The sequence below is a fragment of the Bradyrhizobium sp. S3.2.6 genome, assembly GCF_040546885.1.
Classification (GTDB): Bacteria; Pseudomonadota; Alphaproteobacteria; order Rhizobiales; family Xanthobacteraceae; genus Bradyrhizobium; species Bradyrhizobium cytisi.
In genome coordinates this window covers 1-57,671 of the sequence record NZ_JBEPOS010000035.1, presented here as the reverse complement: position 1 = coordinate 57,671, position 57,671 = coordinate 1, and the positions used below count along the sequence as shown (strand labels likewise).

Below are 57,671 nucleotides of genomic sequence, written 5' to 3'. Positions count from 1 at the left end.
GGCCCAATGGTCCGGCAGCGACGGCATCTTGTCGAAATCGCCCATGGTCTGGCCGAACGGCGGATGCGCCCAGTCGGCCCTGAAATGGAATTTTTTGTCGAGATGAGCAAAGCCATCTAGATAATGCGAGGTACGGAAGTCCGGCTGCAGATCGCGCCAGATGTCGGCTTCGAGGCCGGCGATGTCGCCGTGATCGCTGAGCTTCAGCGTCGTGTCGATCAATTCGCGCGGCGTCATCTCGAAGCCGCGATGCTTCGCGCCGAGCCGCGGCGCCAGCGCCTGCATCACCTGGTGGTTGGAGCGGCATTCGCCGGGCGGGTCGATCAGCTTGGGACCGACCGAGATATGCTGATGGCCGCCGCCGTAATAGAGATCGTCATGCTCCATGAACATGGTCGCCGGCAGCACGATATCGGCAATCTGCGCCGTCTCGGTCATGAACTGCTCGTGCACCGCGACGAACAGATCCTCGCGCGCAAAGCCCTGCCGTACCAGCGCCTGCTCCGGAGCCACTGTCATCGGATTGGTGTTCTGGATCAGCATCGCCTTGACCGGGCCCTTGCGGAGCAGGGCCTCGGCATCGCCGGTGAGGATGCGACCAATCTGCGACTGGTCGAGCGCGCGGATCGACTTGTCGATCGCATCATGGCCTTCGATGACGGCTTCGTTGAAGTGCCACAGCGCGTAATTGTTGAAGAAGGCGCCGCCGCCCTCGTACTGCCAGGCGCCGGTCACCGCGGGAATGCAGTTCGCCGCATGCATCTGCGTCGCGCCGTTGCGCGAACGGGTGAAGCCGTAGCCGAGACGGAAGAAGGTCCGTTTGGTCTCGCCGACAGCCTTGGCAAAGGCCTCGATCTCCGCCGCCGGCACGCCAGAGATCGCGGAAGCCCATTCCGGCGTGCGCGACTTCAGATGCGCCTCGAGCTCGGCAGGGCAGTCGGTGTACTTGTCCATGTAGGCGCGATCGGCATAACCGTCGCGGAAGAGAACATGCATCACGCCGCAGGCGAACGCGCCATCGGTGCCGGGCCGCAGCAGGATCTTGATATCGGCCTGCTTCATGGTCTCGTTGTCGTAGACGTCGACAGCAGCGATTTTGGCGCCGCGCTCCTTCCGCGCACGCGCAGCGTGCGTCATCACGTTGACCTGCGTGTTGACCGGATTGGTGCCCCAGATCACCACGAGATCGGACAGCGCCATCTCGCGCGGATCGACGCCCGCGATCTTGCCGGTGCCGATCGCAAATCCGATGCGCCCGACATTGGCGCAGATGGTCTGGTAGAAGCGCGAATATTTTTTCACGTGCGTGAGACGGTTGAGGCCGTCGCGCATCACCAGCCCCATCGTGCCGGCGTAGTAATACGGCCAGATCGACTCCGCGCCGAACTCGCGCTCTGCCCGGTTGAAGCGATCGGCGATCTCGTCGAGCGCCTCGTCCCAGGAAATCCGCGCAAACTGGCCGGAGCCTTTCGCACCCGTCCGGCGCATCGGAAACATCACCCGCTCCGGGTGATGGATGCGCTCGGCGTAGCGTGCGACCTTGGCGCAGACGACGCCGGCCGTGTAGGTCTGCTTTTTCGAACCGCGGACGCGGCCGATGCTGCGACCTTCGACCACCTCGATATCGAGCGCACAGGCCGACGGGCAATCGTGCGGACAAGTGGAGTGACGGATCTCGATCTTGGCGTGCTGGTTCATGACCAATTTCGTAACACCAAAATACCGGGCAGCCGAGGGCATTTATCCGGCAACGCCCATGCAAAATGCTCAAGCCATGCGCGTGCCCTGTTCCTCCCGCGACCGCGAAAGGCCCCGCCGCCACACCGAAAACGGTCCGATATTCCGGCCGAAATCGACTTTATGAGGCGTCGACGGCCCGCGCGCCCTGTCGCTACAGTGCCGGCCAACAAAAACGAGTTCAGGGAGGTGGGCGTGACGGCTCGACAATTGATGCTGGCGCTCGCCGCCGGCCTGCTCACCGCATGCTCCGCAACTCCGTCCCTGGCGCAAGGCTATCCCGCGCACGGGGTCCGCATCGTCGTGCCCTTCGGCGCCGGCGGGCCGGCCGACGTCGCGGCGCGGCTGATCGGCAACGCCCTCCAGGAGCGGTTTGGCCAGCCCTTCGTGGTCGAGAACCGTACCGGCGCGGGCGGCGTCATCGGCACGATCGAGGCGGCGAAGTCGGCGGCCGACGGCTACACCCTGCTGATGATGTCCAACACCCAGACCGCAAATGAATCGCTGCTGACGCCGGAGCAGCGCAAATACGATCTGATGCGTGACCTCGCACCGATTGCGCCCGTGAACTATTCCGATCTCGTGATCGTGGTGAACCCGCAAGTTCCGGCGAAGACGCTGCAGGAGTTCATCGCGCTCGCCAAGGCGCAGCCGGGCAAATTGAACTACGCCTCTTCCGGCCAGGGCACGCCCTATCACATGGCCGGCGAGCTGTTCAAAGCGATGGCCGGCATCGAAATCGTCCACGTCCCCTACCGCAACAGCGGCGAGGCGCGCAGCGGCGTGATCGGCGGCCAGGTGCAGATGATGATCGACGCGGTGCCGGCGATGGCGCCGAACATCGGAGAAAACCAGGTCCGCGCCCTCGCGACCACCGGCCAGCAGCGGTCCGCGGTGCTGCCCAATGTGCCGACTGCCGGCGAGGCCGGCGTTCCCGGCTACGAGGCGACGATCTGGCTCGGCCTGATGGCGCCAGTGGGCACGCCAAAACTTGTCATCGACAAGCTCAATTCGGCCGTGAACGCGATGGTGAAGCGGCCCGACATCGTAAAACTCTGGACCGAGCAGGGTGCCGTGCCCATGTCGATGACGCCGGAGGAGTTCGACAAGTTCCTCCAGGGCGACATCGCGAAATGGGCCGAAATCGTCAAGAAGTTCGATAAATCCTGAGGCCGCGCCGATCATGCCCACCATTCGATTCCAGCTCAACGGCGCGACGGTGGCGGTGGATGCCGATCCCGATCAAACGCTGCTCGACGTGCTGCGCGGCCAGCTCGGCACCACCAGTCCCCATTTCGGCTGCGGGGCCGGTGAATGCGGCGCCTGTTACGCGATGGTCGACAACCGCGCGATGGCGTCCTGCGACATGCCGATGTGGTCGGTGGCGGACAAGGAAATCGTCACACTGGAGGGCCTCGGCACGGCCGAGCAACCGCATCCGCTGCAACGCGCCTTCATCGCCGAACAAGCGATGCAATGCGGCTATTGCGTCTCAGGGATCCTGATCAGCGCGGCGGCGCTGCTGAAGCGCAATCCATCGCCATCGGAAGCCGAGGTCAGGGCGGCGCTCGACCGCAATCTGTGCCGCTGCGGATCGCACAACCGCATGGTCCGCGCCGTGCTCCGGGTGGCATCGGAGATCGCAACATCATGAGTGCGTCGCCCCCTGCCCCGAAACTGCCGCTTAGCCTCGCAGCCAATCCTAGACTGTCGTCCTGGGTGAAGTTCACCGGCGAAGGCCGCGTGGCGATCTCGCCCGGCAAGGTCGAGATCGGCCAGGGTATCGTCACGGCGCTGGCACAGATCGCGGCGGACGAGCTCGACATCGAGATCGGCCGCATCGACATGATCCGCGCCTCGACGGCTGCGAGCCCGAATGAGGGTGTCACTTCCGGCAGCCTGTCGATCCAGCAGTCCGGCCGCGCACTGCGCCACGTCTGCTCTGAGGTGCGCCAGCGCTTCCTCGCGGCAGCATCCGAACGTCTTGGCGTCGATGCGGCGCTGCTCGGTGTCGAGGACGGCACGATCTCGGGTCCCGGCAATATCAGGACCAGCTACTGGGAGCTGGCTGGCGACGTCTCGCTGGATCGCGATGCGACCGCAGGCGCTTCGGCGAAGACTGCCGCCAAGCGCGTGGTCGCCGGGCATGCGATCCAGCGCGTCGACATTCCCGACAAGGTGTTCGCGCGGCCGCGGTTCATCCATGACTGCGCGTTGCCGGGGCTGGTGCATGGACGCGTGCTGCGGCCGGACATCTCGGGCGCGAGGCTGATCGCGCTCGACGAAGCGGCCGCACGCGGCGTTTCCGGGCTCATCGGCATCGTCCGCGACGGCAGTTTTGCAGGCGTCGTGGCCGACAGTGAGGTCGCGGCGGAAGCCGCGCTGAAGGCCCTACGCAAGGATGCGACCTGGTCGGCCGGCGAGCCGCTTCCTGACGAAGACGATCTGGCTGGCTTCCTGAGAAGCCAGCCAGTCGAGACCACGGTCATCGACACCCGGGCAGCCGCCGCGACAGAGCAAGCTACACGCACGCTCCTCCGGCAATACACGCGGCCCTATATCGCGCATGGCTCGATCGCGCCGTCCTGCGCGATGGCGCGATGGGATGGCGACCGGGTCCATGTCTGGACGCACAGCCAGGGCGTCTATCTGCTCCGCGCCGATCTCGCGATCGTGCTCAAGCTGCCGACTGAGAACATCGTCGTTGAGCATATGGAGGGCGCTGGCTGCTACGGGCACAATGCGGCTGACGATGTCGCGCTCGATGCCGTGCTGCTCGCCAGGACCGCCAGCGGCCGACCAGTGCGGGTGCAATGGTCGCGCCACGACGAGATGTCCCACGCGCCGTTTGGTGCCGCGATGGCCATCGAGATCGAGGCCGATCTCGACGCGGGTAACGAGATCATTGGCTGGCGCCATGCGATCTGGAGCAACGGCCACGCGGCGCGGCCCGGGCGTGCGGCGCAGCCCGCGCTGCTGGCGGCAAGCGAGATCGCAAATCCCTATCCGCGCATGATCTCGACGAATCCGCCCGCGGCCAATGGCGGAGGAGGAGACCGCAATTCCGTTCCGCTCTACGACTTCCCGGCCTGGACGATCACGAGCCATCGCCTCCTGACCATGCCGGTGCGCACATCGGCGCTGCGAAGCCTCGGCGCGCAGGGCAATGTGTTCGCGATCGAATCTCTGGTCGACGAGATCGCCGCCTTGCGCGGCGAAGACCCGATCGCGTTTCGCCTGCAGCATCTCCGCTACGAGCGGGCACGCGAGGTGATCCGCGCAGCGGCGCGACGCGCGGCCTGGAAGCCCGAGCGGCGATCCGGCATCGGCTACGGCGTCGGCTTTGCCCGCTACAAGAACACCGGCGCCCATTGTGCAGGGATCGCCGAGATCGAAGGCACCGACGAGATCCGCGTGAGACGGCTGACGCTTGCGGTCGATGTCGGCGAAGCCATCAATCCGGACGGCGTCATCAACCAGATCGAGGGCGGCGCGATCCAGGCGACGAGCTGGGTGCTGAAGGAGCGCGTCCGCTTCGATCCGTTGCGCATCACATCGACCTCGTGGACGGACTATCCGATCCTGACATTCAGCGCGGTGCCAATGGTCGATGTGGAGATCATCCAGCGGCCGGAGATCGAGCCGGTCGGGGCCGGCGAGGCCGCGCACGGCCCTGTGACGGCGGCCATCGCGAATGCGGTCCATGATTGCCTTGGCGTGCGCATACGCGACCTGCCGATCACACGCGACAAAATCATCGCAGCCATGGAGCTTGCATCGTGACCACAGTGAACATTTTGAGCGGCGGCGCGGCGCAAGGCCTGGTGCGCGGCCTCAGCGAGGCCTTCAAGGCGCAGACCGGTTTCGGCATCGACGGCGAATTCGGCGCGGTCGGTGTGATGGCGGACAAGCTGCGCGCGGCCACGCCGGCGGATCTCGTGATCCTGACGAAGGCTCTGCTGGCAAAACTTGCCGCGGAGAAGCTTCTCGTCGCCTCCTCGATAGCCGATGTCGGCCGGGTCGAGACCGCGCTGGCGGTCCGCAGCCGCGATCCCAGGGTAACCGTAAACACGGAGGCCGATCTGCGCGAGGTCCTGCGCTCCGCGGACGCCATCTACGTTCCCAACACCAAGGCCTCGACCGCGGGCCAGCACGTCGCAAAAGTGCTGGATCAGCTCGGCATCGCCTATGAGGTCACATCGCGGCTGAAGATCTTTCCGAACGGCGCAACAGCGATGCGCGAGCTGGCGGCGTCCACCGCGACGCGGCCGATCGGATGCACGCAGGCGACCGAGATCATCGCAACCGACGGCATCGCACTATCGGGTTCGCTGCCGCCGGGCTGCGAGCTGGTGACGATGTATACCGCCGGCGTGACCACGCAAGCGGCACATCCGAACGAAGCCGCCGCGCTGATCGCACTGCTGACTGGCGCAGATCACAGGGACCTGCGCCGGCGCGCGGGCTTTGCCGGCTAGATGCGAACCTTATGTGTGCAGCTGGGTAAGGCCGGTCGGCGGACCGTCGACCCCGGTCCAGCCGCCATCGACGAACAGCGTGCTGCCGCTGACATAGCTCGCGGCGTCCGACGCGAGATAGGCCACCGCCGTCGCGACCTCGTCGGCGCTGCTCCAGCGGTTGAACACGGTGTGGCCGGCGTAGAGATTGTAGATGTCGGGACGCTGCTTGAACGGGCTGGTCAGCGCGGTCTCGGCGATGCTCGGCGCGATCGCGTTGACGCGAACGCCGGAGAGGCCGACCTCGGAGGCAAAGCCCTTCACCAGCAGACCAATCGCGGCCTTGGTCGATCCATAGACGCCGAGGCCCGGCTCAATGGTCACCGCACGCACCGAGGAGCAGGCGATGATGCTGCCGCCCTTTTGCTCGACCATGATGCGGCCAAAGGCCTGGAAGAACCAGACCGTTCCCTTGACGTTGAGGTTCAGGACGCGGTCGAGATCCTCCTCGGTGTAGTCGAGGATGGTCTTGCGGATGTTGAGCCCGGGCGTGGTCACGGCGATGTCGAGCCGCGAAAACTTCTGCATCACGGTTTTGGCGAGCGCGTTGACGTCGGCAGCGCTCGCGGCATCGCATGCGGCCGCTTCGGCCCAACCGCCCTTGTCGCGAATGCCCGCGGCCGTCGCCTCTGCCGCGTCAAGCGCGCGATCGGCGCAGACGACGCGGGCGCCAAGTCCGGCCAGCGCCTCGGCCGACGATTTGCCGATGCCCGATGCGGCGCCGAGCACCACGGCCGTCTTGCCGGTCAGATCGAAGAGCTTGCGATAGTCAGTCACGGACAGATTCTCCCTGTTGCTGTGACGCAAACTATCGCAAGCGCGGTTCGCCGGCCAATGCCGGCGAACGCACGACTGCTATCCCTTATATCCCATCAGCAGACGGGGCAGCCACAGCGAGAAGGCCGGGACATAGGTCACGAACATCAGCGCCGCGATCAGGGCCGCGTAGAACGGCATGATGGTGCGCATCACCGCGCCGACCGAGATGCCGCCAATGGCGCAACCCACAAACTGCGTCGTGCCGACCGGCGGGGTGTTCAGCCCGAGGGCGCAGTTGATCAGCATCAGCATGCCGAACTGCACCGGATCCATGCCCGCCTTCATCGCGATCGGCAGGAAGATCGGGGTGCAGATCAGGATGGTCGCCGCCATGTCCATGAACGTGCCGAGCAAGAACAGGATGACGTTGATGAGCAGGAAGATCATCCAGGGCTGCGTCGAGACCTTGCTCATGAGGTCGCCAGCGAAGTCGGCGACCTCATAGAGGCCCATCAGATACTGGAACATGGTGGAGACGCCGATCAGCAGCAACACCACGCCCGTCGTCTTCACCGCCTTCGCTGCGGCGCGCAGGAAGTTCGACAAGGTCATGGTGCGGTAGATGAAGAACGTCAGCAGGATCGTATAGGTAACCGCGACGGCAGCGGACTCAGTTGCCGTGAAGACACCGGACAGGATGCCGGACAGAATGATGCCGACGATCAGAAGGCCGGGCAGCGCGGCTGTGAACGAGCGAAACACCTCGGCCCAGCCCGGGAACTTGCCGGCCGGATAGCCGCGCTTCACCGCCACCGCGTAGGCGGCGGCCAGCATGCACACCATCAGCACCATCGCCGGCAGGAGGCCGGCGGCGATCAGTGCGCCGATCGAGACCTTGCCGCCGGCGGCGAGCGCATAGATGATCATGTTGTGGCTGGTCGGCATCAGCGCTCCGACCAGCGAGGCATGGGTGGTGACATTGACGGCGTAGTCGGTGTCGAACCCTTCCTTTTTCATCATCGGGATCATCACCGCGCCCATCGCCGATACGTCGGCCACGGGCGAGCCGGAGACGCCGCCGAACAGCGTGCAGGCGACCACGTTCGACATGCCGAGGCCGCCGCGGATGTGTCCGACGAGATTCTTGGCGAGCTGCACGATCTTGTCGGCGACGCCGCCATGCAGCATCAGCTCACCGCTGAAGACGAAGAACGGAATGGCCAGGAACGAGAAGATGTTCATCCCCGACATCATCTGCTGGAAGATGACGGCGACCGGCAGGCCTTCGTAAAGGATGGTGCAAATCGCCGACAGCCCGATCGCGAAGGCGACCGGTACGCCGAGGACAAGGAAGCCGAAGAAGGTGGCGCCGAGAATAATCAGTTCCATGAGGGGACGACCTCTTCGCCACGCAGGAGAGCAATGATGTGCTCGATTGAGAAGGAGACGATCAGAACGCCGGAGGCGATCAGTGGCACGTAACGGACGACCTCGGGAAGGCCGAGATTGGGGATCTTCACGGTTCCGACCGACGCGCCGAGGATCCAGCCGTTGTAGACCATCGCAACGCCGAAGATCGCCACCAGGACGTGGATCACGAGCTCGATCTTCTCGCGTACATGATCCGGAAGCATCACCAGCAAGCTGTCCATGCCGATATGTCCGGCATCGCGTACGCCGACGGCGGCGCCGATCAGCGTGACGTAGAGGATCAGCACCAGTGCGAGATTCTCCGTCCAGGTCGGGCTGGAATTGAGCACGTAACGCCCGAACACCTGGTAGAACACGATGGTGACGATGACGAGCAGGCCGGTCACGGACAGATACATGCCGAGCCGGGCGATGACGGCATTGATCCGCGACAGCAAGCCGGTGGACGGTCGCCCCTCTACCTCCTGCTCGTGGCTTGCAACGTGAGGGTCTGTCATCATCGTCTCCTAGCAAGGGCCCGGTGCCGCCTCGCGGCGACGCCGGACCGAATGCGCTGTAGTGCTACTTCGTGGCCTGAATGCGCTTGACGAGGCTCTGCAGCTTGTCGTCACCGGCGAACTTGGCGTAGACCGGCTTCATCGCATCGACGAACTCCTGCTTGTTCGCGATCGTGACGACCTGAACGCCGGCTGCCTCGACGGTTTTGCGCGAAGCCTGCTCACGCTCGTCCCAGAGCTTGCGCATGACGGGCACCGATTCCTTGGCCGCCTTGCGGATCATCGCCTGATCCTCCTTGCTGAGCGTGTCCCAGACCTTCTTCGACATCACCAGGACTTCGGGCGCCAGCGAGTGCTCGGTGACATTGTAGAACTTGGCGGCCTCGAAGTGGCGCGAGGACTCGTAGGAAGGCCAATTGTTCTCGGCGGCGTCCACCAGACCGGTCTTGAGGGCGGTGTAGACCTCGCCATACGGCATCGGCGTCGGGTTGGCGCCGAGGCTCTCGATCATGCCGACCCACAGATCAGACTGCTGGACGCGGATCTTCAGGCCCTTGACGTCTGCAAGCGACTTGATCGGTGCCTTGACGGTGTAAATCGAACGGGCGCCGCTGTCGTAATAGGCGAGGCCGATCAGGCCGGCCGGCTCCATGGCGGCCAGGATCTCGTCGCCAATCGGCCCGTCGAGAACGTTGCGCATATGCTGGGTGTCGCGGAACACGAAGGGCAGGCAAAGCGCGACGGTCTCAGGCACGAAATTGTTGAGCGGCGATGAGTTGATCCGCATCATGTCGAGCGCGCCGATCTTGAGCTGCTCGATGGTGTCCTTCTCGGAGCCCAGAGCTCCGTTCGGAAATACCTTCACGCCAAGCTTGCCGCCGCTCGCTGTCGCAAGCTGCTTGCCCAAGAACTTGACGGCTTCGACGGTCGGATAGTCGGCCGGATGGACGTCGGCGGAGCGGAAATCGCGTGCGGTTGCGAGCGGCGCCGACACCGCCAATGCAGCGGCTGCGATGATACCGATTAATGTCTTCATCTGGGGTTTCCTCCTGAGTTGATTATGTCGTCGTTGGGCACGTGCTGCGGGCCGCCTTGGGTCGCTCCACTTCGGGTGTGAAGTCAAGCGCTGCAACTGCACCACCTTCGTAGGGTTGCGTAGCGGAGTCGAGGGGATTTGGCTCGTTGGTAGTGTCTGCCCGGGACAGTGCGACGCTCATCGCGCCCGCTCCTACGGGGGACCTGCGCGGCAAGTGCCGGCTCCCCGGCAATCGGGCCGCGTCACCGGCCAATGCCGGATGGGCGGTAGCGATGCTCATCGTATCCATGGACATTCCTCTGGTGTTGTGCTCGACCGCTATTGATTGCGGCTTGAGGTTCGGGCGAGACGATCGCCTCATCCTGTACGAACGCGCCGCACCGGCGCGATATCGCCAGCGTCGTCCCTAGGGCGGGCGGCATTCTGAGTCCAAGCCAAATGCGGCATTGATCGATGCTGGAGTTGCATCGATCAACCACGCGGTGCCCCCGCGGACAATCGGCAGAAAGTTCAATTTTTCCGAATACAGACACGAGGGAGCGTTACGTGGGCAGAGTCCCCCACCGCGAGAAGCTCACTCGCCCTCGAGGCCACTCTCGGCGAGCGCGCGCAGCGCATCGGTATCAAGCACGACGATGGCGCCATGCTCGAGGCGCACCCAGTTGCGTCCGGACCATGCGCGCAATTGCTTGTTGATGCTCTCGCGCGTCATCCCCACCATCTCGCTGATCTCCTGCTGGGTGATCGCGAGTGTGCCGCTGCCCGAGTCGAACTTGCGCTCCTCGGTGAGGCCGAGCAGCGCGCTCGCCAACCGGCCCGGCAGATTCTGCAAGATCACCTGCTCGACCTGCTGGCTGGTCCAGCGCAGCCGCGCACAGAGCAGTTCGATGAATTTCATCGCGAGCGCCGGCTGACTCTTCACGAACGGCAGAAAGTCGCGGCGGTCGATGATGTAGAGTTCGCAATTGGTATTGGCGGTCGCGTCCGCCGACCGCGGTGCACCATCGAGTACGGCGATCTCGCCGAAGATTTCTCCGGGACCGATCAGATTGAGAATGGCGTTCCGGCCGTCGGGCGACGAGGAGGAAATTTTTACTGTTCCGGAGATCACCGCGAACAGATTGTTGCCGGGGTCGCCCTTGGCGGCGATGGTCGAGCCACGCTTGACCGTGGTGTGCTTGGCATAGCGGCAGAGCTGATCAAGCGCGTCCGGTTCCAGATCTGCGAAGATCGGGTGCTTGCGCAGGACTGAGAGTTTGTTGCCCGACGACTGTCGGGGGTCGCCGGTCTTGTCCTGAGGCACGCCGGGACTCCTAAGACTGCGAGGCATTGGAGTTCCTGCGTAGTCAGTGTTGCCGGGCTTTTCAACCGGAAAGCACAGGCACAGTTTTAGTCAAATGTCGTTAAAATGCCGCGGTCGCGTCATGAAAGCGCATCCGCAGGGTGCGTCGATGCATTTCCGACCATGCAGAGTTGCAGAGACGGCAAGTCTCAGCCGAACTCGTGGCACATCGGAACGGCGGGCACGGCCGGGGCGCCTCCGCGTGCCGCGGACGATTCAGGCGCAGCCGGGGCCTCGACCCGTGCTCAGAGCTTTAGCCGGACGTCGCAGATATCAGGCTCCGTAGGATCCGGCTTGATCTCGAATCCGAGCAGCCGACACATCTCGATCATCACAACGTTCTCCTTGAGCACGTCGCCCGAGATGGTCCTTAGCCTTTCCGACCTGGCGTAGTCGATGATCAGCTCCATCAGGGCCTATCGAGCCCCTGCCCTTGAGAAACGCCCTAGGTCAGCGTTTTCGTGGTTCGAATCATATCAGGCCGCCTCAGCGAGCTTGTAGGACCAAGTGTGGACAACCGGATGCCGATTGACATCGTCGATGCCGGCCATGATGCGCTCTTTGAGCTCGTGTTTTGAGGTCACCCGGATGTGGCGCAAGACGGAGCGAGCAAACTTGGAGAAGAAGCCCTCGATGAGGTTGAGCCAGGAGCCGTGCTTGGGTGTGAACGTAAATGCGAAACGGCCTACGGGTCGTGCATCGAGCCAGGCTCTGGTTTCCTTCGAGATATGTGCGGAATGATTGTCGAGGACCAATTTGATCGTGGTCCCGGCCGGATAAGCGGCATCGAGAAGTTTGAGGAATTCGATGAACTCGCGGCTGCGGTGGCGGTCTTTGACGAGCGCGTGAATCTTCCCGGTCAGCAAATCAATTCGTGCCATGGCGTCGATACTCAAAATCGCGAGCAAAGGCCGGGTAAATGCCCGGCACGGGCGGCAAATCCGGCGCCGTCGTCGCGATGGCTTGGATCCCCGGCTTTTCGTCGTAGGAGACGATCGTCACCGGCTTGCCCGATTTCTTCGACTTGACTTTCTTCGACTTGGCTGCGGCTTTTTTCAGGATCTGGACCTCGCGATAGATACCCAGGACCTCCGCCATTTTCTGCTCGAACTCGGCATCGCGACGCTCCAGGTAGTAGCGCACCTTGTGCGGCTTGATTTCCTCTTGGCCGAGAATCTTGCACACCGTGCCCTGGACCAGATGGGCAAGGCACCGGTGCCCCGCCGATGGGCCGTGCTCGCGCGCATGGCGTGCCAGCAGCCGCGTCGTCCACAGCTCATGCGGATAGCCGTTTTCTCCCGGCTCATCGCCAACTCGACTGCTTGCCGCCATGTTGCCATGATACCCATCCTCGTTCGAACAGACTCAAACGAGGAATCCACGAACACACTTCCAGTTCCGTGCATGCCGGTTTCATGGAATCGGTCGTCTAGTGGCCGGAACCGGATGTTTTCAACTTCGTGCCGTGCTCTGCTGGGGTATTGTATCGGCAGAATCGCTCGATGGAAGCAAGGATGTCATCAGCGGAGGACCTGTCCCATCGGAACGGTTTGGGATCGGCTTTGTGTCGGTCGATGAACGATTTGATGTCAGCTCTGAGGGCGGCGACGCTGCGACAGACGCCGCGCCCAATCTTCTTATCGGTAAGGAGCGCGAAGAAGCGCTCGACTTGGTTGAACTATGACGAACTGGTCGGGGTCAGGTGCGCGTGCCAACCAGGCTTTTTAGCCAGCCATCTTCGGACCAGGGTGGTTTTATGCGCGACGTAATTGTCCATGACGAGATCGACGTCGAGTTCGCGCGGCATGGCGGCCTCGATCTCGTCGAGCAACCTGCGGAACTCGGCAGAAAGGTGGCATCCATAGCACTTGCCGATGACCCGTCCGGTCGCAATAACGAGGGCAGCAATAGCGACGTGGTGCCGTGCCTCGTGTAGTCATGGCTTCTTTGAGCCGGCTGGCCGGGACGCATCGGCAGCATCGGCTGACTGAGGTCCCGCGCCTGGATTTGGGACTTCTCGTCCACACATAGAACGATAGCGTGCTCCGGCGGATAAACGTGCACTCACACGTGGCGCAGTTTGGCCACGAAGTTTGGATCCGTGGAAAGCTTGAATGTCTCCAATCTATGCGGCTGGAGCCCGAAAGCCCGCCAGATGCGTTGCACCGTCGACACCGACAGGCTGCGCGCCGGAACTCCAATGGGTGGCGTTCTCAGGGCAACTTTCCAGTGTCCTCACGACCGCAGCTTCGATACGAACATCGTCAATAGTGCGCGACGCTCGGAGCGCTCCTCGTGATGCTGCCCGTCCAACCGCCGCTCCATAGACCGTCGCCGCCACTTACCGACCGTCGCCTAGTGCAGGCCCAGCTTGGCCGCACTTCCTTGTTCTGACTGCCTTCCGCGCAGGTCAGCACGATTCGGACTCTTAGAGCCAACTCCGGCCCTGACTTCGCGGCATGGTCAGCGACTTTAGTTCGGCGAGCTCGTCATCGCTCAATATCAAGGGCATTCGAGCGCTGACGCGGAAAGGGGGCAACTGGCGGGACATCATGCCAGCGCACACCTCAGCTAACGAGATGCCAATCGGCTGCTGCATTGATTGTTCCGATTTGAGCCTTGGCTTCGACCTGTGTGCCGTTCATCTCCCAGACCGACAACGCATGGGTGGTATTGTTCTCGAACAGAAGATCATTCTTGCCATCGCCGTTGTAGTCGCCCTTGCCGACGTACTGGAAGCCGGGGTCCATGACGCCGATCTGCGGGTTGGCTGTGAGCTGGGTGCCGTTCATCTGCCAAATCGCGACGCCGCCGTTCGTGTTGTTGAGCAACAGCAGGTCGGTCTTGCCGTCGCCGTTAAAGTCACCGATGTCGGCGAAGTGCCAGCCGGCCGCGGCATTGATGGTACCGATTTGTGGGTTGGCCATGACCTGGGTGCCGTTCATCTCCCAGATCGCAACTCCATTGGTGGTTGGATTGAGAAGCAGAAGGTCGGTCTTGCCGTCACCGTTGAAGTCGCCGGTCCCCTCGAATTGCCAGCCGGCAGCGGCATTGATGGTACCGATCTGCGGATTGGCCATGACCTGGGTTCCGTTCATCTCCCAGATCGCTACGCCATGCGTAGTTGAGTTGAGAAGCAGCAGGTCGGTCCTGCCGTCACCGTTGAAGTCACCAGTGTCGGCGAAGTGCCAGCCGGAAGCGGTATTGATGGTACCGATTTGCGGGTTGGCCATGACCTGGGTTCCGTTCATCTCCCAGACCGCAACGCCATCCGTGTTGTCATTGAAGAGAAGCAGGTCGGTCTTGCCGTCACCGTTGAAATCACCGGTGCCCTCGAATTGCCAGCCGGCAGCGGCATTAATGGTGCCGACCGTGGTGTTCGCGATCACCTGCGTGCCGTTCATTTCCCAGATCGTAACGGCATGGGTCGTGTCGTTGACAAACAGTAAGTCGGATTTGCCGTCAGCGTTGAAGTCTCCCGTGGCGGCGAGTTCGGACCCTGACGGCGCGGTCCCGATCTGGGGATTCGCCACCACCGTTGTTCCATTCATTTCCCAAACCGCAATGCCATGGCTGGTGTCGTTCTGGAGCAGCAAGTTGGACATGCCGCCAGACGTACCAAAATTGACGTCCGTCTGATCGAGCGTGAAGGTGATGCTGGCACTGGCCGTGTTGCCGGCAGTATCGGTATCGGTCACAAGCACGGAGTGGCTGCCGTCCATCATCGGCGCGACGTAGCTCGCCGATGGCGTCCCGCCGTCCACTGAGTAGGTGCGGGTAACATCGCCGGCCGCCGCGCTGATGGTCAGCGCGTCATCCCGTGTGGTGTGGTCGGTGTTCGAGATGCCGGTGTCATCGGTCAGCGCCACGGTCGGCGTCGCGATCGTGGTGTCGAGCGTGATCATCAGCGCCGCGGTCGTCGATGAATTTCCGGCGGCGTCGTCAAAGAACGCGGTGATCGACTTCGTGACGTCCGCGCCAAGATCGCCGGCCGTCACGGTCAACTGGACGGATCCGGCCGCCACGTCGCCTGCGGTGATCGTGTGCAGGACGGGATGCGTCAGCGATGCGCCACCGAGTTTCAACTCGATGGTATCGCCCGCCCGCACGGTGGGATTGAGCGCCACCTGGAACGCCGGCGCGGTATCTTTGGTGATATTGTCCGTGCTCGACGAACCGGTATCGGAAGCCGCGATGAGATCCGGCGTGCCGCCCGTCGGCGCCGTGGTGTCCTCTGTCACCGCAAGGACGGCAGATGCCGCGCCGGTATTCCCCGCCGCATCGGTCGCTTTCGCGGTGATATTGTGCGTCCCCTGAGCCAGCGCCGATGTCGTGATACTGAACGCGCCGGTCGCCGGGTTCGCAGTGCCCGTGCCGAGCACTGTGATGCCGTTCGTATCATACAGCTTCACCGTGCTGCCGCGCTCGGCCGTGCCGTCGATCTTGACCTGCCCAAAGCTGGTGATGCGATCGCCGATCGTACCGCTGTCCGTCGTCGCGTCGAGCGACAGGCCGGTCGGCGGGATCGGCGCCGTGGTGTCCTCCGTCACCGCGAAGACGGCGGACGCAGTGCTCGTATTCCCCCACGCATCGGTCGCCTTCGCGTTGATATTGTGCGTCCCATCAGCCAGCGCCGATGTCGTGATACTGAACGCACCAGTCGTCAGGTCCGCGGTGCCCGTGCCAAGCACTGTGGTGCCGTTGCTGTCATACAGTGTCACCGCGCCGCCGGGCTCGGCCGCGCCGTCGATCTTGACGTGCGTAAAGTTGGTAATGCGATCGCCGATCGTACCGCTGTCCGTCGTCGCGTCGAGGGACAGGCCGGTCGGCGCGACCGGCGGCGTCGTATCCGGATGGACGCTGACCTGAGCTACCGCCGTTTGCCACCATCCGTTGGCGATATATTCATTCGATATCCAGAACCCGTTCGGGTTGTTCGGATCGGCGATAGCGGTCGAATAGGTGCCCCAGCGCTGGTCGTTCAGAGCGCCTGAATCGAAAAACGTGGTGCTCGCCTGGTAAAGCGTCGGCGCGGTGAAGGCGGAAGCGCCGGCGCCGAGCACCGTATAATAGTCGGAAGGATACATGTTCGGCCCGGAGGCCGAGAAATTGATGAGCACGTCGCCGTTCTGGTCGACCGCAATCGAAGGGGTGAACACAGCCACACCCGTGCCGAGGGACGCGCCGGAAATGACGTTCCCGATGACAAATTGCGGATTCGTGGGATCGGTGACATCGAGCTTGAACCACTCGATTTGCGCGAGCCCCCCCGCACTCGGCATGGCTTCGCTCACGCCGTAGACGTAATTGTGTCCTCCCGAGGAAGTGTAGGCAAGGCCTTGGATGCGCCCGTCGCCAATGCCGAGCGTCTTGGTCGTGCCCAACTGCGCGGCGGTGTTGTTGCTTCCGCCCACATCGGCGTCACCGAGGTAGAGCGTTTGGGTCCCGCTGAAGCCATGCGTCGGATCGTACGTTTGATATGCGAGCGCGGTCTCCCTGGCGGTCGAATGGGCGCTCAAATAGTAGGTCACCCCGTTGTCGGCGGCGATATTGCGCATGATGCCGCCGGTCCCTGACACGCTAGTGCTGGCGTCAGGCGTGATCGCGGTGTTTGCGGCGGCTATGACGCTGCTTTCGTTGACGACGAATTCGCCGTTGTTGTAGCCGCCTCCCGCGTCGAGAAATTCGGGCGCGGAGATATAGATTTTGCCGTTGCTGACCGACAGATAGGGCATGTCCGATTGGGTCGTGGCGCCGTTGGACGTGTCGATCGAAGCCAAATACCAGCCGTCGTTCGGATTGCTATCTATCGACACGGCGATATCGATATTGGTGGCGAAGTTCCCGGTTCCCGGTTGAAAATTATCCGCGATGACCACGTAGTGCCCGGTCGAACTGTCATAGGTGGCGCGCGCGTCGAGAAGGTTGTTGTCGAGCGTAGCGCCAAGCGGCGAGAACAAGCTGTACAACGATCCGTTGGATACGATTGGATGGCCGCTAAGGTCGGTTATCTCGTAGTGCGTGGTCTCCGAGGTGAAAATGTAATTCGGCCCTACCGCCAACGCATTTTGCGGCGGAGTGTTGCTCGGGTCGGACAATCCAGAAAATGACAAGGTGACCGAGGCGGACGACGTCGGTGGCGTCGCCGAATAGAAGTTGAGCGCCGGCACGCCGGCGCTGGCGCCGATCGCCGTGGCGCCGTAAAGGCTTTCGATCGTGGCAAGCAGGGAATAGGGATCAGCCGGCGAGTCGTTGACGGCCCCCGCCGGGACGCCCGCGCCGACGACGATCGCCGCAACGTGATTGGGGTAGGTCACCGCCGGATTAGTGTTGTTTTCGTCGAAGGTGACGATCAGCAGCGAATTGTTGGCCTCCGCCCAGGCAGCGTAGGCGGAGAGATTGGTCTGGATCCAGGCATCGCCCGCCGGAATCCCGCCGCCATTGTCGCTCGTCGGCGTCATGTTGTGGGTGTCATCGGGCGAAACAAAGGAGACGGTCGGAAGGTTGGCGAACCCGGCCGCGGTCTGAGGAAAAGTGCTGAAATCGTGACCGTCATTGGCCGAGTTGGCGAAGTGGATCCAAGGTTGGCGTTCGGGCACCGCCGTGGATTCGGCATAACCGCCGAAGGTGTAACCGCTGGCGGCGAGCGTGCTCGCCAGCGTCGGTACGCTGGCCGGAAGCTGGGTAACGGCGCCGTTGGTGGTGACGCCCTGCGTCGAGCCGGAAAACAGGGCAATGTAATTGGGCTGACTCGGATGGGTCACACCATAGTCGTTGGTGAGCAGCATCCCCTGAGCGATCAGCGAGTTCAGGTAAGGCGCTTGGGGATTACCTATGATGTCGGAGTAGTTCTCGTTTTCCAGGGAAAGGACGACAATGTGGCTCGGAGTTGTGGTCATGATCGTCAGCCCTCCGTTGCGTTTCGATGCGCGCAACCTTTTTCATCAAGGTGCGCTGCTCTTTGCGTTCGTCTCTGCAGCGGCCCCAGAAGGCGGACGGGACAGACGAAGCGTGAGAGATCGCGGTGCGTGTTGGTCGAGAGAGCAGGCTCCAAGGCGACCACCACTGCAGTCTTGGAACGGGGGCTACTTGGCGTCCGCATGAATTCCCTCCGGAGTGCGGCAACAGAGATTTAGGCGCGCCGCTGTCGCGGTCCGCTCGCCTCTTCAGAACAGCTGATGACAGAAAGCTCCGACTCGCTGAATCCGAGACGCGACGAACTGCGATTTGTCTCGATACTCGCTGAGTTCACCTATCCGAGCCAATGGCTCGGAGGAGGTACCTCATTCAATCACATGAGGGCGCGACGTGTTGAGAATCCAAGTAGCATCCGGCGAAGACCGCGCGCGGGTCATTTTCGGCTCAGGCGGCTTGATCAACGTTCCGGATGGCAGAGCGCCAATTCCATGGCAGCAGTTCGTCGAGCCTTTGGACGGGATGCTCCGCGATGCGCGCCAGAGCGTCGGCGAGCCAGGCTTGCGGATCGACGTCGTTCATCTTGGCGGTGACGATCAGGCTGTACATCACGGCCGCCCGCTCGCCGCCGCGATCCGAGCCGCAGAACAACCACGACTTCCGACCTAAAGCGATGCCGCGCACGCCACGCTCCGCCGCATTGTTGGACAGGCAGATGCGGCCGTCATCGAGGAAGCGGGTAAATGCGCTCCAACGCTTGAGCATGTAGTCCATGGCCTTGGCGACATCGTTGCTGCGCGAGAGCTTGGCGCGTTGCTCGCGCATCCAGGCTTCTAAATCGGCGATCAGCGGCGCGCTCAATTCCTGGCGGACGGCCCGGCGCCGTTCGGGCGTCTCGCCGTTGATGCCTCGCTCGATCTCGAACAGGGCGTCGATCCGGCGGACTGTTTCCAGCGCCAGCGGCGAGATCACTGCCGGCTTCTTGCCCTGAGCCTTGCGACGCGCATTCTCGGCCAGATCAGCCATCACGAAGAACGGCCGCCGGGCATGGACCCAGCACGCGGCTTCCAGGATCGGACCTGCGTTGCGGCCCGGTTCGTAAAGCCTGCCATAGCCGCCATAGGCATCGGCCTGGAAGATTCCGCTGTAGTTGGCCAAGTGAGCCTGGGGATGCTCGCCGGCCCGATCGCGCGAGTAATAGAACACCGCCCCTGGCGGGGCCTGCCCTCCAAAAGGCTTGTCGTCGCGCACATAGACCCAGATCCGGCCGGTGTCGGTCTTGGCTTTGGCCAGGACCGGGATCGTAGTGTCGTCCCCGTGCAATCGCTCGGCGCTCAGCACATGGGCCTCGAGGCGCCGGAACAAGGGCATCAACGCGGCCGTACAACCGCCGACCTGGTCGGCGAGGGTCGACAGACTGATCGGCACACCCTCCTTGGCATAGCGCTCCGCTTGCCGGTTCAGCGGCTGATGTTGACCAAACTTCTCGAACAGCACCATCGCCAGCAGGCTTGGCCCCGCCCAGCCGCGGGCAAGCACATGGAATGGCGCCGGAGCCTGGCTGATCTTCTCGCAATCACGGCAAGTAAACTTCTCGCGGACGTGCTGGATCACTTTCCAGGATTTCGGGATCACCTCCAGCGTCTCGGTGATGTCCTCGCCGAGCTTGGACAGCCGTGCGCCGCCACAGCAGGCGCACGCCACAGGTCCCGGCACCATCACCCGCTCGCGAGGCAGATGCTCCGGGAACGGCTGGCGTGACGGCCGCTTGCGCGTGAACGACGCCACCTTCGTGGTTTTGGCCGTGGCCATTTCGGCGGTGAGTTCGTCCTCCGTCGCCGAACTCTCCAGCTCCTCCAACGTCAGTTCAAGCTGATCCAATAGCCGCGCGGTACGCTCCGAGCGCGGACCATGGCGGTCGCGGTTAAGTTTCTCGATCTGCAGCTTGAGATGGGCGATCAGCGCCCGGTTGTCGGACTGCTCAGCGCGGGCGGCCGCAGCCTCCGCGCGAGCAACGATCAATGCCGCTTTCAGCGTTTCGACGTCGTCTGGCAGCGATTCAAGGCCGTCACCCATGGCCCCGATGGAATCACAAAAGGAGCGATTTGAGGCGTCTTTTCTTCCGCACCTCAGAACTTTTTGAGCCTATCCCGCGCTCTGTGGCCGCCACGTATGCTGCGGGTTGCGCCAGTCGATCGCCTCCAGCAGATAACTCATCTGGGCCGCGGTCAGCCCCACCACACCGCTCACCGTCGCCGGCCAAACAAAACGGCCACGGTCCAACCGCTTGGCGTAGAGCGACAGTCCAACTCCATCGTGCCACAAGGCCTTGATCAGCGAACCGCCGCGTCCGCGGAACACGAAGACATCTCCGGCGAACGGATCACGACCAAGGCTTTCCTGCACCAATAATGACAAACCCTGCATGCCCTTGCGCATGTCGGTGTGGCCGGTCGCAATCCAGATCCGTGCGTTCGAAGCGACCGGTATCATCGACGCTCCAGAACCTGCAGCACCCGCGCCAGCGCCGCCGCATCGACGCTGGCGTCGACAATCACGCGACGATCCCTGCCAATCACGATCACCATCTGCCCACTCGGCGGTGTGGCAGCAACCGCCGGCTCGACCTCAGCGGCCAGGACGACCCGCGCAAAGCCAGATTGTTCGCTTTGAGGGCTGATCGGCTCGGGCCCGAACGCGCGACGCCACGTCATCAGCAACGAACGTGATATGCCATGCCGCCGCGCCGTCGACGATATAGCGCGCGGCGCTTCAAAGCTCTCGGTCACGATCCGCAGCTTCTCGTCATCCGACCAGCGCCGACGACGACCAGTCTCGACCACCTCAAGCCGTTCAAGCTGAGTACTGCGCTTATGGCTGTCCATACGGACTGTTACGCACCAATTGGACTAATCCAACAAGGCGGCCCTCGCCGGAGGGAGACGAATCCAATAGCCATTTCGGTCATCAGCGCTCACCAAAGGTCTGCTTGCGACCGACGACGAAGCTTGGAGCTGCAACAAAGAAAGCGGTCTAGCTCACCATTCGTGCAGGAGCATTTCTTGATCCTGCGCGCAATCGAACGCGGAGGGCTCGAGGAAAGGACGGCGTAGGCGCCAAGTGCTAACGTCAACCCGATCGAGCGCCCTAGAAAGATGCTGAGAGACAATACCAGCAGGCCATCGGCGCAATCTGTCGCCGAAAATAATATCCGGCACCCTCCCAGCGGCGTATGCCGACCACCTCACCGCAACGGACGACCGGCTGCGACCCTGACCCCGGAGATTATCATTTGGGACGCGCTTTGGAGAGTTCCGATGTGACCAGTGCCGCCCATTGTCGCAAGCCGTAGCTTGGACCGTAGCTCAATAAGAGACTTGCGGCGCGTACCGCCGATCCAGCGCAAGGGGGAATTAAAGAAGACCATTTCGGGTACTGAGCTGAAGTTTAGCGAAGTTCGCCTGCAAGATCGGGCTTGAGGGCATGGTCTCAAAATTCCGCGACAGCGTCTAGATCCAGGTGAACCTGTTGCTCTCCCAAAGATCGCTGGCTTCGTCATGGCTCAACCAAGTCGAGCACTTGTTCGCGCCCCTTACCGATAAGAAGATCAGGCGCGGCGTCTATCGCAGCGTCGCGGCCTTCAGGGCTGACATCACATCGTTCATCGACCTACACAATGCCGATGCCAAACCGTTCCGATGGACCAAGTCCGCCGATGACATCCTTGCTTCCATCGAGCGCTTCTGCCGATATAATGCCCCAGCAGAACACGACGCGATGTTGCGAACTTCCGGTTCAGGACGCTAGTGCGACATCATCACCCAGCACGGTGGCTGGCCGATGACGGTCTTGGTCACGCCGCCCCAAACGACCTCGTTCAGGCGCGAATGGTGGTAGGCGCCCATGACGATGGCGTCGACGGCGTGGGACTGCGCCCAGCTACCCAGCACCTTGCCGATCGAGCTGCCACTGCCCTTCACGGTTTCGAAGGACGCATAGATCCCGTGTTCCCTGAGATGATGGACGAGGCTGGTCCCGGATTGCGTGATCGCTTCGTCCTTGTCGTCCGCCACCGTGATCACCCGCACCACAGCGGCGGCTTGCAGGATCGGCAATGCATCGCCGACCGCACGCGCGGCGCGGGCCGAAGAGTCCCAGGCAATCACGACACTCTCGCATTCCGGTCGCAGCGCCGCCACGTACTGCTCCGGACAAAGCAGCAGCGGTCGGCCGGATTGGAACAGGAAGGTCTCAACGATGTTTTCGGTTCGGCTGTCGTGCGGCTTCACTGGAATCAGGGTGAGGTCACTGAAGCGCGCATGTTCAGCCAGAGTCGATGCGATCTGGTCCGCCGGGACCCTCCCCGATCGGCTTTGGGCCCGAATGCCGGCACGCGAGGCCCCATTGGTGAATGCATTCAGGAGCTGCTGCATGTCGCCCACCTCGCGCACAACGTTGAGTTCGGCGGATTCCGGGTCATCAGCAAACACCACTTTCGGCCGAACGAAAACATCGTCCTCGAGCGCGAGCCCGGTCACCCTGGCACCGAGATCGGCCGCAACGGCTATGCACTTCTCGATCGCGGCCAACGTGGGGGCACGCGGCTCGCCAAAGAGCGGCAGAAACACGTCCTTGATAGGCATGGGATTCTCCTTGCCGGCCAAAATGGGCCGCCTTTGGTCCGGGCGCTTGATCCTCCTCAAGCCGGGAAAGCTCCGCATCGCCAACCGACGACAGGCCTTGACGGAAGTCAAGGACTGGTCGCGGTCCCGACTTAAGCGTTACCCTGGTTTGCGGCCGGACCGCTTGGCGCCCTCATCTGCAATAAGCCGGCAGGGATGACAGACAATACTGTGACCCAGGAACGGATCTTCGCGACACTGACTGCACGTCCCGGCGTGAAGCGGATCGACACGCACGCGGCTTCAGTTTTCCTTGACGGGACGCGCGCGCTGAAGATCAAGCGGGCGGTCAAATATCCGTTTCTCGATTATTCGACACTCGAGAAACGCAAGGCAGCCTGTGAGGAGGAGGTCAGGATCAACCGGCCGCATGCGCCGCAGATCTATCATCGCGTCGTGGCCATTACAGAAGAGCCGGACAGATCAGTGAAGGTCGACGGCCGCGGCCGCCCGATCGAATATGCCGTCGACATGTCACGTTTCGACGAGAGCCGGACGCTGGATCATCTGGCGAAGGCCGGACAGTTCGATGCGGACTTTGCGTCGGCCGTCGCCGACGCGATCACAGCTTCGCATGCTGCGGCGACGCGCGCTGACGGCAAGGCCTGGACGTCCTCCATCCCCGCCCTGATCGACGGCAACAGCAATGGCCTGCGGAGCGGCAATCATTTCCCGGCCGCGGGGATAGAGCAGCTTGCACAAGTCTCGCACGTGGCATTCACGCGCGCCCGTCCCTTGCTTGAAGAACGCGGCCGCCAGGGTTTTGTGCGCCGCTGCCACGGCGATCTGCATCTTGCGAATATCGTGCTGATCGGGCAGCAGCCCGTGCTGTTCGACGCCATCGAGTTCGACGCGCAGATGGCGACTGTCGACGTGCTCTACGACCTCGCCTTCACCCTGATGGATCTGCTGCGCCACAATCAGCCGCTGGCAGCCAACACTGTTCTGAACCGGTATCTTGCCGCGACGCCTCTCGAAAATCTCGACGCACTGAGCGCGCTGCCGCTGTTCATGTCGATTCGCGCCGCGGTCCGGGCCCAGGTGGCGCTGAGGCGACTAAAGCCACCGGATCCCGACGACGCCGGCATTCTCGACGACGCACGCCGGTATTTCGACCTTGCCCGGGCGCTGATCCAGCCTCCCACGCCCCGTCTGATCGCGGTGGGTGGACTATCCGGCACCGGCAAGACAGTTTTAGCACGCGCGCTCGCGCCGACCGTCGCTCCGCAGCCGGGCGCCGTCGTGCTGCGCAGCGACGTCATTCGCAAGCAGATGTTTGGTGTCGCCGACACGGAGCGGCTGCCGCCATCCGCATACACGCCCGAGCTCGCAGCGCGGGTCTACGCGACGTTGGCCGAGCATGCCCGGCGTGTGCTGACCCAAAGCCATTCCGCGATCGTCGATGGCGTGTTTGCCCGCGATGTCGAGCGAGACGCCTTCGCCACACTGGCTCGGGATTGTAACGTGCCTCTCACCGGCCTCTTCCTCGTCGCGGATCTGGCGACCCGGCAGGCCCGCATCGGCGGTCGCCGCGGCGACGCATCCGATGCGACGCAAGAGGTTGCGGCGTTGCAAGAGCACTATAATATCGGCCACATCGGTTGGACGACCATCGATGCATCCGGGACACCAGCGCAGACGCTCCAGAGCTGCCGGGACGCAATCGCTAAGGGCAGATAGGGCAATCTGATTGGCGCGGGCTAGGATAGCGCGACCCACCACAAACTCGACGGCGACCGCCCGCGCAAACTCGGCAGCGAGCCGCAATACGCTGCCCGGTCGCCTCAGCCCCGGCATGGCCTGCGACACCGCCTTTCGGATCATCGCCCGCCGCCACCTCGCCGCCGTTCTCGCCCAGCATGACGGGACCTGTCGTGGCGATCCGGAGGCGCTGCATCAGATCCGAATCGCACTGACCCATCTGCGGACCGCCATTCGCTTCTTTTCGCCCATGGTCGACGATGCGCTGCGCCCCAAAGTCTGGGCCGAGTTGAAATGGCTGAACAGCCAGCTTGGCATGGTGCGGGACCTCGACGTCGCCATTGAACGCGTCGTCGCCGAGACCGGCGACGAGCTCGCGGTGATCGCCGAGCTCCAGCACTGGGACGAGAAGCGGGCCGAAAGCCATCGCCTCTTGGCCCGCGCGCTGCAATCGGCGCGATATCGCCGCCTCGCCGAGCAAACCTCGAGCTGGATCGAGAGCGGCCCCTGGTCGACCAGGCGCAGCAAGGAGGCCATCAGGCTGCGCCGCTGCCCGCTCGCCGACCACGCGACGGAGCAACTGACCGAATGGGAGAAGACGCTGCTCAAGAAGGCCAGGAAGCTGCGCAAGCTCGACGTCGGGAAACGGCACAAGCTGCGGATTCTCAACAAGCGACTGACCTATTCGATCGAGTCGCTGCAGGACTTGTTTGCCGACGACTCGCTGACGAAGCAGAAGTCGATCCTCAAGCAATTGCGCAGGGCGCAAAAGTCGCTTGGACAGTTAAATGATGATGCGCGCGGTCAAACGCTGGCCGCGTCGTTGAACGAGGCCGTTCCCGAGGCCGGCATTCGCTTTCTCGACCCCAAGCGAGAAAAAAAGCTGTTGCGAACGGCTTCGACGGCCTATCGCAAGCTCGACAAGGCCAAACCATTCCGCTCCTCCGACCTGACGCCGAATTCGGAGCCGAAGGACTAACTCTACGCTGGGTCGACACCATGTCCGACGTCTATCTGAACTCACCCGAGGACGACGATCTCACCAAAGCGAGCTGAGCGTAGTTCAGCGTGGAATGACGGCGGTGGCTTCGATCTCGACGCGCGCCGCCTTCTCGACAAGGCGCACGACCTGGACAAGCGCCATCGCGGGATAGTGCGCACCGAAGACGGTACGGTAGATCTTGCCGAGCTCCTTCAGGTTCGTCAGGTATTCGTCCATATCGACGACGTACCAGGTCAAGCGCACGAGATGCTCTGGCCGCGCGCCGGCTTCGGCTAGGATTTCCGCAATGTTGCTCAGGGTCTGGCCCACCTGCGCGACAAAGCCGTCAGCGAGGCGCTCCTCGGCATCCCAGCCGATCACGCCTCCGGTGACGACGATGCGCCCTTCGGCAGCCATGCCGTTGGCATAGCCCTTCGGCGTCGGCCAGCCGGACGGCTGGAGCACCTGTGCCCCAGGGCTGGTGTCGTCCTCGGCGGCACCTGGCAGCACCGCGAGTTGTGGGCCTTTCGGCGTCATCACGGACAAATCTTGATCCTCATCTCATTCTGCCGCGACGCCCGAAGACGTCGCCGCCGCCTGCGCCAATTGCCGCAAAGCAAAGCGCTTCAACTTCCCGGTCTCGGTCTTCGGCAGCTGGGTCACGAACTCAATTGCGCGCGGATATTTGTACGGCGCGATCTCGCGTTTGACGTGCTCCTGCAACTCGGCTGCGAGCTTTGCATCCGGCGTCACGCCGGCTGCGACAATGACATAGGCCTTTACAATCATCCCGCGCGCCTCGTCCGGCGCACCAACGACGCCGCACTCGGCAACCGACGGATGCGTGAGCAGCGCGGCTTCCACATCCGTGCCTGCGATATTGTACCCGGATGACACGATCATGTCGTCCGAGCGCGACTGGTACCAGAAGTAGCCGTCGCTATCCATCAGATAGGTGTCGCCGGTGATGTTCCAGCCGTTCTGGACGTATTTCCGCTGCCGCTCGTCGGCGAGATAACGGCAGCCGGTCGGTCCTCGCACCGCGAGCTTCCCCATCGTGCCCGGCGGCAACTCATTGCCGTCATCGTCGACGATCTTCGCTTCATAGCCGGGTACGGGCTTGCCGGTCGCGCCGGGACGAATTTCGTCCTCGCTCGCGCTGATGAAGATGTGCAGCAGCTCAGTCGAGCCAATCCCGTCCATCAGCTTGATGCCGGTGGCCTTCAGCCAGGCATCGAATGTCGGCTTGGGCAGCGTCTCGCCCGCGGAGACGCATTTTCGCAGAGAGGAAATGTCACGGCCTGGAAGCTTGCCGATCATGGCGCGATACGCGGTCGGCGCCGTAAAGCAGACGGTGGTCTTGTACTGCTCGACAGCTGAGAGGATATCATCAGGAGTCGTCTTCTCCAGCACGACGAAGGAAGCGCCGATGTGCATGGGGAACAGCACGCCGCCGAAGCCAAAAGTGAAGGCAAGCGGTGCCGAGCCGACGAAACGGTCTTTCTGCTCGGCCCGCAAAATGTTGCGTGCGTAGCCGTCACACACCGCCAGCATGTCCCGATGGAAATGCATGGTGCCCTTGGGATCGCCGGTCGTTCCCGACGTGAAGGCGATCAGGCAGATGTCGTCAGAGGCGGTATCGACCGCCCCAAACTCCGGACTTGCATCCGCAATCAGCGCCTCGAGCGAGTCGGGAGCACCGTTGCCCCAATAAACCACGTGCTTGAGGCCCGGCGCAGCCAGCTTCGCCTTTTCCATCTCATCGGAGAGTTTTCCGTCGCAAAGCGCGAGCGTGATCTCCGCCTTCTGGATCGGATAGGACAGCTCTTTGGCACGCAGCAACGGCATCGTCGCAACGCAGATGCCGCCGGCCTTGATTACCGCCAGATAGGTCGCAACCATCATCGGGCTGTTGGCGGAACGCAACAGCACGCGCCCACCGGTGACAAGGCCAAGCTTGCCGACCAGCACGTTGGCGATGCGGTTCACCAGCGCCTGCAGTTCGCGATAGGTGTAGCTGACAGCGGGACTGATGACGCAAGGTGCGTCACCGTGCCCCTGCTCGACCCAGCGATCGAGGAAATAGCTGACGCAATTCAATCGTGACGGATAGCGCAGCTCTGGCCGCGTGAAGATGAACTCCGGCCAGAGCTCAGGGGGCGGCAGATGCTGCCGCGCGAATGTGTCGACATGGGCCGTCGCAGCGTTGCCGTTATGCGAGCCCGAGACTTGAACCTTGGCGGCGTTGGCCATCGCACGCTCCTTTGCGCATGGAAAGCACCCGGCAGCACTAACTCGGCAAACATTTTAGGCTTAAAACAATTTGGCGCAATAGCGGATTTTGGGCATCCCATGCATTTTCGTGCGGCAATATGGGATTAACGGGCGCGTCGGCCCACGCTTAGGGCCGGCGACGCGCGGCCGATTTCTGCGCCGACGCCTTGGTCTTGGCCAGCAACCGCATCAGCTCGCGCACATCCTTCGGCGTCAAATCGCCAAAGAGATCGGCGATCCACGTTTCGTGTTCCGCAGCCATCCTGCGAAACTCGGCACGGCCGAGTTTCGTGAGGCGGATCACCTGGACGCGGCGGTCGGTCTCCGAGGTGCGGCGGTCGAGATGACCGGATTCCACCAGGCGCTCGACGAGGCCAGTGACGTTGCCGTTGGACACCATCATGCGCTTGGAGACGTCCGACAACGTCATGCCGTCGGGCGCCTTGTCGAGCTGCGCCATCAGATCAAACCGCGGCAGCGTGACGTCGAAGCGCTGCCGCAGCCGGCCGCGAACTTCTCCCTCGATCAAGGTCGTGCAGGTGAGCAGGCGCAACCACAGCCGAAGCTCTTCGGCATGGTCCTCCGGCGTTTCGACGGCCTTGGTCTCGGAATCGAGCATCTCGATGCAATCACTCACGGCCGGCATTCGCGCCGGCACGGATTCCCAACGTTTTGAGCTTCAAATAAATCGATGCCGACCGCAAGCCCAAAGCTGCAACAATCGACCGCACGCCAATTTCTTTAGGCTTCAAATAATTGGCGCGCCGCTTGCATGCACCGTTGCCCACACGATGGTGGCGCCTTGAGCTTGGCTTGCCGCGAGCGCCGTCATCGGCATAAGCTTGGATCGGTGTACGCGGCTTGCTGTGCAGGCCCGATCGACACGGGGGACGGATCATGAAGACGCAACTGACCTTGGCCGCAACTGCCTTGCTGCTCGGCACCGCGATGAGTCCTGCCCTCGCCCAGGAGAAGCTCAAGGTGGGCGTGATTGTAACGCTGTCGGGGCCCGCCGCCGCGCTCGGCCAGCAGGTCCGCGACGGCTTTGCGCTCGCGGTGAAGGATCTCGGCGGCAAGATGGGTGGCCGCGATGTCGAGGTCGTCGTGGTCGACGACGAGTTGAAGCCCGACGTGGCGGTGACGAAGGTCAAGGGGCTACTCGAACGCGACAAGGTCGATTTCGTAGTCGGGCCGATCTTCTCCAACATCCTCCAAGCGATCCACCGGCCGGTCACGGAATCGAAGACCTTCCTGATCAGCCCCAATGCTGGCCCGTCGACATTTGCCGGCAAGGACTGCAACCCGTTCTTCTATGTGACGTCGTATCAGAACGATCAGGTCCACGAGATCCTCGGCAAGGTGGCGCAGGATCGCGGCTACAAGCGGATGTATCTCATGGTGCCGAATTATCAGGCCGGCAAGGATTCGGTCGCCGGCTTCAAGCTCGACTACAAGGGCGAGATCGTCGAAGAGTCCTACATGCCGCTCAACACGCTGGATTTCCAGCCGGAGCTTTCCAAGATTTCGGCGCAGAAGCCCGATGCGCTGTTCACGTTTATGCCGGGCGGCCTCGGCGTCAACTTGGTCAAGCAGTACAAGCAGGCCGGTCTCGCCGACAGCATTCCGGTTCTCTCAGCCTTCACGGTGGATGAATCGACCCTGCCGGCACAGCAAGACGCGGCCGTCGGGATGTTCGGCGGCGCGAACTGGGCGCCCAATCTCGATAATCCCCAGAACAAGAAGTTCGTTGCCGCCTATGAGGCCGCCTACAGCGGCGTGCCCGGCACCTACGCCTTCCAGGCCTATGATGCCGCAATGCTGATTGACAGTGCCGTCAAGAGTGTGAAAGGCGACCTCTCCAACAAGGACGCCGTTGCGGCAGCCCTGAAGAAGGCGGACTTCACGTCGTTGCGTGGGTCGTTCAAGTTCAACACCAACGGCTATCCGATCCAGGATTTTTATCTGACCAAGGTTGCCAAGCGTCCGGACGGAAAATTCCAGACCGAGATCGTCCAGAAGGTTTTCGAGAATTACGGCGACCGCTATGCCAAGGACTGCAAGGCGGCGAACTAAGGCCGCGCGTCGCGTTAAGGGAGAACTGCAATGAAGAGCGAAATCACCGGTATCACACGGGCCAATGAGGGGATTCAGGGCATCTCCTGGAACATCCTCGGGCAGACCTATGTGCCGAAGAGTAACACCGAGAACAGCTTCTCCTGGCACGCCACGCTGCCTCCGGGCACGTTCGTGCCGCCGCACATTCATCCCGACCAGGACGAATATCTCTACATGCTGGAGGGCAAACTCGACTTCATGCTCGGCAATTCGGAAGCGCAGGCCACACCCGGCGATCTGATCCGTCTCGGCATGGGTGTGCCGCACGGCATCTTCAACAAATCGGACCAAACCGCAAAAGTGCTGTTCTGGGTCTCGCCGACCAAAAAGCTGTTCGACCTGTTCTGGGGCCTTCACAACATGAAGGAACAGAAGCCGGAGGATGTTGTGGCGATGGCCGCCGAGTTCAACATCCACTTCCTGCCGCCGCCTCCCGGCGCGGGCTAGCGGCATGACCCCGGAAAAGTGCGCAGCGGTTTTCCGAAAGGGTCGTGCTCAATCAAAATTGGAGGCCGATGATCATTCATCGGCCTTCAGCTCACATCAAGCGCGCACCGCCGTGAGTCCCGGCACCGCGGCGAATCCGGCCTTGGTGGCGTAGCCGCGCACGATCGCCTCGCGCTGAGAATAGCTCAGCACATTGTCGACATTGTCGAAACCGTCGGGCGCGAGCTGCTCGACGGCGTCGATGACGCCCTCGGGGCCGCCGCGGCGGTTGGAGCGGACGATGTCCGCCGTCATCGGCAAGCGCTTCTTCTCATATTCCATCAGCGCTTGACGCGGATGCTCGGCGCGCACCAGCGCGTCCGCAAGACAGCGCGCATCGAGGATCGCCTGCGAAGCGCCATTGGAGCCAACCGGATACATCGGATGTGCGGCATCACCGAGCAGGGTGACACGCCCGGACGACCAATAGGGCAACGGATCGCGATCACAGGTGGGATATTCGTAAAACTCCGGCGTCGCCGAAATCAGGCTCTTCACGTCGATATAGGGCACCGAGAAGCGCGCGACATGCGGCATCAGCTCCTCGCGCCGGCCCGGGCGTGACCAGTCTTCCTTCCGCGGCGGCGGCGCGTTGCCCTCGCCTACTTTCACCAGCACCGCCCAATTGGTGAGACGGCTAGCCGGGCTCGATCCCTCCGCGATCGGATAGATCACCACCTTGGCGTTGAGGCCACCGGCGACGATCATCGACTTGCCGGTGAGGAACAGCGGCCAGTCGCGCGCGCCGCGCCACAGCATCAGGCCGTTCCAGCACGGCGGCCCCTCGTTCGGGAATAGCGTGTCGCGGACACGCGAATGGATGCCATCGGCGCCAATCAGAATATCGCCGCGCGCGGTATGGACATGCGAACCAGTGCGATCGAAGAAGTAAGCGGTGACGCCGCCCTCGTCCTGCGTGAAGGCGCCGAGCCGGCAGCCGGTGTGGATTGCATCCACTCCAAGCCGCTCCTCGACGGCGCGATGGATGACGCCCTGGAGGCGGCCGCGATGGATCGAGAACTGCGGCACGTCGTGACCGGCGTCCACGCCGCGGGCTTCGCGCCAGACCTCCTGGCCATGGCGGTTGAGGTAGTAGAGCTGGTCGGTCCGGATCGCGACGTCGTCGAGCTTCTGCAGCAGGCCAAGGCTGGCAAGCTCACGCATGGCGTGCGGCAGCGTGTTGATACCGACGCCGAGCTCGCGGATCGTATCGGACTGTTCGAAAATCTCGCAGCCGATACCGCGGGCCCGCAGCATCAATGCCGTCGTGAGACCACCGATACCGCCGCCGACGATAATCGCCTTCATCGCCCTTAACTCCACTCAATACACAGGCAACGAGGTTAACGTCGCACGGGCGGTCACTCCGCCGCAAGCGGCTTTGTCGCCTCCGCCTTGAGCTCAGCCCGGGTCTTGGGCTTAGCCTTAATTCTCAGCTCCTCGAGATCCTGTCGGTCGCGCACACTGTTGCGGAAAATCTGATCTTTTCCGGGCAGGTATTGCGGCGGGCAGAACGCATCATTCGCCCCGTACCAGGCCGCCGCCTTCATGGTGAAGAATGGGTCGACCAGATGCGGCCGCCCGAGCGCGACGAGGTCAGCCCGGCCGGCGGCCAAAATGGTGTTGGCCTGGTCCGAGGTCGTGATGTTGCCGACGCACATGGTCGCCACACGCGCCTCATTGCGGACCTGGTCAGAGAACGGCGTCTGGAACATGCGGCCATAGACCGGCTGCCCATCGCGAACGGTCTGGCCCGCCGAGACGTCGACCAGATCGACACCGGCATCGGCGAACGCACGCGCAATGGCCACCGCATCATCGCCGATGATGCCGCCATCCGCCCAATCGGTCGCGGAAATGCGCACCGACATCGGCTTGTGCTTCGGCCACACAGCCCGCAGGGCCTCAAATATCTCAAGCGGGAAGCGCAGCCGGTTTTCGAGCGAACCGCCATATTCGTCCGTACGGCTGTTCGTCAGCGGCGAGATGAAGCTCGCTAGCAGATAGCCGTGCGCGCAGTGCAATTCGAGCATGTCGAAGCCACAGCGCTCGCCGCGCGCGGCCGCCGCGACAAACGAATCTCTCACCGCGTCCATGCCGGCGCGGTCAAGCTCGCGCGGCACCTGGCTGTCGGGAAAGTAAGGCAGCGGCGATGCCGAAACCACGTCCCAGCCGCCTTGGTCCAGCGGGCGGTCCATGCCGTCCCACATAAGTCTGGTCGCCCCCTTGCGGCCGGCGTGTCCGAGTTGCAGGCAGATTTTTGCAGCCGAGTTGCCATGGACGAAATCCACGATGTGCCGCCACGCCGTCTCCTGCTCGTCATTCCACAATCCGGCGCAGCCGGGTGTGATCCGCGCGTCGCGGCTGACGCAGGTCATCTCGGTGAAGATCAGGCCGGCGCCACCGATTGCGCGCGAGCCGTAGTGCACGAGGTGGAAATCACCGGGGACGCCCTCCTTCGCCGAATACATGCACATCGGCGACATCACGGCACGATTGGCGATCTCCATCTCGCGCAAGCGGAACGGCTGGAACAGCGGCACCATCGGCTTGTCGGTGCTGACGTCGAAGCCTTTGCTGCGCACCTGCCTGGCGAATGACTTCTCGACTTCGGCGACGAAATCGGGCGCGCGGAGCTTCAGATTGTCATAGGTGATCGCCTTCGAGCGCGTCATTACGCCGAAAGCGAACTGCACGGGATCGAAATCCCAGAAGCGGTCGACATGTTCGAACCAGACCAGCGAGACGTCGGCTGCGTGCTGGGTCTTCTCGACCTCTTCGCGGCGACCGTGCTCATAGACATCCAGTGCAGCTTTGATGTCGGGTGCCTTTGCCATGGCGTCAGCCAGAGCAATCGCATCTTCCATCGCGAGCTTCGTGCCAGATCCGATCGAGAAATGCGCGGTCGCCTTGGCGTCGCCGAGCAGCACCATGTTGTCCTTGACCCAACGCTTGCTGCGGATCATCGGGAAATTACGCCACATCGAGCGGTTGGCGAGCAGCTTGTGCCCATCGAGGAACCAGCCGAAGATATCGGCCATCCGTGCAGCGGACTGGGTCTCATTCAGCCCTGCCAGGCCAGCACGCTCGAACGTCTCCGGATCGGTCTCGAAAATCCAGGTCGAGCGACCGGCTTCATATTGGTAGGCGTGGGCAATGAAAGGTCCCCACTCCGTCTCCTGAAAGATGAAGGTGAAGGCATCGAGCGGCCTGGTCGAGCCCATCCAGGCAAACTTGTTAGTGCGGAGGTCGACTTCCGGCTCGAAGTGATCGACGTGCTTCTCCCGGAAACGGCTGTTGATCCCGTCTGCAAACAAAACTAGATCGGCATCGGCGAAGCGCGACTCGTCATCGATATCCACTTCGAAATGGAGGCTGACACCGAGCTCGCGCGCACGCTCCTGCAGGATCAGCAACAATTTTTGCCGCGAGCAGCCGCAAAAGCCGTTACCTCCGACCCGATGCACCGTGCCGCGAAAATGCACGGCGATATCGTCCCAATAGGCGAACTCCTGGGTGATGCGGCGGTAGCTCGGAAGATCGTGCTTTTCGAAATTGTCGAGCGTGGCGTCCGAGAATACCACGCCGAAGCCGAACGTGTCGTCGGCGCGGTTGCGCTCATACACGGTGATATCGGCGCTTGGCCGCTGCTTCTTGAGCAGGATTGCAGCGTAAAGACCCGCAGGTCCGCCACCGATGATCGCGACTTTCATGGGAGCCTCGCCAATTCACCCGGTCATGAAAACTATTTTAAGCCTAAAATAATTTCTGGCAAGTCCCATTCCAGGAAAAGGCCGCTCAGTCGCCCCTGAAGACCGGCTTGACCTTGTTGGCGAAGGCCTCGAAAGCGCGCTTGAAATCGGCCGTCGTCATGCACAGGGCTTGGGCGACGGCCTCCGCTTCGATCGCTTCCTCCACCGACATCGCCCATTCCATGGCCAGCATCCGCTTGGTCATGGTGTTGCCGAACGTCGGCCCTTCCGCGATCTGTTTTGCCAGCAGTTGCGCCTGGGCCAGCACCTGGTCCGGCGTGACGATGCGGCTAAAGAAGCCCCAGCGCTCGCCCTCCTCCGCGGTCATGAACCGGCCGGTGTACAGAAGCTCGGAGGCGCGGGACTGACCGATGATCCGCGGCAGGATCGCGCATGCGCCCATGTCGCAGCCGCCAAGGCCCACCTTGTTGAACAGGAATGCGACCTTGGCCCCACTCGCGGCGAGCCGCATGTCGGACGCCATGGCGATGATCGCGCCGGCACCGGCGCAGATGCCCTCGACCGCGGCCACGATCGGCTGCGGGCAGGCCCGCATCGCCTTGACGAGATCGCCGGTCATCCGCGTGAACGCCGTCAGCCCCTTGGTGTCCATCTTCACCAGCGGGCCGATGATCTCGAACACGTCGCCGCCGGACGAGAAATTGCCGCCGGCACCGGTGACGACGATCGACTTGACCGCGTCGTCGAACGCGCATGCACGGAAGAAGTCGGTCAGCTCGCGGTAGCTCTCGAACGTCAGCGGATTCTTTCGTTCCGGACGGTTGAGCGTCACGGTGGCAACGCCGTCGACCGCGGCCAGCAGGAAATGTTGCGGCGAATAGTCTGCGAGCGGCACGGTGACGGGATTGGCTGGTCTACTCATGCGATCTCCTTAGTTTCCTTGTTCCGCGCCGCGGCCACGCACGCTAGATTTCGCCACCGGCGACCGCAATCGCCTGCCCGGTGATCGCACCAGCGTTCTCACTGCACAACCACAGCACCGCATTGGCCACTTCCTGAGGCGTGATCAGACGTCCCTGCGGATTGTGCTTCGCGAGTTCGGCGATCGCCTGCTCACGGGTTCGCCCGGTCTTCTTCATGATGTTGTCGATGCTGCCGGCAACGAGATCAGTGTCGGTGAAGCCCGGGCAGACCGCGTTCACGGTCACGTTGCTGCCGGCCATTTCCAGCGCAAGCGAACGCACGAGACCGATCACAGCGTGTTTCGCCGCCGTGTACGCGCTCACGTAAGCGTAGCCCTTGAGCCCGGCCGTCGATGCAATCGCGACGATGCGCCCGTAGGGGCGATCCTTCATCCCCGGCAACACTGCGCTGACAGCATGAACAACCCCCATGAAATTGATCTCCATCATGCGCGAAAAAAGGGCGCTGTCCGATTTCGCAAACGGCGCGGATTCGGCGCTGCCGGCGTTGGCGATCAGGATATCGATCGGCTTTCGCGCATGCGCTGCGGCGATCGCTGCCCTTAGTGCAGCTTCGTCCGAGACGTCGGCAACCGCCGCATAATGTGCGGCGCCTGCGCTCACCGCCTCTTCGAGAGTAGCCGCGTTCCGCCCGAGCACCGTCACGGTGGCACCAGCGCTGACAAGGGACGCAGCGATCGCGCGGCCGATGCCGCGACCACCACCGGTCACCAGCGCGTGCGGCGAATGCGGCAATGCGGACATGCGCGGGCTCCCTCAAGGTCTGCTGTCGTTCCTCCGATATATTTTAACCTTCAAAGTTTTGCAACGAAAGCGCGGATCGAGGCCGCAAACGTGTGCGCGCGCGAGAGAGCGGCCTGAAAATTGCTTTAAGTATAAAATTATCTCTTCCCATCCCCCACAGGCCTGTTAGCATCACCGGGCAAAGCAAAAGGATGTCGCGTGTCGCAGCCTGCGCCAATGATAACAAGGGACGGACGCTTCGCCTATGAAGCTGCGGGCGATCCGGGTGCGATACCCCTGATTTTCCTGCATGGCATTGGCGGCGCGGCGCGGGCCTGGGGGCAGCAGCTTGCCACATTCAGCAATCGTTTCCACGCGATCGCGTGGGACATGCCGGGCTATGGCGGATCAGTGCCACTCGCCAGCGTCAGCATCGCTGCCCTGGCCGATGCACTCCAGCAATTCATCGAGCAGATCGGGGCGGCAAGGCCCATTCTGGTCGGGCATTCGATCGGCGGCATGATCGTCCAGAAATGGCTGGTGCAATCGCCGAAACGGGCGCGTGCGGTCGTCCTCGCGCAAACCAGCCCGGCCTTTGGCAAGTCTGACGGCGACTGGCAAAAATCGTTCATCGCGGCACGCCTGGGTCCGCTCGATCGCGGCGAGACCATGAAATCGCTGGCACCGTCCCTCGTGAAAGAGCTCGTCGGCGACGATCCTGATCCCAAGGGCATGGAGCTTGCGCGCGAGTGCATGGGGAGTGTGCCCGAAGCGAGTTATCGCGCAATGATGCTGGCGTTGATCGGGTTCGACCAACGCAGCACGCTCAAGGACATTTTCGTGCCGACGCTGCTGCTGTCTGGTTCCAAAGACAACAACGCGCCTGCGCCAATGATGGCAAGAACGGCATCCTATATTCCCGCGGCCGAATATGTCGAACTCCCCGGCGTCGGCCATCTCGCAAACCTTGAGCGGCCTGGTGCCTTCGACAAGGCTCTCGGCAGCTTCGTCGATTCCGTCGCTGCAAAACACGGATGACTGCGCCATGACCATGCAAGTCAGCAAGACCATTGGCACGAGCGACAAGGTCGCGTTGGACGCGCCAATCTTCGATCCCGTCGCGTTCCGCTTGAGCGACGAACAAGCCGGGATCGTCGCGCGGGCGCGCGAGATCGGCCAAAGCGTGTTCGCGGGTCGTGCGGCCACCTACGATCGCGAGGCGGTCTTCCCGACCGAGAATTATCGCGACCTGCACCGCGTCGGCTTGCTCGGCATCGCCGTGCCGAAGAAGCACGGCGGGCTGGGAGCGAACTACCAGACCTACGCCCTGGCAGCGGCGGAGATCGGCCGCTATTGCGGCGCGACCGCGCTGACCTGGAACATGCATGTCTGTTCGACGCTGTGGTCGGGGCCTTTGGCTGATGATCTCGACATGGATGCGGAGACCCGCGCGGAACACGAAAAGCGCCGGGCCGTCCACTACAAGCGCATCGTCGAGGACGGTGCGATCTATTCGCAACCTTTTTCCGAGGGTGGCGCGGCGGCCGCGGGTGGCGTTGCCTTCGGCACGCAAGCAAAGCCTGTCGAAGGCGGCTGGATCGTCAACGGCAAGAAGATCTTTGCATCGCTGTCCGGCCACGCCGACTATTACGGCGTGCTCTGCACGGAGATCGAGGAAGGCGAAAAGGCCTCGCGCCGCAATACGCTTTACCTCGCGATCCCAGCGAAATCGCAAGGCGTTTCCGTCGTCGGCGACTGGGATCCGCTCGGTATGCGCGGCACAGTCTCGCGAACGCTGCTGTTCAAGGACGTCTTCGTGCCGGAAGATTCTGCGCTAATGCCGCGCGGCGTCTACTTTCAGGCGGCGATGCGCTGGCCGCATATGTTCCTGACGCTGTCGCCCACCTATATGGGGCTCGCGCAAGCCTCTTACGATTTCACGGTGCGCTATTTGCGCGGCGAGGTGCCGGGCATGCCTCCGATCAAGCGCCGGATGTACCCGACCAAGCAGATCGCGGTCGCGCAGATGCAAATCAAGCTGGAGCAGATCAAGGCGATCTGGTTCCAGGCCGTTACCGAAGCGCGCGCTAATCCGAGCAAGGAGCAGGTGCTGCGGGCCTACGCCGCGCAATATTCGGTGATGGAAGGCGCCAATGAGCTCGCCGCGCTCGCGATCCGCACCTGCGGGGGACAGGCGATGCTCCGCTCGCTGCCGCTGGAGCGCATCTATCGCGACAGCCGCTGCGGCTCGCTGATGCTGCCCTGGACGGCCGAGCTCTGCCTCGACCGAATCGGTCGCGAGGCGCTGTACGAGGCAAGCGAAACGGACGACTGACGGTGGACCTCTGCAGTCTGATTGATCGCAACGCGGCGTTTTCGCCAGACAAGACCGCCATCGCCTTTGAAGGGGAGCGGCTGAGCTACGCGACGCTCGCCGAGCGCATCGAACGGATCGCAACAGGCTTGAAGCAGGAGTTCGGTGTCGGCCGTGGCGACCGCGTCGCGATCCTGAGCCTGAATCGACCCGACTATCTGGTCCTGCTCTATGCATGCGCGCGGCTCGGCGCGATGCTGGTGCCGCTGAACTGGCGGTTGGCTGTCGCCGAGCAGATCTTCATCCTCACCGACGCCAGCGTCAAGGTGCTGGTGCTCGAGCACGCATTTGAGGGAGTCCTTCCGGAACTCGCGCGGGGCACCACCGTCGTCGGCCTCGATTTTACGCCACCGCACGGCACGACTTTCGAAAGCCTGCTGGCGCGTAAAGGAAGCAGCGGACGCAATCCGCAGACCGACCTCTCCTGCCCGCTGCTCATCGTCTACACGTCAGGAACAACCGGGCGGCCGAAAGGTGCTGTGCTGCGCCAGGAGGCGCTGTTCTGGAACGGCGTCATGAGCCAGCACATGCACAACATGACGTCCGACGATCATGTGCTGACGGTGTTGCCGTTCTTCCACGTCGGCGGGCTCAACATCCAGACCACAGCGGCGCTCCAGCTTGGCGCGACCGTCTCAATCCACGCTCGTTTCGCCCCCGACACGGAGCTTGAGGCCATCGAACGGGACCGGCCGACCCTGACGGTCATGGTGCCGGCGATCATCCAGGCTCTCAGCGAGCACCCTGCCTGGGCCACGACTGATCTCTCATCGCTGAAGGCCGTCGCCACCGGCTCGACCATCGTGCCGCCACACCTGATCGATCGCTTCGTCGCTCGCGGCGTGCCAGTGCTCCAGGTTTATGGCTCGACGGAAACCTGCCCCATCGCAATCTACACCCGCCTCGGCGGCGAGCTGTCGCGCACGGGATCGACCGGGCTTGCCGGCCTGTGCTGCGAAGCAAAAGTGATCGATCAGGCCGGCAACGAGGTCCCGGCGGGCACGCCAGGCGAGATCGCGGTCCGTGGCCCCAACGTCTTCTTCGAATATTGGGGCAATGCGGACGCCACGCGCGATGCGCTGCACGACGGCTGGTATCGTACCGGCGATATCGGCCTGTGCGACGCGGACGGCTACTTCTGGGTCCGCGACCGCAAGAAGAACATGATCATATCCGGCGGCGAGAACGTCTATCCGGCCGAGGTCGAACGGGTGCTGCTCGAACATCCAGACGTCAGCGAATGCGCCGTGATCGGCAGGCCGGACCCGCGCTGGGACGAGGTACCTATCGCCTACGTGATTCCGCGATCCGGCTGCCGTCTCGAAGCAGACGAGCTAAGAGCACACGTTCAGGCGCAGCTCGCCCGCTACAAGGTTCCACGCGACATTGTCTTCGTCGCCGACATGCCGCGCACCGCGCTTGGCAAGGTTCAGCATTTCCTGCTGAAGCAGCTTGATGCGCAATCGCGCGCGCAAGGAGAAGCATCTTGAAAATTGCGGTTCTAGGTGGGGGAAACGGCTCTTTCGCGGCCGCGGGCGATTTCGCGCTATCAGGGCATGAGGTCCGGCTGTGGCGCCGTGACACAGAACAGGTCGAAGCACATCGTGCCGCCGGCTCCCGCATCCTCGTCAAGGACCATAATGGCCAGCACGACGTGAAGCTGGCGCTGGTGACCACCAACATCGCCGAAGCCGTCAGCGATGCCGAGCTGATCCTGTGCCCTGCTCCCGCCTTCGCTCAGCAGAATATCGCCCGGCTCCTCGCCCCACATCTGCGGGATGGCCAGGTCGTGTTTCTGCCGCCCGCGACATTCGGCTCGATGATCTTCGCGCAGGCTGCGCGAGATGCAGGCAATCGCGCCAAGGCAAGCTTCGCTGAGACCGGCACGCTGCCATGGCTCACGCGCAAGCATGGGTCATTCGAGGTCGCAATCACCATCCGCGCCAAGCGGCTGCCGGTCGGCGTGTTCCCGCTTGACCTGGCACCACATGCGCTCGAGGTGATTGGACGAGCTTTCCCCGATGTGATCGAGCCGTGCGGCGACGCGCTATCCGGCGCGCTGATGAACGCGGGCTGCATCATTCATCCGCCGCTGATCGTGATGAACGCAGGCCCAATCGAACATTTCGGGCGGTGGGATATCCATAAGGAGGGAACGCAAGCCGCAATCCGGCGGGTGACCGACGCACTCGACGCCGAGCGGATCGCCGTGCGCGAGGCGCTTGGATATGGCGCACCGCATTTTCCACTCGCGCACCATTACGCCAAGGACGGCGAGATCTGGATGTATGGCCGCGGCTCACATGATCGCCTGACGGATTCCGGCGACTGGCGCGAGCGGATCGTGCTCACCGAACACCGCTACATGCGCGAGGATCTGCGGCTTGGGTTGTCGTTGCTGGTGTCCGTCGCCGCGTTGGCGGGCGTGGCCACACCGCTCGCCAAGGCTTTCCTGGCCGTCGGCGGCGCAATCTGCGGCGAGGATTTTGCGCAGGGCGGCCGGACTTTGGAGACGCTGGGGCTTGGCAAGCTTCACAAGGCCGAATTGCAGATGCTGCTTCGTGAGGGATTCTGACCGATGACCCGTCGCGCCAACATTGCCTGTCTCGGGGCCGGTCGCATGGGCCGCGGTATCGCCGTCGCGTTCGCCTATGCAGGGCACATGGTCACGATGATCGACGTCAAGGCCCGTTCAGCGGACGATTTCACCAGGCTGGAGGCGGACGCGCTTGGCGAGGTCTGGAAGACCTTTGCCAGCCTCTCGAAGCTGGGGTTGCTGGCCGAGACCGACGTTGATCCGCTGATCGCGCGGGTTTCGGTGGTGCCGGCCAGCCAAAGCGGCGCCGCATTGTCCCAAGCCGGAATGGTGTTCGAAGGCGTTCCCGAGGTCGTCGAGCTCAAGCGCGAGGTGCTGGGGGCGGCTTCAAAACAGGTCGGCCCCGACACCATCATTGCATCGACCACTTCGACCATCCTCGTTGACGATCTCTCGGTCGCGATCGTGAATCCCCGCCGCTTCCTCAACGTGCACTGGCTCAACCCGGCCTATCTGATCCCGCTGGTTGAGGTTTCGCCCGGCAAAGCCACCGATCCCGCCATCATCGACGAGGTCAAGAGGCTGCTCGAAGGCATCGGCAAGGTGCCCGTCGTCTGCGCGGCGACGCCCGGCTTCATCGTCCCCCGCATCCAGGCGCTGGCGATGAACGAAGCCGCGCGCATGGTCGAGGAAGGTGTCGCCAGCGCGGAGGAGATCGACAAGGCGATCCGCTACGGCTTTGGCTTTCGCTATGCGGTGCTCGGGTTGCTCGAGTTCATCGACTGGGGCGGCGGCGATATTCTGTACTACGCCAGCCGCTATCTCGAAGGCGCGCTCGGCAGCGACCGCTATCGAGCGCCGGACGTTATCTCACGCAACATGCATGAAGGCCGGATCGGCCTCCGCACGGGGGCCGGCTTTCTCGACTATTCGGGCTTGGATGTTGACGCCTATCGCGCAAAGCGCCTCCAGGCCATGGTCGACCTGCTCCGGCACTTCGACCTCGCCCGGCCGCCGGTGCTCGACCGCAGCTAGCCAAAAACGTCCTGGAGCACGCCTTCCCGCACCACCGCAACACCATCGAGCTCGATGGTCGTTCCCATCATCGGCAGGTCGAAATGGCCTGCGGTATAACGGCCGGCAAATTCATTGGCACCGGTCGAGAACAGAAAATTGCCGGAGACGGCGCGGATCTCAGTGCCGTTGGTGTCGCGCTGATCATACATTGACAGTGCCTCGTAGCGCGCACCCGGGTTCATGCCGAAACCAACATGCGACACGGCATAAGCCTCCCGATCGCCCCAGGCGGCGAGATAGGCGCGCATCATTGCGGCATCGGTGCCCTCGCCTTCCAGCTCGACCACGTAATCGTCCTTCAACGTCATCTTCACCGGCGACGTCAGGTAGCGCTTGAAGGTGAGATTGATGTCGCCCGGGGCCATCACCAGCGTGCCATTGATCGTCCCGCTCTTGGGAAAGCTGACGACGATGCCGCCCGGCCAATGCGCCAGCGTGCCGGGCTTGTCGGTCCAGCCCCACACGCCGACCGTAGACGCTCCGACCATGTCGACGTCAAGCGCCGTACCGGCCTTCGAGGTGACCCGCATCCGCTTCGTCCCACGCAGCATCTTTGCCGCCGCGCGAACGCGCTTCTCCAGCGCCGGATCCGGCACCATCCGCTCCAGCGCCTCGGGATGCTCGTTGGAGATCACCAGGATCCGCGCGCCGGCCTTCAGGATCTCGGGCGTCTCGACCGCATGCATCAGGCCTTCGATGGTGCAATCCACGACGAAGCCCGCTTGCTGAAGCGCAGCGATGACCGGCCCAAGCTTCTGGATGGCTTCGCTAGCACCAGTTGAGCGGACCGGAACGATATTCCGATTGCGTGGCGTCGGCATGACGACATGAAAAGGCTTCACCCCCATGCGCAACAGCGCAAGCTCTGCCAGATGTACATTCAACGCGCGCGACTGCGTCTCCGACAGGATCGCCGCGGTATCGCCGGGTTTGACGGCGCAACGCTCAAAGATCTCGCAAAACGCGTCGATCCATTTTGCCTCGATGCGGTCTGCCAGCATGGTTTGCTCCCGATCTTCTGGTTTCTTGTTCGTCAGGTCACGCCTCGGGGAAGCCCCGTAGAAGGTACGATCGCACGGCGCCCAACAGGCCGTTGAGGATCAACCCTAGCAGCGAGATCGTGATCAGCGGCACGAACATGTCGACGGCCTGGAAGGTTCGGGCCGCGGTCACGAGCACGTGTCCCAAGCCGTCCGTCGACGTGATCATCTCTGCCAGAAACACCACGATGCACGAAATGACAAGGCCGATCCGACACCCGGTCAGGATCGACGGCATCGCCGCTGGCAAGACCACCTTGAACAGGATTTCATAGCGCGGCGTTCCCGCTGCCATGGCCGACCAGATCAGCTTTTGCTCCACCGTCGAAGCACCGTAATAGGTCGACAGGAGAATAGGGAAGAGCGCGTCCGCCGCCACCAGCGTGATCTTCGACCCATGTCCAAAGCCGAGCAGCAACAACAGGGCCGGATAGAGCGCAACCTTCGGCAGCGGCGCCAGCACCCGTACGATCGGCCGAACTATGGCGTTGATCGCCGGACTGGCAGCGGCCGCGATGCCGATACTGACGCCGAGGACGACCGCAATCGCGAAGCCGGCAAAGAGCCGGATCAGGGTCGCCGCGATCTCCTGTTGAAACGTCCATGTCACGAGTTGCTTGAGCAGCCGGCCGAAGACGACGCCCGGCGGCGGCAGCAAAACCACGGGCGCGAAGCCGAATGACACCAGGCCCTGCCATACCGCGATCACCAGTACGATTGGCGCGAGCCCAAAGATGACGTTTGCTGAAAGAGAACGCGGCATCATGAGAAGCTCAACGGCATGTCAAACTGAGGCTCGGACCAGCGTACCAGTCTCGCACGGACGCGCTCGAAGACCGCATCGAGACAGATGCCCATCGCGCCGACGATGATGATCATCGCGTACACCGTGTCGTATTGGCCCATGTCGAGCGCGTTGAACAGGATATTCCCCGCTCCCGATTGCCGCGCGATCATCTCGCTGGTGATCATCGTGATCAGCGCCAGCACCAGACCGGTGCGGCACCCGGTCAGGATCTCCGGGAGCGCAGCGGGCAACACGATCCGGACCAGGCGCTGCAAGGGCGAAAGTCCCATCGCCGCGCCTGACCACAGCATCTTCTCCTCGACGGCCTTGGCGCCTTCAAAACTGTGATAGATCACCGGAAGGCTGACGCCGAGGAAGATCACCAGCGTCTTGGTGATGTCGCCAACGCCGAGCCACAGCATGATGATCGGCATCAACGCCGCTTTCGGTACCGGATAGATCACCATCAGCAGCGGATTGAAGAAAGCTGCGACGGCCCGGCTACGGCCCATCAACAGGCCCAGCGGAATCGAAACCAGCACCGCTATGCCGAACCCGATCGCCATGCGGCGGAGCGAGGCCAGGATGTTGATCAGAGATTCCTTGTCGCCGAGGATATCCGGGATCGCGCGGATCGCTTCGATAGCCGTTGGAAAGCTGTCGTTCTTCAGCGCAAGCGACGAGACCTGCCATACCGCAAGCAACCCGATGCAGGCGAACATCGGGGCAGCATGTCTGGCCAAGGCCGACGGCGAGGTCATGACACTGATCCCGTCTCGTCGACCTCGTCAAACATACGCTCGATGTCGACAACGTATTTCTGGTAGCGCGGATCGAGCAACAGCTCGTTGCGGCGTCGCGGCCGCGGCAGATCGACATCGATGACCTCCCGGATACGGCCAGGAGACTTCGACATCATCACGACCTTGTCCGAGAGGAAGACGGCTTCATCGACCGAGTGGGTGACGAACAGCACTGTCTTGCGGTCACGCTCCCAGATGTTCAGAAGATCGTTCTGCAAGCGCGTCCGGGTGTGCGCATCGAGCGCACCGAACGGCTCGTCCATCAACAGGACTTCGGGATGGTAGGCGAGCGTCCGGGCCAGCGCGACGCGCTGCTTCATGCCACCCGACAACTCTTTCGGGTAGAAGCTCTCGTAGCCCTTGAGGCCGACCATTTCGATCAGAGCACGGCTCTGTGCTTCCGCCTCTGCTACTCGCACACCCTGCTGGCGCGGGCCATACATCACGTTGCCCAGCACGGTCTTCCACGGGAACAGCGCGAACTCCTGGAACACCGGCCCGCGATCCGGACCCGGTCCCGTGATCGCCTGTCCTTTCATCTTTGCAGCGCCGCTGGTCGGATTGACGAAGCCACCGACAATGTAAAGCAACGTCGACTTGCCACAGCCGGACGGACCGAGGATCGAGACGAATGCCCCCTCTTCGACCGTTAGCGAGATGTTAGACAGCGCAAGATGATCCTTGCGCGCCGAGGTCTGGAAAACCTGCGAGACGCGATCGATCTCGATGATCGCAGAAGCCGGCTTTTGTGACGTCACCGGTCTCACCCATTCGCTCGATCTCGAAGGCACCACCTTCATCCCGTCTCTCGCTTCACTCATGCGCGAACGTCACGCAACCGACCTGCTGAATGTCCTCCATCAGCGGAACGAGCTTAGCAAGAAACTTGCCAGACGGATCGCTATTTCGCACGTGCGCGATTTTTCAGTCGAACCACGGCCACTCCGCCGGTCCCTCATGAGTGACCGCTCCACCCGGTGCCTGACCGACCAGACGCGCATATTTCGCCAACGCTCCGGCGCGATGACGCGGCGGGCGTTGCTTCCAATCGCGTCGGCGTGCAGCGAGTTCCTGCTCGTCGACCAGCAAGTCCATGCGGCGGCCGGCGGCATCAATCCGGATCTTGTCGCCATCGCGGACAAGCGCCAGCGGGCCTCCAACGAACGCTTCGGGCGATACATAGCCGATGCACATGCCGCGCGTGGCACCGGAGAACCGCCCATCCGTGATCAGGGCCACCTTCTCGCCCATGCCCTGGCCGTAGATCAGCGCGGTGACACCGAGCATCTCGCGCATGCCAGGACCACCGACCGGCCCTTCATTGCGGATCACCAAAACCTCGCCAGCCTTGTAGCTGCGGTCACGAACGGCCGCGACGCAGGCCTCTTCATCCTCGAAGACGCGCGCCACGCCCTCGAAGAACTGGCTCTTCAAGCCCGCGACCTTGATGACGGCGCCATCGGGACAGAGATTGCCCTTCAGAACGGCTACGCCGCCATCAGGCATGATCGGCGCGCGGGCCGCGTAAACCACCTCGCCATCGGGCGCGTTGGCCGCGCCGTACTCTTCCGCGAGCGTACGGCCCGTGATGGTCAGGCAGCTGCCATCGACATGCCCGCTCTCGATCAACTCGTGGATCACGACGGCCGCACCGCCGATGTCGTAAACATCCTTTGCCGTGTACTTGCCGCCCGGCCGCAGGTTTCCGATCAGCGGCGTCCTGGCAAAGACCTCGCCGACATCATCGATCGTGAACGCAATGCCGGCCTCGTTCGCAATCGCCGGCAGATGCAGTGCGGCGTTGGTTGACCCGCCCGTGGCGGCAACAATCGCAGCTCCATTTTCAAGAGACTTCAGCGTCACGACGTCACGCGGAAGCGGCCCGCCTCGTTCGAGCATCTCCATGATCAATCGCCCTGCGCGGCGCGATATCTGCGCGCGCTCGGCATAGACGCCGGGCACCATTGACACATTGGGAATGGTCAGGCCCATCGCCTCCGATACCATCCCCATGGTGTTCGCAGTGAACTGACCGGCGCAGGCGCCAATGGTCGGCAGGCAGGCGCGCTCGATCCGCTCGAGCGCCGCGGCGTCGATCTCACCGGTCATGAAGCTGCCGACGGCCTCGTAGGAGTCGAGGACGGTCAGCGTGCGTCCATCCACGCGGCCCGGCAGCGAGCTGCCGCCATAGATGAAGATGGAAGGCACATTGCAACGAACCATGCCCATCATCACGCCCGGAAGCGTCTTGTCGCATCCGCCGTATCCGATCAACGCGTCATATGCGAGGCCATGGACGACGGCCTCGATGGAGTCGGCGATCAGCTCACGCGAGAACAGAGAGAACTTCATTCCCTCGTGATTCATGCTGATGCCATCGGACACCGAGATGGTTGAGAATTCGCGCGGCGTGCCGCCGGCTTCCTCTACCCCTGTCTTGGCCGCAGCCACCTGAAAGTCGTGGGTCATGTTGCAGGGCGTCTGCTCGCCCTTCATGCTGACGATGCCCACCATCGGCTTGGCAATGGCCGCGTCGTCCAGTCCCATGGCACGCATGAAGGCACGGTGCGGCGCCCGGTCGAGGCCGTCAGTCGTTATCCGTGATCGGAACTTCTTCATGCCTGCATCATCTTCATGCAATGTCCCGCACACGGCGGGACATTGCGACCTCATTGGTCCAGCGAGCAGCCCGATCGCCTATTGCAGCGGCGCGACGATCGTCGGATGCTTGAACTGCGCGACATCCAGTTTCGGCAGCATTCCGGTTTCCGCATAGATGTCGAGCATCTTCTGGATCGCCGGGAAATTCGGCGCCGCACCGGGATCGCGCCCGAAATCGTTGTCCTTGAGCAGATAAGTCTCGAGCACCGGGATGGGCGCTTTCAAGATTTCGTTGACCACCTTCAAGGTCTCTTCGCGGTTCGCCAGCGCCTTCTTCATTCCCGACGTAATATCGCGGACGTAGGTTTTCACCAATTCCGGGTTCTTGTCGACGAAATCGGCACGGCAGGCTTCCAGGATGTGCACGATATTCGGCATGGCCTGCGACAGCGAGAACAGTTTTCTTGTGCCGCCCTTGGCCTCCGCACGCGCCGCAAACGGCTGGTTCATGTTGACCGCATCGACACGGCCCTGGCGCAAGGCATCCTCGGAGACGGCAAAACCAACCTCAACCAGCTTGATGTCCTTGGCCGGGTCGATGCCGTTCTGCTTCAGGAGCAGGTTGAACGGGCCTTGCGTGCCGCCGCCGATCACGGAAATGCCGACCGTCTTGCCCTTGAGATCTGCAATGGTCTTGATCGGCGAATCATCCATGACCGCCCAGTAGACCGAGAAGCCACCGGGCTTCTCGAAGACGTGCTGCGCCACGATGTAGGCCTTGAGATTGCCGCCGACCACGCCGTTTGCAAGCGAGAGTGGCGCCTGCGTCGCGCAATCCAGTGCGCCGGCCGCCAAGGCCTGCGTCATCGGCGCGGTGCCCTGAAACTGGGTCCATTCGATGTTGTAGGTCTTGCCGATATCGGGAAATTCGGCCGGCCTGCGCATCATCCAGTATTTGGATTCCTCGGCCGGGATGGTCCAGCCCACGCGGATCGTCTGCTGCGCCCGTGAGGGGCTTGCGCCCGCGATCATGGCCGCCACGGCCCCTATTGCCAGCATCCACGTCGAAACAGCCCGCATCGTGCCCACTCCGTTGCTCCGGGCGCCGACCGACGCCACCCAACCCGACCGGCCCGAATGTTTCATGGTTCAAACAATCAGGCAAGCCATGCAAGCCGGCCGGTTTCGCCGCGGGATGCGTTATGTATGGTGCGCAGCGGTCGCGCGGCGTTGCGCCGCTACAGATGGAGGCAACCTATGGCTGATGCGAGCATAACAAACCCGCAAGGCGTCGAGAGGCTCGGCTATCTCGGCCTAGGACTGATGGGGACACCGATGACCCGGCGCTTGCTCAAGGCCGGCTATCACGTCAGCGCCTGGAACCGTTCGGAAGGCAAGGTCGCACCGCTCGTCGACGCCGGCGTCAAGCGCGCGGACACGCCTCGCGACCTGCTGGCGAACTCCGACATCATCTTCATGTGCGTGACGGATGCCGCTGCCGTCGAAGAGGTGATCTTCGGGCCGGAAGGTCTTGCAGTGGCTCCCGGCGCAGGCAAGCTCGTGGTCGATTTTTCATCGATCCATCCCGACGCCGCGCGCGAGCTTGCAGCGCAATTGAAGTCTGCGAACGGTGCAAGTTGGATCGATGCACCGGTGTCCGGCGGCACCAAGGGCGCTGAAGAGGGCACGCTTGCCATCATGGCCGGCGGAGAGGCCTCCGACATCGAGCGGGCCCGGCCCTATGTGCTGGCCATGGCGCGCAGGTTCACCCACATGGGTCCGATCGGCGCTGGCCAGACCACAAAGCTTTGCAACCAAGTGATCGTCGGATGCGCAATGGCCGTGCTCGCAGAGGCAACGCGCCTTGCCTCGAATGCCGGAATTGACGCAAGCCGATTGCCTGAAGCGCTCGCCGGTGGCTTTGCGGATTCGATCCCGCTTCAGCTCTTCGTGCCGCGCATGGTCCAGGGCATTCATTCGCCGCCGCTCGGCCACATCGCGACGATGCTGAAGGACCTCGACACTGTGGCCGATGTCGCCCAGGCAACGTCAACGCCGGTGCCCATGGCAACGCTCGCGGGACAGATCTTCAGGCTGGCCAAGGCCGCACGCGGCGCAGACGCGGACGCTCTGGAAATCTACACGCTCTCGGCTACGGACCGTTGAACCGACGAGCGTCCCTGGATCGCCCTACGGCGACTTCTTACGCTCGTCGTCAGGCAGGAACCGGCCATACGTCCCCCGCGCAAACAGCAGCGCCTCTTTTGCATTGTAGGCATAGGCCTCGACCGCACCGAGAAAGATCACGTGATCGCCGCCGTAATAGCGATTGACTGACCGGCACTGAAAATTGGCAACGCTCTCGGCAAGAACCGGCGCGTTGCCGAGGCCTGGCATCCAATCCACGCCGGCGAACTTGTCCTCGGACGGCTTTGCGAATTTATTTGCAAGCGCCTGCTGTGAGGTTCCTAACACGTGGACGGTGAAATGGCTGGCGTTCTGAAACACGCTCAGGCTCGAGGAATAAACTCCGAGGCTCCAGAGCACCAGGGGAGGATTCAAGGAGACCGACGCAAACGAGTTGCAGGTGATGCCATACGGCTTTCCATCAGCGGCCGTGGCTGTGATGATCGTTACGCCTGTTCCGTAGGTGCCGAGCGCGCTGCGGAAATCACGCGGATCAATCTGCGACTTGTCGCTCGCGAACTCGTTGGCCGGATCAGGAACGGCCGGCTGCTTTGGCAGATCATTCATCAGCCGGCCTCACAAGGTGAGATTCTCGGACGGCAGGCCGAGCGCCACACGTCCATAATTGGTTCCGGCCGCATCGAAATTGAACGCGAGGTGCGAGTTGATCGCGTGCGCATCGCGGAACTGCCGCTGCAATACGCCCGTCGTGAACAGGCCGCGCGCGCCGCTCGCCGCGAACAGCATCGAGACGGCATCCGTGCACAAATTGACCGAGAACGCGCCGTCGCGCCGATACCTGGTCTTGATCGCCGTGTCGGGTGTGTGCTTGCTTCGTGCGTGCTCCATCGCCTCGATACAGGCCGAGCGCATGATGAGGCGTGCAGCATCGATCTTCGCGGAAGCCTCCGCGATCTTGATTTGTGTGCTTTGGAAGTCGCTCAGCTTGGCACGGTTGTATGTCGATATGCGGTGACGCGCGACTTCCGTGTAGTCGTCCAGGCAGGCCTGAGCATTCCCGAGCGCGACGCCGGAGAGAACATAAGGAAATAGCGAGAACACCGGCAGCGCATAGAGCGGATTGGGGTTCACCTTGCTTCCGGGCGTTGCGCCTCCTGTCAGATCACCGACAGCGACCGTCATATGCTCGGGCACAAAGGCGTCGCTGACTTCGACATCCGACGACCCGGTGCCGCGCAATCCGGCGACGTTCCAGGTGTCGAGGATCTTGTAGTCGGCCTTGGGCAACAGAAAGATGCGGTATTCGATACCGTCAGCCTCGTCGTCCGACGAAACGACGCTTGCGAGCATGTTCCACGCGCAGGAGCCGACACCCGACGAGAACGGCCAGCTTCCGTGCAACCGGTACCCGCCCTCAACCTTCCTGGCGCGGCCGGCGGGGAAGATGAAGGATGACGCGATCAGCACGTCCGGGTCCCGGCCCCAAACCAGATCCTGCGCGCGCTGCTCGAACATGGCGAGCATCCAGTGGTGGCTCGCCAGATTGGCAAAATTCCACGCCACCGATGCATCGGCCTGTCCGAGCAACTCGGCGCAATCGATAAGGGCGACGTAATCGAACTCGGCGCCGCCAACGCGCTTCGGCTGAAGCATCCGGAACAGACCAGCATCGTGCAGGTCTTGCTCGGTTTCGGGTGGCAGGTGCCGCAGCTCCTCGGTGCGGGCCGCGCGCTCCCGCAATTGCGGCACGAGCGACCGGGCCTTGGCAATCATCGTCGCATAGGCTCGTGCGCCGGAGTCTGTCACCACCGACTGACCCATGCTCGGCTCTTGACCAGGCGCCATTCGTGTCCCTCGCTCACATGCATTTATGCGGCCGGAACCCTGCCAAATCAAGCCGGAGCAGCGTTCAGTCCGACGTCGTGGCCTTGGGCAGCCCAAAGGCCCCTTTTTCCGCCAAAGCCGCAATCCGCTCTTTGTCGTAACCAAGCATCTCGCGCATGACGCACTCGGTATGCTCGCCCAGCAGGGGCGCAGCCACGGGATCAATCGCCGCAGTCAGGCTCATCTTGATCGGCGGCTCGATGTTCGGCACCCATTGCGCTGTGCGATGCGGGATTCGGTTCAGACGCGCGCGTTCGCGTGCTTCGGGCGCATTGAACCCTTCCTCGACGGTCCGGAGATAGCCGACGGGGATATTGGCCAGCTTCATCTTCGCCATCCAGTTCTCGAGCGTGTCGCTCGCGAACACCTCCGCGATCGCTGCGCGCAATAGCTCCTTGTTGTCGGACCGCGCCTTCCGCGTCGCGAACTGTGGCTCGTTGATGAGATCCGGGCGGTTCATCACCTCGACCACCAGCCGTCGATACAACCGGTCATTGGCGCAGGCCATGTAGAGCGGACCGTCGGATGCCTCGTAGACGCCGACGGTGGGAGACCCGTTCGGCGAATTTCCGAACCGTCCGGGGTTCTTGCCGTTGATCAGATAGGCCATCCCATAGAAGCCGGTCATTCCCATGGCGACGTCGAACAGGGCGACCTCGACATGCTGTCCGCGGCCGAGCCGATCCCGCGCCAGTAGCGCCAGCAGGATGGCATTGCAGGCGGACATCCCCGTCGCCATGTCGACAATCGGCGGGCCGGTCCGAACCGGCGGACCATCGGCGAACCCGTTGAGCGACATGAAGCCGCTCTCGGCTTGCGTGATCGGATCGAAGCCGGGGCGCGAGGCGAACGGTCCGTTGCGTCCGTAGGCCGAGATCGAACAATAGACCAGCCGCGGGTTGAGCGGCGCGACAGCCTCGTAATCGAGGCCGAACTTCTTCATGACCCCGCTGGAAAAATTCTCAACGACCACGTCAGCCTGGCGGATGAGATCCAGCGCGACCTCGCGCGCTTCCGGCACCGCGAGATCGAGCGCGATGCCGCTCTTGTTGCGGTTCAGGCTGAGATAAGCCGCGCTTTCGCCGCCAATCTCGGCGTGCTCATACGCGCGCGTGTCGTCGCCACCATCGGGGTTCTCGATCTTGATGACGCGGGCGCCGAAATCGGCAAGCGTCTGTGTGCAGGCGGGACCCGCGACCACCCGCGTGAAATCGACGACCAGCAGACCATCAAGTGCGGTTGGCCCTCCCGCCGCCCGCGACGGACGTTCCGGCAATTGAGGCTTGGTGGACATCCTTGTGGCTCCCCTACATCGGCTTGTGCTCGCCGAATTTCCTGCAAGCGAACTTAAAGCCCGGCGAAGTCGCCTGCGCAAGTGCTTCGGCAGCAACGCTTCAATACGCAAAAAGGACCCGGCAGCGGTCAAGCTGACGGGTCCTCAAGCATTCCAGGCGAGCGCGCGCCGTTTTGACGTTGCGAAAGCCAGCTTCCGTATCACGGGAAACCTGGCTCAACGAAGCGACCTTCGCCAATAGAGCGTATGCGACCAGGCCCAGGGCACCACGGGTTGGTAGAGCCGATAGCCCGCCCGGATGAAATTATTCGCGGAGAAACGATTGTCCGTTGTATCCGAAACGATACTGTCCCATCCGATGCGCCGGCCCCGCGCCTCGACGGCCCGCATCAACCTGCGCTGAAGTCCCCTGCCCCAGTGTCGCTGCAAGACCTGCAGCCCGCGAAAGATGATCAGCCCGTCGCCGGACGTCTCGATCTTGTCGCTATAGAACTTGAAACCGTGGCCGAGCCCGAGGCTTGCGATCTTGCCCTCGATCAGCCGTTTCGACGATTGCGCCAGCGTCCGCTGCGCCTCGCGGATGCAGACCGCCAGCGTCCCGCGCTCGGCCTGGCAGGTCTCGACCAGCAGCTCGCCGAAGAAATCCGATTTGCCCGAGCCGCGTCCGCCGTACACGCCCTTGTAGCGCGCAGGCTTGAGCAGCGGCGCAAAGATCTTGGCCGTTGGGATTTTCAGGATGGACATCAGGCGCGCGGAGGCACACGGCTTAAAATTCGGATCTGCGAGCGATCGACACGCTCCGGTTTGCTCTCACCGTCTGCCTTGATTGCCGTATCAACGCGCGGCGGAAGCGAAAGCGCATCTTTCATCCAACGAGACCACTCGGGTGCTGCAGGCTCCTGGCTTGTCAAGGATGTCGATTTGGCTGGAATAGTCGGCCTATTGTTGATCATGGCGATTTATTCCCCTCGGTTGTCGCTGGTGAGGTGTTCAAGAGTGCTGCGTCATCGATCCGTTCGGCAGCCTGCCTGGAGAAGTTATCCGGATGCACGATGACGCGCTCGATCCGATGAATCAGCTCAATCGACCCTTCGGCATCGTGTGGCTGCACCGGCTTTCCCCAACCGCGATCGAGGATCGCAATTGCCGCAGCGACGCGCGCCGCTGGCGCAACTTCCTTGCTCGACATGAGGTGAACGAGCACGTCGATCGCGCCCTTGGTAAAGCTTCTCGCCAATGATCGCAGCTCGGTCATCGTCCTTTGCCTGAACTGCCTTTTGGCGACAACGCCGCAAGGGGTTGCGTCGCCCTCTTGCTTCACTTCCATCCAGAGATTCCTTCCCACAACGCGATTGCAACAAGGCCCGCGACCGCGAGCGATATCAGATAGGCGGTCATGCTCTCTCCACAGCAAACAAAATGCGCGGCAGACCGCGTGACGACGCGACCGTTTCGGGCGCGAACCCTATCTCCGTTTGTCCGGAGGCCGCAGCGGCGCGAGCGAACAGCGCTCACACCTCGGGCCGGCACGTTCGCGCGTGCACGGCCAAAATGGTTCGGACGGCGGCGCGCCGATCGGCGCTCCATGAACGCGTTTCAACGAGGGCGAGGCCGCGATGCGCGGGACGCCGTCCGATCTCGAAATCGAAACGAAAAACCCGCAGCGGATGCTTCCGGCGCGGGCGAACCAAACTCGTTTCGATGATGTCATTCTGCCGGTGTTTTGCCCGACGTGTCAAAGCCTATGTTGAAATGAAAAGGCCCGCAGCGGGTGCACCCTGCGAGCCAACTTCGGATTTTCGATGATGCCATTCTGCCAGTGTTTTGCCCGACGTGTCAAATCAGAATAGACCCGACTGTCCGCTTTACTCGAAAGGCGAGGTAGGGTGCCGACCGGGTCTATGTCGGCCTTGAGCCACCAGCGGAATTGTCGGCGCCGGATGCAAGCGGGCCCGCCAACTGAGGCGGCCTTACTCCTCGCGGAGTTGGTCCGATTCATTCGTCTTCTCAGGCGCAGGAACCAAATCCTCCACTCGCTTCAGCCCAGCGGCTTTAAAGAGACCGAGAGTAACGACGATCATCATCACTACGGTTCCAGCCAGTACCAACAGCGTCAACATGGCATTTCTCCATGTCTGCCCGCATACAAACTCAAGCAGTCAGGTTGCCGTTCCTAAACGACGGGAACGCTTTGCCGAGTAGTAGGTTTTCCCGATGCCCTTCCCCAAGGGCGACCCCGAATGGGCCCCAGCTCCATCGTCCCCCCATTGCCTGGAGCTGGGGTCATTTTCAGATCAAGCCATCGCCAAATTCAAACTAGGCCATCGCGCTCGGAAACAGGTCACTACCCCACGCCGGATGGAAACAGAGCAGCGACCTGAACGCATGCGAACGAAGCTCGCGTCGACTCTGGGTCACAAGCGGCGGTAGACGCCAAGCTGGATCGGCGTCCGGTCCGCCTCTGAGAGCCGAAATGACACGTCTTCAAGCGAGCTTCGGCTTAGGTCCATATGCACCAGCGGGTTAAGCAATCCGCTGTAGCAGCGCCGATTGAACGTCGTTGCCCCACGAAGCAGCTGTTGTTTCACCCCGGCGTCATACCTTTGCTCTTGATCACCGATATGGCGTCCGGCGTTTTCAGGTAGTCGACGAGCGCCTTCGCGGCTGCGGCTTCCTTCGTACCCGCACCGAGCGCGACCGTGAATACGACATCCTGCTGCAAGTCAGCAGGGAACGGGCCAACCACATCGAGGCCCGGCACCGTCAAGACGTTCATCAGGAAGAGCGCGAGTTCAGCCTCGCCCTTGGCAACCACAGCGACGACCTCTGCCGGCGTCGGCTGCGCTTTCATCTTGGCTTTCATCTGCTCGGTGATGCCGAGGCGCTCGAATACCCTCGCTATTGAATAGCCGGTTGCGCTTTCCGGAATCGAGGCGACCGATTCCGCCTGGAGCAAGGCAGCTTTTAACGTGTCGGGCGTGGAGATGTTGGGCTTCGGCGCACCGGCGCGAACCGCGACACCGAGGCCGACACGAGCTATGTCCAGCGTCGGCCCAGCTGCGAAATGTGATCGCGCGCCAGCGTCCCTCATCACCTCGACCGGCACGACGCCGACATCAAACGGCTTGCCGGAGGTCGCTTCCTTGATCAGGTTCGGAGTGGTGCCGAAGAAGATATCAAGCTTGTGGCCTGAGGTTTGTTCGAACTTCGGCTTGAGGCCCGCCCACACTGCTGTCATGGCGCCACCGGCCAGAACCCTCAACTCAGCTGCGGTCGCAGTCGATGACAGCATCATCACGGCCAAGATACCCCCTGCCGCTAGAGAAAACGTCCTCATGTGACCCCCACAAGTTAATATAAACTGAGCGTTGATCGCACCTCGACGCTGCGCCATTCTAGGTTAAATGCCTAAAGTCTCAGATGGGCCAGAACCGGAAATAGGGTCCTGCTATTGCAAGCATCTTAATATTTGAGTGCCTCCTGATCGCATCGATCACCACGCCCTTCGGGCCTAGCGGCCGATGGATCAGTTACGCCCCGTGTCGCCGTGCACTCGCGCTGCTCTGATGCAGGAATGAAGACAAGCTTCTCGTTCCTGAAATCAAACGCTCCGAAATAGGTCCAGGTGTCGGAAGGTGTTCCGTTCCAAAGGGTCTCGATGGTGCGCCTCTTTGGATCAACGATGTAGTCGTCATAGGTTGGCCCCAAAACGGCGACCCGTCCGTCATTGGTGAGGTAGACGCTCGTTCTGGGCCAGTGCGTCCCAATCAAAGGCGGACAGGTGCTGTCTGACCACACCTGCGGAGTTTCTTACGACGAGGTAGCGCCCCGAGTCGGTGCTCCAGTGCAAGTAAAACTCAAGTCCAAGTGTGGCTTCCAAATCAGGAAGCTCGATCTCCGCAGCTTTGGTGGGGATAAGCATCGATCTGACGACGTACCAGGAACCAGGAATACACAGTGCCAAGATCGGCACCGTGATCAGCACGAGAGCGACTAGCAATAGACGTGCTTTCGTCCGCTGCACTCGCGTGAGGATCAAGATCAACAGAGCGGCAATGCCAGCCGCGCTGACAATCACAATTGAGGCGGGATGTTCCTCGAGGATTAAGGCCCCCGCGTCCCCGAGACTGATTTGCAAACTCATTGCCTGCATCGAAATGCCAGAGGTCCACCTGGTTGCATAATGCCAATATATCAACCCTTCGCGGCGTGGAATGCTCAATTTTTAAGGATCGGACGATGTCCGCAACGGGTCAACAGGCGACATAAAAGCTTTGGACGAATAAAAGCCCGCGGCGGATTGCTCCGCGCGGGCCGAACCGAACACCTTTTCGATGATGCCATTCTGGCAGTGTTTTGCCCGACGGGTCAAGCTCTTTATGAGGATAAACCGAATCGACTCCGGCGCGCGACGGGGGGACTCGCGCGCCAGAGCCGCCATTACAGCCGGCTATCGGCAGACGCGCCGTTCCGCATCCGCGGTGAAGATAGTCGACTTCGTACTTTTGCCCACCCGCCACGCGCGCGCGGTCTTGATCGCGACCGCGAGCGGTCTGCTTCTTTGCTGCCAGGTCGGCTCTTCTTCGCTCCCCGATTTTTTCCACAGCCACCAAACCGAGTACGACCTTCGCGGCCGACACCACTAGGGATCGATAATTTGCCAAGGCCTCGCGGCTTGGCTTTGATGCCGTATGTCCACGAAATCGCGCCATTATCTCTACGGAACCCAGATCAAGATGTCGGCTGAACAAGCCGCGAGCGCGCGCAAGGAAGCCGATAAGCTCGCCTGCGTTGCGTGGAATTACTGGATGCTCGGCTACAGGGGTCCAGCTCAGCCATCACCCACGATCGGCGACGCCATCAACGCCGGCTTCCTCTATCTTGAGATTCGATGCCTCGGATGCGATACCAATCAGACTGTGGCCCTCGATATTATTCGACGTCCAAAGACAACGCCCGTTCACGAGCTTGAACGCTATATGCGGTGCAAGGACTGCTCGCAGGTGCGGCGCTACCCGTACAAGCGAAGCGCGCTGGTGGCGCTAAGGCCTACGAAGATTTCAGCCGATCATCCGGCGTCATATTGGTGGCCCGGCGAGCGTTAGGGACTGATTTGCAACATGTGCAATCTCTACTATACCGACCTCGGGATTATGCCGACCATTGGCTCTGAACGGGCTCTGGCGGCGGCGATTGCTGCGTTAGAGTCGGCATAATCCGATTGGTCTCACAGC

Annotated in this window: 50 protein-coding genes and 3 pseudogenes (1 of these 53 running past the window's edge); 16 read left to right on the top strand and 37 right to left on the bottom strand. The window is 62.5% G+C overall.

What is annotated here, in order from left to right; all coding sequences use genetic code 11:
* Positions 1-1,698, bottom strand: partial view of a molybdopterin oxidoreductase family protein gene (locus tag ABID58_RS35205; RefSeq protein ID WP_354037475.1) — the 5' portion only. It extends 393 nt beyond the left edge of the window; the window shows 1,698 of its 2,091 coding nt (coding positions 1-1,698); its start codon is at positions 1,696-1,698; its stop codon lies beyond the left edge, outside the window.
* 252 nt (positions 1,699-1,950) lie between these two features.
* On the opposite strand from ABID58_RS35205, the gene ABID58_RS35200 reads away from it, so the two are divergent.
* Genes ABID58_RS35200 through ABID58_RS35185 form a run of 4 tightly spaced genes read left to right on the top strand, consistent with a single transcriptional unit; the run spans position 1,951 to position 6,215 of the window.
* Positions 1,951-2,907, top strand: coding sequence for a tripartite tricarboxylate transporter substrate binding protein (locus tag ABID58_RS35200; protein ID WP_354037491.1), 957 nt, complete (start codon positions 1,951-1,953; stop codon positions 2,905-2,907).
* Positions 2,908-2,920: 13 nt separating this feature from the next.
* Positions 2,921-3,391 carry a (2Fe-2S)-binding protein gene (locus ABID58_RS35195; RefSeq protein WP_354037473.1) on the top strand — a complete coding sequence of 157 codons (471 nt, stop codon included), beginning with the start codon at positions 2,921-2,923 and terminating at the stop codon, positions 3,389-3,391.
* Positions 3,388-5,520 carry a xanthine dehydrogenase family protein molybdopterin-binding subunit gene (locus ABID58_RS35190; protein ID WP_354037471.1) on the top strand — a complete coding sequence of 711 codons (2,133 nt, stop codon included), beginning with the start codon at positions 3,388-3,390 and terminating at the stop codon, positions 5,518-5,520. Before ABID58_RS35195 ends, ABID58_RS35190 begins: the two co-directional genes overlap by 4 nt.
* Positions 5,517-6,215, top strand: coding sequence for a molybdate ABC transporter substrate-binding protein (locus tag ABID58_RS35185; protein ID WP_354037469.1), 699 nt, complete (start codon positions 5,517-5,519; stop codon positions 6,213-6,215). The genes ABID58_RS35190 and ABID58_RS35185 overlap by 4 nt, the downstream gene beginning before the upstream one ends.
* Positions 6,216-6,224: 9 nt before the next feature.
* On the opposite strand, the gene ABID58_RS35180 is transcribed toward ABID58_RS35185, so the two are convergent.
* The 13 genes and pseudogenes from ABID58_RS35180 to tnpA all read right to left on the bottom strand — a co-directional run bounded on the left by ABID58_RS35180 (position 6,225) and on the right by tnpA (position 21,119).
* Positions 6,225-7,031, bottom strand: coding sequence for an SDR family NAD(P)-dependent oxidoreductase (locus ABID58_RS35180; RefSeq protein ID WP_354037468.1), 807 nt, complete (start codon positions 7,029-7,031; stop codon positions 6,225-6,227).
* 78 nt (positions 7,032-7,109) lie between these two features.
* Positions 7,110-8,402 (bottom strand): TRAP transporter large permease, encoded by a 1,293-nt coding sequence (locus ABID58_RS35175; RefSeq protein ID WP_354037467.1) that lies wholly within the window; start codon positions 8,400-8,402, stop codon positions 7,110-7,112.
* Positions 8,393-8,941 (bottom strand): TRAP transporter small permease, encoded by a 549-nt coding sequence (locus ABID58_RS35170; protein ID WP_354037465.1) that lies wholly within the window; start codon positions 8,939-8,941, stop codon positions 8,393-8,395. The genes ABID58_RS35175 and ABID58_RS35170 overlap by 10 nt, the downstream gene beginning before the upstream one ends.
* 64 nt (positions 8,942-9,005) lie before the next feature.
* Positions 9,006-9,977, bottom strand: a complete 972-nt coding sequence (locus tag ABID58_RS35165) for a TRAP transporter substrate-binding protein (protein WP_148751185.1) — start codon at positions 9,975-9,977, stop codon at positions 9,006-9,008.
* 574 nt (positions 9,978-10,551) lie between these two features.
* On the bottom strand, positions 10,552-11,280 hold the full coding sequence (locus ABID58_RS35160; RefSeq protein WP_148751183.1) for a Crp/Fnr family transcriptional regulator: 729 nt from the start codon (positions 11,278-11,280) through the stop codon (positions 10,552-10,554).
* Between the two features lie 284 nt (positions 11,281-11,564).
* Positions 11,565-11,729 (bottom strand): hypothetical protein, encoded by a 165-nt coding sequence (locus tag ABID58_RS35155; RefSeq protein ID WP_354037463.1) that lies wholly within the window; start codon positions 11,727-11,729, stop codon positions 11,565-11,567.
* Between the two features lie 66 nt (positions 11,730-11,795).
* Positions 11,796-12,200, bottom strand: a complete 405-nt coding sequence (locus ABID58_RS37480; protein ID WP_502916456.1) for an IS630 family transposase — start codon at positions 12,198-12,200, stop codon at positions 11,796-11,798.
* On the bottom strand, positions 12,187-12,651 hold the full coding sequence (locus tag ABID58_RS37475) for a hypothetical protein (protein ID WP_502916455.1): 465 nt from the start codon (positions 12,649-12,651) through the stop codon (positions 12,187-12,189). Before ABID58_RS37475 ends, ABID58_RS37480 begins: the two co-directional genes overlap by 14 nt.
* Before the next feature lie 97 nt (positions 12,652-12,748).
* Positions 12,749-13,831, bottom strand: a pseudogene (locus ABID58_RS37470) (IS630 family transposase).
* A gap of 55 nt (positions 13,832-13,886) precedes the next feature.
* A complete protein-coding gene (locus ABID58_RS35135) occupies positions 13,887-18,218 on the bottom strand; it encodes an Ig-like domain-containing protein (RefSeq protein ID WP_354037458.1) in 4,332 nt (1,443 codons plus the stop codon).
* Positions 18,219-18,681: 463 nt separating this feature from the next.
* A complete protein-coding gene (tnpC, locus tag ABID58_RS35130) occupies positions 18,682-20,310 on the bottom strand; it encodes an IS66 family transposase (protein ID WP_354037457.1) in 1,629 nt (542 codons plus the stop codon).
* 69 nt (positions 20,311-20,379) lie between these two features.
* Positions 20,380-20,727: an IS66 family insertion sequence element accessory protein TnpB gene (gene tnpB / locus ABID58_RS35125; protein ID WP_148755213.1), complete on the bottom strand. Its 348-nt coding sequence runs from the start codon at positions 20,725-20,727 to the stop codon at positions 20,380-20,382.
* Positions 20,724-21,119: an IS66-like element accessory protein TnpA gene (tnpA, locus tag ABID58_RS35120; RefSeq protein ID WP_148755214.1), complete on the bottom strand. Its 396-nt coding sequence runs from the start codon at positions 21,117-21,119 to the stop codon at positions 20,724-20,726. The genes tnpB and tnpA overlap by 4 nt, the downstream gene beginning before the upstream one ends.
* Before the next feature lie 664 nt (positions 21,120-21,783).
* On the opposite strand from tnpA, the pseudogene ABID58_RS35115 reads away from it, so the two are divergent.
* A pseudogene (locus tag ABID58_RS35115) lies at positions 21,784-22,041 on the top strand (IS630 family transposase); the annotation flags it as partial.
* Here ABID58_RS35115 and ABID58_RS35110 read toward each other — a convergent pair.
* A complete protein-coding gene (locus ABID58_RS35110; protein WP_354037456.1) occupies positions 22,038-22,877 on the bottom strand; it encodes a universal stress protein in 840 nt (279 codons plus the stop codon). The pseudogene ABID58_RS35115 and the gene ABID58_RS35110 overlap by 4 nt on opposite strands.
* Before the next feature lie 195 nt (positions 22,878-23,072).
* Here ABID58_RS35110 and ABID58_RS35105 point away from each other — a divergent pair, with 195 nt between their 5' ends.
* Entirely contained in the window at positions 23,073-24,596 is a 1,524-nt protein-coding gene (locus ABID58_RS35105; RefSeq protein ID WP_354037455.1) for a bifunctional aminoglycoside phosphotransferase/ATP-binding protein, read from the top strand.
* A 25-nt stretch (positions 24,597-24,621) separates the two neighbouring features.
* Complete coding sequence (locus tag ABID58_RS35100) at positions 24,622-25,596, top strand: CHAD domain-containing protein (protein WP_354037489.1); 975 nt, start codon at positions 24,622-24,624, stop codon at positions 25,594-25,596.
* Between the two features lie 84 nt (positions 25,597-25,680).
* Here the strand turns inward: ABID58_RS35100 and ABID58_RS35095 are convergent, their stop codons facing one another.
* The 3 genes from ABID58_RS35095 to ABID58_RS35085 all read right to left on the bottom strand — a co-directional run bounded on the left by ABID58_RS35095 (position 25,681) and on the right by ABID58_RS35085 (position 28,519).
* Positions 25,681-26,139, bottom strand: a complete 459-nt coding sequence (locus tag ABID58_RS35095; protein ID WP_502916454.1) for a RidA family protein — start codon at positions 26,137-26,139, stop codon at positions 25,681-25,683.
* A gap of 21 nt (positions 26,140-26,160) precedes the next feature.
* A complete protein-coding gene (locus ABID58_RS35090; protein ID WP_354037453.1) occupies positions 26,161-27,852 on the bottom strand; it encodes a benzoate-CoA ligase family protein in 1,692 nt (563 codons plus the stop codon).
* A gap of 148 nt (positions 27,853-28,000) precedes the next feature.
* Complete coding sequence (locus tag ABID58_RS35085) at positions 28,001-28,519, bottom strand: MarR family winged helix-turn-helix transcriptional regulator (protein ID WP_354037451.1); 519 nt, start codon at positions 28,517-28,519, stop codon at positions 28,001-28,003.
* Positions 28,520-28,770: 251 nt separating this feature from the next.
* Here ABID58_RS35085 and ABID58_RS35080 point away from each other — a divergent pair, with 251 nt between their 5' ends.
* Positions 28,771-29,946 (top strand): ABC transporter substrate-binding protein, encoded by a 1,176-nt coding sequence (locus ABID58_RS35080; protein ID WP_354037450.1) that lies wholly within the window; start codon positions 28,771-28,773, stop codon positions 29,944-29,946.
* A gap of 30 nt (positions 29,947-29,976) precedes the next feature.
* Positions 29,977-30,435, top strand: coding sequence for a cupin domain-containing protein (locus tag ABID58_RS35075; protein WP_148752669.1), 459 nt, complete (start codon positions 29,977-29,979; stop codon positions 30,433-30,435).
* A 96-nt stretch (positions 30,436-30,531) separates the two neighbouring features.
* On the opposite strand, the gene ABID58_RS35070 is transcribed toward ABID58_RS35075, so the two are convergent.
* The 4 genes from ABID58_RS35070 to ABID58_RS35055 all read right to left on the bottom strand — a co-directional run bounded on the left by ABID58_RS35070 (position 30,532) and on the right by ABID58_RS35055 (position 35,914).
* Positions 30,532-31,782, bottom strand: a complete 1,251-nt coding sequence (locus tag ABID58_RS35070; protein ID WP_354037449.1) for a flavin-dependent oxidoreductase — start codon at positions 31,780-31,782, stop codon at positions 30,532-30,534.
* A 53-nt stretch (positions 31,783-31,835) separates the two neighbouring features.
* A complete protein-coding gene (locus ABID58_RS35065; protein ID WP_354037448.1) occupies positions 31,836-34,187 on the bottom strand; it encodes a bifunctional salicylyl-CoA 5-hydroxylase/oxidoreductase in 2,352 nt (783 codons plus the stop codon).
* An 85-nt stretch (positions 34,188-34,272) separates the two neighbouring features.
* Positions 34,273-35,109: an enoyl-CoA hydratase family protein gene (locus ABID58_RS35060; RefSeq protein WP_354037447.1), complete on the bottom strand. Its 837-nt coding sequence runs from the start codon at positions 35,107-35,109 to the stop codon at positions 34,273-34,275.
* 43 nt (positions 35,110-35,152) lie between these two features.
* Positions 35,153-35,914: an SDR family NAD(P)-dependent oxidoreductase gene (locus ABID58_RS35055; RefSeq protein ID WP_354037446.1), complete on the bottom strand. Its 762-nt coding sequence runs from the start codon at positions 35,912-35,914 to the stop codon at positions 35,153-35,155.
* 198 nt (positions 35,915-36,112) lie between these two features.
* Here ABID58_RS35055 and ABID58_RS35050 point away from each other — a divergent pair, with 198 nt between their 5' ends.
* The 5 genes from ABID58_RS35050 to ABID58_RS35030 are packed head-to-tail and all read left to right on the top strand — an operon-like array spanning position 36,113 to position 41,838.
* Positions 36,113-36,931: an alpha/beta fold hydrolase gene (locus ABID58_RS35050; protein WP_502916453.1), complete on the top strand. Its 819-nt coding sequence runs from the start codon at positions 36,113-36,115 to the stop codon at positions 36,929-36,931.
* 7 nt (positions 36,932-36,938) lie between these two features.
* Complete coding sequence (locus ABID58_RS35045; protein ID WP_354037444.1) at positions 36,939-38,228, top strand: acyl-CoA dehydrogenase family protein; 1,290 nt, start codon at positions 36,939-36,941, stop codon at positions 38,226-38,228.
* A 2-nt stretch (positions 38,229-38,230) separates the two neighbouring features.
* The gene (locus tag ABID58_RS35040; protein WP_354037443.1) at positions 38,231-39,757 is read left to right on the top strand and encodes a class I adenylate-forming enzyme family protein; all 1,527 of its coding nucleotides are present in this window, start codon (positions 38,231-38,233) and stop codon (positions 39,755-39,757) included.
* Positions 39,754-40,842, top strand: coding sequence for an NAD/NADP-dependent octopine/nopaline dehydrogenase family protein (locus ABID58_RS35035; protein WP_354037442.1), 1,089 nt, complete (start codon positions 39,754-39,756; stop codon positions 40,840-40,842). Before ABID58_RS35040 ends, ABID58_RS35035 begins: the two co-directional genes overlap by 4 nt.
* A 3-nt stretch (positions 40,843-40,845) precedes the next feature.
* A complete protein-coding gene (locus ABID58_RS35030) occupies positions 40,846-41,838 on the top strand; it encodes a 3-hydroxybutyryl-CoA dehydrogenase (protein WP_354037441.1) in 993 nt (330 codons plus the stop codon).
* Here the strand turns inward: ABID58_RS35030 and ABID58_RS35025 are convergent.
* From ABID58_RS35025 to ABID58_RS35000, 6 genes are all read right to left on the bottom strand, one after another.
* Positions 41,835-42,881 (bottom strand): 2,5-dihydroxypyridine 5,6-dioxygenase NicX family protein, encoded by a 1,047-nt coding sequence (locus ABID58_RS35025; protein WP_354037439.1) that lies wholly within the window; start codon positions 42,879-42,881, stop codon positions 41,835-41,837. The genes ABID58_RS35030 and ABID58_RS35025 overlap by 4 nt on opposite strands.
* 37 nt (positions 42,882-42,918) lie before the next feature.
* Positions 42,919-43,686 carry an ABC transporter permease gene (locus ABID58_RS35020; RefSeq protein ID WP_354037437.1) on the bottom strand — a complete coding sequence of 256 codons (768 nt, stop codon included), beginning with the start codon at positions 43,684-43,686 and terminating at the stop codon, positions 42,919-42,921.
* Positions 43,683-44,468: an ABC transporter permease gene (locus ABID58_RS35015; RefSeq protein WP_354037436.1), complete on the bottom strand. Its 786-nt coding sequence runs from the start codon at positions 44,466-44,468 to the stop codon at positions 43,683-43,685. The genes ABID58_RS35020 and ABID58_RS35015 overlap by 4 nt, the downstream gene beginning before the upstream one ends.
* Complete coding sequence (locus ABID58_RS35010; RefSeq protein ID WP_354037487.1) at positions 44,465-45,310, bottom strand: ABC transporter ATP-binding protein; 846 nt, start codon at positions 45,308-45,310, stop codon at positions 44,465-44,467. Before ABID58_RS35010 ends, ABID58_RS35015 begins: the two co-directional genes overlap by 4 nt.
* Positions 45,311-45,434: 124 nt before the next feature.
* Positions 45,435-47,129 (bottom strand): dihydroxy-acid dehydratase, encoded by a 1,695-nt coding sequence (gene ilvD, locus ABID58_RS35005; protein ID WP_354037435.1) that lies wholly within the window; start codon positions 47,127-47,129, stop codon positions 45,435-45,437.
* Between the two features lie 78 nt (positions 47,130-47,207).
* Complete coding sequence (locus ABID58_RS35000) at positions 47,208-48,191, bottom strand: ABC transporter substrate-binding protein (protein ID WP_354037433.1); 984 nt, start codon at positions 48,189-48,191, stop codon at positions 47,208-47,210.
* Between the two features lie 57 nt (positions 48,192-48,248).
* On the opposite strand from ABID58_RS35000, the gene ABID58_RS34995 reads away from it, so the two are divergent.
* Positions 48,249-49,277: an NAD(P)-dependent oxidoreductase gene (locus tag ABID58_RS34995; protein WP_354037431.1), complete on the top strand. Its 1,029-nt coding sequence runs from the start codon at positions 48,249-48,251 to the stop codon at positions 49,275-49,277.
* Positions 49,278-49,301: 24 nt separating this feature from the next.
* Here the strand turns inward: ABID58_RS34995 and ABID58_RS34990 are convergent, their stop codons facing one another.
* The 9 genes and pseudogenes from ABID58_RS34990 to ABID58_RS34950 all read right to left on the bottom strand — a co-directional run.
* On the bottom strand, positions 49,302-49,865 hold the full coding sequence (locus ABID58_RS34990; protein WP_354037429.1) for a flavin reductase family protein: 564 nt from the start codon (positions 49,863-49,865) through the stop codon (positions 49,302-49,304).
* A 9-nt stretch (positions 49,866-49,874) separates the two neighbouring features.
* Positions 49,875-51,104 carry an acyl-CoA dehydrogenase family protein gene (locus ABID58_RS34985; protein WP_354037485.1) on the bottom strand — a complete coding sequence of 410 codons (1,230 nt, stop codon included), beginning with the start codon at positions 51,102-51,104 and terminating at the stop codon, positions 49,875-49,877.
* Between the two features lie 64 nt (positions 51,105-51,168).
* The gene (locus ABID58_RS34980; protein ID WP_354037483.1) at positions 51,169-52,437 is read right to left on the bottom strand and encodes a CaiB/BaiF CoA transferase family protein; all 1,269 of its coding nucleotides are present in this window, start codon (positions 52,435-52,437) and stop codon (positions 51,169-51,171) included.
* 216 nt (positions 52,438-52,653) lie between these two features.
* Positions 52,654-53,181 (bottom strand): phage terminase large subunit, encoded by a 528-nt coding sequence (locus tag ABID58_RS34975; RefSeq protein WP_148752688.1) that lies wholly within the window; start codon positions 53,179-53,181, stop codon positions 52,654-52,656.
* Positions 53,182-53,386: 205 nt separating this feature from the next.
* Entirely contained in the window at positions 53,387-53,764 is a 378-nt protein-coding gene (locus ABID58_RS34970; RefSeq protein WP_354037428.1) for a hypothetical protein, read from the bottom strand.
* Between the two features lie 643 nt (positions 53,765-54,407).
* Positions 54,408-54,557: a hypothetical protein gene (locus ABID58_RS34965; RefSeq protein ID WP_354037427.1), complete on the bottom strand. Its 150-nt coding sequence runs from the start codon at positions 54,555-54,557 to the stop codon at positions 54,408-54,410.
* Positions 54,558-55,021: 464 nt separating this feature from the next.
* Positions 55,022-55,831, bottom strand: coding sequence for a molybdate ABC transporter substrate-binding protein (locus ABID58_RS34960; protein WP_354037425.1), 810 nt, complete (start codon positions 55,829-55,831; stop codon positions 55,022-55,024).
* Positions 55,832-56,161: 330 nt separating this feature from the next.
* Positions 56,162-56,581 (bottom strand): hypothetical protein, encoded by a 420-nt coding sequence (locus tag ABID58_RS34955; protein ID WP_354037424.1) that lies wholly within the window; start codon positions 56,579-56,581, stop codon positions 56,162-56,164.
* 343 nt (positions 56,582-56,924) lie between these two features.
* Positions 56,925-57,008, bottom strand: a pseudogene (locus tag ABID58_RS34950) (DUF3606 domain-containing protein); the annotation flags it as partial.
* Positions 57,009-57,128: 120 nt separating this feature from the next.
* Between ABID58_RS34950 and ABID58_RS34945 the strand changes: the two are divergent.
* Positions 57,129-57,542: a hypothetical protein gene (locus ABID58_RS34945; RefSeq protein ID WP_148752690.1), complete on the top strand. Its 414-nt coding sequence runs from the start codon at positions 57,129-57,131 to the stop codon at positions 57,540-57,542.
* Positions 57,543-57,671 lie beyond the last annotated feature (129 nt).

Coding starts and splice junctions, on each gene's coding strand:
- ABID58_RS35000 (WP_354037433.1), bottom strand. CDS start 48,191: ATGCGGGCTGTTTCGACGTGGATGCTGGCAATAGGGGCCGTGGCGGCC.
- ABID58_RS35190 (WP_354037471.1), top strand. CDS start 3,388: ATGAGTGCGTCGCCCCCTGCCCCGAAACTGCCGCTTAGCCTCGCAGCC.
- ABID58_RS34960 (WP_354037425.1), bottom strand. CDS start 55,831: ATGGCGCAGCGTCGAGGTGCGATCAACGCTCAGTTTATATTAACTTGT.
- ABID58_RS34955 (WP_354037424.1), bottom strand. CDS start 56,581: ATGAGTTTGCAAATCAGTCTCGGGGACGCGGGGGCCTTAATCCTCGAG.
- ABID58_RS35175 (WP_354037467.1), bottom strand. CDS start 8,402: ATGGAACTGATTATTCTCGGCGCCACCTTCTTCGGCTTCCTTGTCCTC.
- ABID58_RS35135 (WP_354037458.1), bottom strand. CDS start 18,218: ATGACCACAACTCCGAGCCACATTGTCGTCCTTTCCCTGGAAAACGAG.
- ABID58_RS34980 (WP_354037483.1), bottom strand. CDS start 52,437: ATGTCCACCAAGCCTCAATTGCCGGAACGTCCGTCGCGGGCGGCGGGA.
- ABID58_RS35075 (WP_148752669.1), top strand. CDS start 29,977: ATGAAGAGCGAAATCACCGGTATCACACGGGCCAATGAGGGGATTCAG.
- ABID58_RS35070 (WP_354037449.1), bottom strand. CDS start 31,782: ATGAAGGCGATTATCGTCGGCGGCGGTATCGGTGGTCTCACGACGGCA.
- ilvD (WP_354037435.1), bottom strand. CDS start 47,129: ATGAAGAAGTTCCGATCACGGATAACGACTGACGGCCTCGACCGGGCG.
- tnpC (WP_354037457.1), bottom strand. CDS start 20,310: ATGGGTGACGGCCTTGAATCGCTGCCAGACGACGTCGAAACGCTGAAA.
- ABID58_RS34985 (WP_354037485.1), bottom strand. CDS start 51,104: ATGGCGCCTGGTCAAGAGCCGAGCATGGGTCAGTCGGTGGTGACAGAC.
- ABID58_RS34995 (WP_354037431.1), top strand. CDS start 48,249: ATGTTTCATGGTTCAAACAATCAGGCAAGCCATGCAAGCCGGCCGGTT.
- ABID58_RS34945 (WP_148752690.1), top strand. CDS start 57,129: ATGTCCACGAAATCGCGCCATTATCTCTACGGAACCCAGATCAAGATG.
- ABID58_RS34965 (WP_354037427.1), bottom strand. CDS start 54,557: ATGTTGACGCTGTTGGTACTGGCTGGAACCGTAGTGATGATGATCGTC.
- ABID58_RS35015 (WP_354037436.1), bottom strand. CDS start 44,468: ATGACCTCGCCGTCGGCCTTGGCCAGACATGCTGCCCCGATGTTCGCC.
- ABID58_RS34975 (WP_148752688.1), bottom strand. CDS start 53,181: ATGTCCATCCTGAAAATCCCAACGGCCAAGATCTTTGCGCCGCTGCTC.
- ABID58_RS35085 (WP_354037451.1), bottom strand. CDS start 28,519: ATGCCGGCCGTGAGTGATTGCATCGAGATGCTCGATTCCGAGACCAAG.
- ABID58_RS35045 (WP_354037444.1), top strand. CDS start 36,939: ATGACCATGCAAGTCAGCAAGACCATTGGCACGAGCGACAAGGTCGCG.
- ABID58_RS37475 (WP_502916455.1), bottom strand. CDS start 12,651: ATGGCGGCAAGCAGTCGAGTTGGCGATGAGCCGGGAGAAAACGGCTAT.
- ABID58_RS35195 (WP_354037473.1), top strand. CDS start 2,921: ATGCCCACCATTCGATTCCAGCTCAACGGCGCGACGGTGGCGGTGGAT.
- ABID58_RS35080 (WP_354037450.1), top strand. CDS start 28,771: ATGAAGACGCAACTGACCTTGGCCGCAACTGCCTTGCTGCTCGGCACC.
- ABID58_RS35065 (WP_354037448.1), bottom strand. CDS start 34,187: ATGAAAGTCGCGATCATCGGTGGCGGACCTGCGGGTCTTTACGCTGCA.
- ABID58_RS35030 (WP_354037441.1), top strand. CDS start 40,846: ATGACCCGTCGCGCCAACATTGCCTGTCTCGGGGCCGGTCGCATGGGC.
- ABID58_RS35010 (WP_354037487.1), bottom strand. CDS start 45,310: ATGAAGGTGGTGCCTTCGAGATCGAGCGAATGGGTGAGACCGGTGACG.
- ABID58_RS35055 (WP_354037446.1), bottom strand. CDS start 35,914: ATGTCCGCATTGCCGCATTCGCCGCACGCGCTGGTGACCGGTGGTGGT.
- tnpB (WP_148755213.1), bottom strand. CDS start 20,727: ATGATACCGGTCGCTTCGAACGCACGGATCTGGATTGCGACCGGCCAC.
- ABID58_RS35090 (WP_354037453.1), bottom strand. CDS start 27,852: ATGGCCAACGCCGCCAAGGTTCAAGTCTCGGGCTCGCATAACGGCAAC.
- ABID58_RS37480 (WP_502916456.1), bottom strand. CDS start 12,200: ATGGCACGAATTGATTTGCTGACCGGGAAGATTCACGCGCTCGTCAAA.
- ABID58_RS34990 (WP_354037429.1), bottom strand. CDS start 49,865: ATGAATGATCTGCCAAAGCAGCCGGCCGTTCCTGATCCGGCCAACGAG.
- ABID58_RS35155 (WP_354037463.1), bottom strand. CDS start 11,729: ATGGAGCTGATCATCGACTACGCCAGGTCGGAAAGGCTAAGGACCATC.
- ABID58_RS35020 (WP_354037437.1), bottom strand. CDS start 43,686: ATGATGCCGCGTTCTCTTTCAGCAAACGTCATCTTTGGGCTCGCGCCA.
- ABID58_RS34970 (WP_354037428.1), bottom strand. CDS start 53,764: ATGGAAGTGAAGCAAGAGGGCGACGCAACCCCTTGCGGCGTTGTCGCC.
- tnpA (WP_148755214.1), bottom strand. CDS start 21,119: ATGGACAGCCATAAGCGCAGTACTCAGCTTGAACGGCTTGAGGTGGTC.
- ABID58_RS35105 (WP_354037455.1), top strand. CDS start 23,073: ATGACAGACAATACTGTGACCCAGGAACGGATCTTCGCGACACTGACT.
- ABID58_RS35200 (WP_354037491.1), top strand. CDS start 1,951: ATGCTGGCGCTCGCCGCCGGCCTGCTCACCGCATGCTCCGCAACTCCG.
- ABID58_RS35060 (WP_354037447.1), bottom strand. CDS start 35,109: ATGAGTAGACCAGCCAATCCCGTCACCGTGCCGCTCGCAGACTATTCG.
- ABID58_RS35110 (WP_354037456.1), bottom strand. CDS start 22,877: ATGCCTATCAAGGACGTGTTTCTGCCGCTCTTTGGCGAGCCGCGTGCC.
- ABID58_RS35165 (WP_148751185.1), bottom strand. CDS start 9,977: ATGAAGACATTAATCGGTATCATCGCAGCCGCTGCATTGGCGGTGTCG.
- ABID58_RS35170 (WP_354037465.1), bottom strand. CDS start 8,941: ATGACAGACCCTCACGTTGCAAGCCACGAGCAGGAGGTAGAGGGGCGA.
- ABID58_RS35025 (WP_354037439.1), bottom strand. CDS start 42,881: ATGCTGGCAGACCGCATCGAGGCAAAATGGATCGACGCGTTTTGCGAG.